The organism is Streptomyces yerevanensis, from assembly GCF_000716805.1.
GTDB classification, from domain to species: domain Bacteria; phylum Actinomycetota; class Actinomycetes; order Streptomycetales; family Streptomycetaceae; genus Streptomyces; species Streptomyces flaveus.
Map to the genome: position 1 here is coordinate 1 of NZ_JNWJ01000025.1, position 56,606 is coordinate 56,606.

The window sequence follows — 56,606 nt, forward strand, 5'->3', positions numbered from 1 at the left end:
CGCGGCGATCGCGGGCGCCCTGCTCGGCGCGCGCTGGGGCTGCTCCGGCATCCCGCTGGCGTGGCAGCAGGTCGTGCATGGCTGGCCCGGCCTCACCGGAGCCGACCTGGTTCGGCTGGCGGTGCGCACAGCCCGAGGTGGGAGCGACGACGCCCAGGGCTGGCCCTCGGCGCCCCGCATGTCCGTCGGCGGCCACCGCAGCTTCGCCATACCCCACCCGCACGATGCCGGGGTGGTGCTGGGCAACCTGGCGCTGGCCCAGGACGCCGAGCCGGTCCCCGTCGAGGCCGTGGTCTCGCTGTGCCGTACCGGCACGGACCCGATTCTGCCCGGCACCGACGTCGAGCACGTCCGCGTGTGGCTGGTGGACAGCCAGGGGGCGAACGCCAACCTCCACTACGTTCTGGACCAGGCCGCCCGCCAGGTGCTGCGGTTGCGTCAGGAAGGCAAGCGGGTCCTGCTCCACTGCCTTGCCGGGCAGAGCCGCACCCCGGCCGTCGCCGCCCTCTACAGCCACCTGGCCAAGGGCACCGACTCCAAGACTGCGCTGAACGACCTGCGCCGGGTGTTGACCAGCGGCTGGCATCTCGAGGCGCACCCCGAGATGCACGACGCGGTGTACGAGCTGACCGCCGGGCGCGCCGGAGACGGGCAGCCGGCCGGTCCAGGCGTTGCGGCGACTGATCAGACGACGGCCGGGCCGGCACCGGCCCGCCGCACCGCGTCGGGGGAACGGGACCGGGCGCCTGCCGAGCAGAGGCAGGAGGAGCTGGGCCTGGGCCGTGACGAGGAGCCGGAGCGGCAAAGGGAGGCCCTGAAGGAGAAAGGGGCGGCGTCCCGGGTACGCGGAATGATGCTCGGCCTCGCCCTGGGCGACACGTTGGGAGCGGCGAAGGGCAAGCTGCCGGCGGACGGCCCGCTGCGGGCCGGGGTCAGCACCCAGTTGGCCTGCTTCACCGCCGAGGGCACGATCCGCGCGTGGGTGCGCGGCGAACACAAGGGCATCTGCCATCCGCCGTCGGTGGTGTGGCACGCCTACTGCCGGTGGGCGGCCCTGCAGGGGATCGAGGTCGAGCGGATGCGGCAGCGCTGGGCCCACGGCGACGAGGTGTGGCCGGACGGCTGGCTCGCCCAGGTGCCCGTGCTGGCCGAGCGGCGCGGTTCAGCACCGGCGACCGTGACGGCCCTGTCCAAGACCGAGCACGGAAACATGGGGGTGCCGACGACAAGCCGCGGCTGCCACGCGCTCACCCGTACCCTTCCTGTCGCTGTTGTCGGCGCCGCACACGGCTCGGCGCAGTCAGTCCAGTTGGCCCGGGAGATCGCCGCCCTCACCCACGGCGACCCAGCCTCGCAGTCCGCGGCAGCCCATGCGGCCGTGCTGGTCGACCACTGCCTGACCAGCACCCCGGAGATGCGGGATTCTCTGTTCGGTAAGTGGTCGCAGGTGCAGCAAGCCCTGACGGACGGCATACAGGCTCTTTCCCGGGCCGATCCCGACCTGACCAACGCCGAGCAAAAGCGGCTCATCAGGGCGCTACAGCAGGCCGAAGACCAGCCTGCGGACGCGGGACGCCTCGCCGAACTCGCACCGGACGCCACCGCGCCCTCGGCACTGCTCGGTGGCCTGTATGTCGCCGCCTCCTTCCCCGAGCCAGTTCAGGTGCACGCCGCGCTACGCTTCGCCGCCGGAGCGCCGGACGGCGACTCGGTCGCCTGTGTGGCCGGCGCACTGCTCGGAGCGACACACGGCGTCGAGGCGCTACCCGTCGATCTGATCAGCCGCCACGAACTGGCCTGGGTTCTCGACACCCTGGCCCGCGACCTCGTCGCCCAGTTCACCGGGCCGACCTCCAGCCGAGCCCAGTCGGACCGGCCGAAATCTGCGCCCAGCAGTCGATCACCATCCCGCCCGAAGCCGGAGCCCAGCACCACCAGGCCCTTCCCTATGGCAGCGCGGACTGGCAGCACGTTTACTTCCGGCTCCGCAACAGCGTCGAAGGCTTCAACGGCTTCGCCAAGGACCCCACCCTCGACCAGCGGGAGCGAAACGCCAGGCTGTGCCGACTCATCCGCCGCGTTGCGCTTGTCCGTACGAGCGACGGCGTGAAGTTCGAAGTTCATCCAGTGTGGGAGGCGGACCTAAGGGCCCCGGCCGCGGAGGGGGCTGCAAACCGCACACGGCGCTCGCCCAGTAACCTACGTTCCCTGTTGCGTAGGAGAGTGCTGTGCTGACTGTGACCTCTGTGAATGTGAACGGGCTTCGGGCCGCTGCCAAGAAGGGTTTTGTGGAGTGGCTCGCTGGCACCTCCGCCGACGTGCTGTGTCTGCAGGAAGTGCGTGCCGAGCCTCCACAGCTGCCCGAGGCGATTCGGCAGCCCGACGGGTGGCATGTCGTGCACGCGCCCGCCGCCGCCAAGGGGCGTGCGGGGGTGTCCGTCTATACGCGGCGTGAGCCCGACCGTATCCAAGTCGGCTTCGGGTCCGCCGAGTTCGACGGCAGTGGGCGGTACGTGGAGGTCGATCTGCCCGGGGTCACGGTCGCCTCCCTCTATCTGCCGTCCGGTGAGGTCGGGACCGCGCGGCAGGACGAAAAGGTCCGGTTCATGGGGGAGTTCCTCGCCTACCTGAAGGCGCTCAGGGAGCGGGCCGCCGCCGGCGGTCGCGAGGTCGTCGTCTGCGGTGACTGGAACATCGCCCACCAGGAGGCCGACCTCAAGAACTGGCGCGGCAACAGGAAGAACTCGGGGTTCCTGCCCGAGGAGCGCGAGTGGCTCACGGCGGTCTTCGGCGAGGCGGAGGGCGGATACGTCGACGTCGTACGGGCTCTGCATCCGGACGTCGAAGGGCCGTACACGTGGTGGTCCTACCGTGGGCAGGCTTTTGACCGGGATACCGGTTGGCGCATTGATCTCCATGTCTCGACGCCGGGGCTCGCGGCCAAGGCTGTGAAGGGGTACGTGGAGCGGGCGGCCACGCATGCGGAACGGTGGTCGGACCACGCGCCCGTGACCGTCCTCTACAACCTCTAAGCTCGCTTCCCGGCGTCGCGCACCCGCCGGTCCAGCGCCATCGACAACTCCGCCTCCACCACGCTCTTCGCGAGCGGGCGCAAGCGTTCGAGGTCCTCCGGGGAAGCGCCGCGGGCGATGGCGAGGTCGGTGAACAACTCGGCCAGGGCGTCCGCGTGTTCGCGTACGCGGCGGCCGGTCCGTAGGACCTCCGCGAGGGGGATGCCCTCGCGTACCAGGGCCGCCGAGACGTCCAGCAGGCGGCGGCTGATGTGGACGAGGTCGGTGCCGTCCGTGGCGAGGTAGCCGAGGTCGAGGGCGGCGGCGAGGTTCTCGGAGGTGGCCTGGTCGCCGAAGGCGTCGGCCAGTTCCTCGGGGGAGAGGCGGACCGGGACCTCCTCGGTGGGCGCGCCCAGGCCGAGCAGTTCGCCCACGTCGCGGCCGTGGTCGAAGGCCTCGGCCAGCTCGGCGATGCCGCTGAGGGTGTGGCCGCGTTCCAGGAGGGCCGAGATCGTGCGCAGGCGGGCCAGGTGGTCGTCGTCGTACCAGGCGATACGGCCCTCGCGGCGGGGCGGTGGAAGCAGCTTGCGCTCGCGGTAGAAGCGCAGGGTGCGCACCGTGATGCCGGCCTCCTCGGCCAGCTCCTCCATGCGGTACTCGCGCTTTCCCGCCCCCCGTTCGCCGGGCTCCCGCTGCCCCGATTCCTGCTCTCCCGATGCCTCAGCCACGCGAGCAGCCTATGTTGTACCGCCGGTAACTTCTTGGGGTCCGCCCTCTATCCAGGAATGCGCCATTCCCCTACTCTCCCCATTGCGCCAGTGTTCACTGGCATGGTCGCACTGAGGCGGCAAGGCACGGCACGGCTGGGCCAGGCAGGGAGGCATCGGGATGACCGGGCACGAGGGTGCGGACGCGGACGTACGACATGTGCGCGTGGCGGTGGTCGGGTCCGGGTTCGGCGGGCTCGGAGCCGCCGTGCGGCTACGGCGGGAAGGGATCACCGACTTCGTCGTGCTCGAACGGGCCGGCAGCGTCGGCGGCACCTGGCGGGACAACGACTATCCGGGCTGCGCCTGTGACGTACCGTCCCACCTCTACTCGTTCTCCTTCGCCCCCAATCCCGACTGGCCGCGCACCTTCTCGGGGCAGGAGCACATCCGCGCGTACCTTGAGCATGTGACGGATGTCTTCCGGCTCCGCCCCCACCTCCGCTTCAACTCCGAAGTGAAGAGGATGACTTGGGACGGCGAGCGGCTGCGCTGGGAGATCGAGACCAGCAGTGGCAATCTCACCGCCGATGTCGTCGTCTCCGCCACCGGGCCGCTCTCCGAGCCCCGGATCCCGGACGTCCCCGGGCTCGACACCTTCCCCGGCGCGGTCTTCCACTCGGCTCGCTGGGACCACGACTACGACCTGCGCGGCAAGCGGGTCGCATTCGTCGGTACGGGCGCCTCCGCAGCCCAGATCGTGCCCGCGATCCAGCCCCGGGTTTCCCAGCTCACCCTCTTCCAGCGCACCCCGCCGTGGGTGCTGCCACGCGTCGACCGGGCGATCAGCGGTGTCGAGCGCCTGCTGCACCGGCAGTTGCCCTTCACCGCGCAGGCCCGGCGCGGACTCCTGTGGGGCATCCGGGAGTTGCAGGTCCAGGCGTTCACCAAGCATCCGGGCGAGCTGGGCCTGGTCGAGCGGTTCGCACGGCTGAACATGGCCCGCGCCATCAAGGACTCGGCGCTGCGGGCCAAGTTGACCCCGGACTACCGCATCGGCTGCAAACGCATCCTGCTCTCCAGCGACTACTACCCGGCGCTCGCCAGGCCCAATGTGGACGTCGTCGCCTCCGGGCTCACTCAGATCCGGGGCAGCACCGTCATCGCCGCCGACGGCAGCCGCACCGAGACCGACGCGATCGTCTTCGGTACGGGTTTCCACGTCACCGACCTGCCGATCGCCGAGCGCGTCGTGGGCGCGGACGGCCGCACCCTCGCCGAGGCGTGGGCGACCGGCATGAAGTCGCTGCGTGGTGCGAGTGCCGCCGGGTTCCCCAACTGGATGTCGATCATCGGCCCGAACACGGGCCTCGGTAACTCCTCCATGATCCTGATGATCGAGTCCCAGCTGAACTACATGGCCGACTACCTGCGGCAGTTGGACGTCCTCGGCGGACGGGCCGCCCTCGACGCCCGCCCGAGCGCCGTCAGCAGCTGGAACGACAGGGTTCAGCAGCGCATGCGGCGCACGGTGTGGAGCACGGGCGGCTGCACCAGCTGGTACCTCGACGCGAACGGCCGCAACACGACCATCTGGCCCGGTACGACGACGGAGTTCCGCAGCGCGACACGACGCGTCGACCTCGCGGAGTACGAAGTCCTCCGGGAACCCCGGCAACGTACCGACGACATCCAAGGCGAGCAGAAGGTGGAGGCCGGCGCGTGAGCCGACTGACGCATGTGAAGAGTGGTCCCTACTCCCCGCCCGCGCCCGTAAGGGAGTTGACCGCGGTCTCCGCCGACGGCGCGCGGCTGCACGTGGAGGTGCACGGACCCGTCGACGACCCCGACGCCCCAGCGGTCGTGCTCGCGCACGGCTGGACCTGCTCGACCGCCTACTGGGCGGCGCAGATCCGGGATCTCGCCGCCGACCACAAGGTCATCGCGTACGACCAGCGCGGGCACGGCCGCAGTCCCGCGCACACCACCTGCACCGCGGACGCGCTCGCCGACGACCTGGAGGCCGTGCTCGCGGCCACCCTCGAGTCGGGCGAGAAGGCTGTGGTGGTGGGGCACTCCATGGGCGGGATGACGGTGATCGCCGCCTCCGGACGGGAGCGGTTGAGGGAGCACGCGGCGGCCGTGCTGCTGTGCAGTACGGGCAGTTCGCGGCTGGTCGCCGAGTCGCTGGTGGTGCCGCTGCGGGCCGGGCGGCTGCGGCTCTGGCTCACCCGGCGCATCCTGGGGGCGCGGGCGCCGATGGGGCCGGTCACGCCGATCGCCCGGCGGATCCTCAAGTACGCGACGATGGGTCCCGGTTCGGCCCCAGAGATGGTCGAGGCGTGTGCGCGCATCGTGCACGCGTGTCCGCGCCAGGTGCGGTACGCCTGGTCGCACGTACTGGACGCACTCGAACTCGACCATGCTGTACGGGAGTTGACCATGCCGACGGCCGTGATCGTGGGCACGGCCGACCGGATGACCCCCGCGGTCCACGCACGCGAACTGGCCGCCGCGCTGCCCGACTGTGCCGGTCTCACCGAGCTGCCCGGGATCGGGCACATGACGCCCATCGAGGCGCCCGAGCTGGTCAGCGGGCGGATCCGGGAACTCGCGTCCGCCTATGTGGGGGCCGGGTTGAAGGAAGGCGCATGAGGAGCGGGACAAGCCTGGAAGGGCAGGTCGCCGTCGTCACGGGAGCGGCGCGCGGCGTCGGCGAACTCCTCGCCCGCAAGCTCTCCGCGCGCGGCGCGAAGGTCGCGCTGGTCGGTCTGGAGCCGGAGGAGCTGAAGCGGGTCGCCGGGCGGCTGCACACCGAGGGCGGCCACTGGTATGCCGACGTCACCGACCACGAGGCGATGGTCCGGGTCGCGGCCGAGGTCGAGGAGCGGTTCGGGAAGATCGACATCGTCGTCGCCAACGCGGGCGTCGCGAACGGCGGGACCTTCACGGGCTCCGACCCCGAGGCCTGGCGCCGCGTCATCGAGGTCAACCTCATCGGCTCGGCGGTGACCGCCCGCGCCTTCCTGCCCGCCCTGCTCGCGAGCCGCGGCTATCTGCTGCAGATCGCCTCGCTCGCCGCGCTCACGCCCGCGCCGATGATGACGGCGTACTGCGCGTCCAAGGCGGGCGTGGAGGCGTACGCGCACAGCCTGCGCACCGAGGTCGGCCACAAGGGCGTACGCGTCGGGGTCGGTTATCTGTCGTGGACCGACACCGACATGGTGCGCGGGGCCGATCAGGACGACGTGATGCGGGAGTTGAGGCAGCGGCTGCCGTGGCCGGCCGGCAGGACGTATCCGCTGGGGCCCGCCGTCGACCGGATCGTGGCCGGGATCGAGCGGCGGTCGAGTCATGTGTACGGGCAGTGGTGGCTGCGCGGTGTGCAGGGTGTACGCGGGTATCTGCCGGGGATCGTCGCGACGGTGGGGCGGCGGGAGATGCAGCGGTTCGAGCCGCGCCTTGGGCGGGTCCGTACGGGGCTTGTCGGCGCAGGTGGGGCGGCTGATGAAGAGGCGCGCGGCGCGGTGCGTAACCGAACGTAACTGACCGAAATGCGCGCTTTGTCGGGCCATGTAAATCTGGTTCAGGCCCCATCCCCACACCCACCAGGGAGTGAATCTCATGGGCATGAAGGACGAGTTCCAGGACAAGGCCGAGCAGCTTCAGCGGAGCGCGAAGAAAAAGACGAGCGAGGGCCGGGACGAGAGCGAGCGCGGCCGGCTGACGCCGGAGGAGCGCGAGCGTCGTAGCCGGATGACCCCGGAGGAACGCGAGCGGGCCCAGCACGAGGACGCCCAGCGCCGCCGTCAGGAGCAGCAGCGCGGCCGCCAGGGGCAGGACCCGACGCGCCGGGCCCAGCAGGAGGAGCAGGACCGTCTCGACCAGGACTACGACATCTGACCGTGCTCGATCACGCTCAATCACGCTTGATCGCGCTGAGCCGGTCTGATCGGTAAGGGGTGCCCTCAACGGGAGGGCACCCCTTACGCGTTGTCCTAGGAGGGCGGTCATTGCGCCTTGGACTACGCGGTGCTCCGGGGAGGCAGTTTCGGGCGGGTCCGGTCCGGAACATGGTGGTAGTCCGGGGGAGTTGCCGCCGGATGGTCCGGCAGCAGTTTCAGGGCCAGGTGGACCGCGTCGGCCAACTGCGCGTGGCGGCCCTCCGCCCAGTCCAGCGGGGTGCGCAGCACGGGCAGGTCCGGGCTGACGCCGTGGTTCTCGACGGACCAGCCGTACGCGTCGAACCAGGCGGCGTTCATGGGAACCGTGATGACCGTGCCGTCACCGAGACGGTGCCGCCCGGTCATGCCGACCACGCCGCCCCAGGTGCGCTGGCCGACCACCGGGCCGAGCTTGAGCAGTTTGAAGGCCGCCGTGATCATGTCGCCGTCCGAGGACGTCGATTCGTCGGCGAGGGCGACGACCGGGCCGCGCGGGGCGTTGGAGGTGTACGACACCGGCTGGGCGTTACGCGTCAGGTCCCAGCCCAGGATCGTACGGGTGAGCTTCTCGACGACCAGCTCGCTGATGTGCCCACCGGCGTTGCCGCGCACGTCGACGATCAGGGTGGGCCGGGACATCTCCATGCGCAGATCGCGGTTGAACTGGGCCCAGCCCGAGCCGCCCATGTCCGGGATGTGCAGATACCCGCTCTTGCCGTGGCTCAACTCCCGTACGACTTCCCGGCGTTTGGCCACCCAGTCCTGGTAGCGCAGGGGCCGCTCGTCGATCAGCGGCACGACCGCGACCCGGCGCGCATGGGCCTCGCCGCCTGCCGCGTCCGCCGCCGGGTCGGTCATCGCGCCCGTAACCCCGTCCGCGCCCGTAACCCCGTCCGGCACCGCGAACGTCAGCTCCACCGTCGTACCACCCGCCCCCGCGAGCAGCGGATACGGCCCGGCGACCGGATCGACCGGCCGCCCGTCGACATGGGTGAGCACCGCGCCCTCGCGGATCCCCGTACCGGCCAGCGGTGAACGCGCCCTGGAGTCGGACGACTCGCCGGGCAGGATCCGCCGGATCGCCCAACTGCCGTCCTTGTGGACGAAGTTGGCGCCCAGCAGGCCCTGTGCGCGCTGGAAGTGCGGCGGCCCTTCGTTACGGCGCGCGGGAATGACGTACGCATGCGACGTGCCCAGCTCGCCCAGGACCTCGCGCAGCAGATCCGCGAACTCGTCGGGGGAGGCGACCCGTTCGACCAGCGGCCGGTACTGGTCGAGGACCGCGTCCCAGTCGATGCCGCACATCTTCGGCTCCCAGAAGTACGCGCGGATGAGGCGGCCCGCCTCCTCGTACGCCTGCCGCCACTCGGCGGCCGGATCGACGTGGTGCAGGATTCGCCGCGAGTCGATCCACACGGTGGTGTCCAGGTCGCCGGACTCGGTGGAGGGGACGGCCCGCAGGTCGCCCTCGTCGACGACGACGAGCCGCGAGCCGTCGCCGCTGAGCGCGAACCAGTCGAGATGGTCGACGAGTTCGGACTTCTTCGCCTTGCTGATGTTGAAGTACTCCAGCGTGGGCCGCCCGGAGGTGTCGTCCGGGTTGACGAAGGTCTCGCCGAGCGCGCCGGAGATCGGCCAGCGCAGCCAGACCAGACCGCCGCCCGCGACCGGGTACAGCGCCGAGTACTTGGAGGCGGGCACCGGGAAGGGTGTGACCCGCATCGCCAGGCCCTCGATCTCGACGGTCACCGCGGCGCCGTCGCCGGTGTCCTCCTCCACCACGTCCAGGCCGCCCGCGGCCGGGCGCCCCTCGGGGGTCAGCGCGAAGGGGGAGGGTGTCGCGGACGACAGGGGGACGAGGTACGGGCGGCAGCCCAGCGGGAAGGACAGATCGCCGGTGTGCACGTCGTACACCGGGTCGAAGCCGCGCCAGGACAGGAACGCCAGGAAGCGGCCGTCCCGCGTGAACACCGGGTTCTCGTCCTCGAAGCGGCCGTTGGTGACGTCGACGATCGTGTGCGCCACCGGACCTACGGATCCCGGACCCTCGGCTCTCGGACCTTCGGTTATCGGACCCTCGATCCGCGCGATCTTGATCTGCCGCAGGGACCGGCCGATGCCCGGGTGCGACCAGGCCAGCCAGGCGCCGTCGGGGGAGAAGGCGAGGTCGCGCACGGGCCCGTTGATGGACTGGATCAGCTCGGTGACCTCGCCGCCTTCCGGCTCCTCCGTCGCGTCGATGAGCAGCAGCCGCCCGTCGTTGGAGGCGATCGCGAGCCGTTCCCCCTGCGGATCCGAGACGAGTTCCAGTACGCGGCCAAGGCGGCCGGAGGCGATCCGGCGCGGTGCGCGGGTGCCGGTCGCGCGCGGCAGGTACGCGATCTCGACGGCGTCCTCGCCCTCCGCGTCCGTCACGTATGCGAGCCGCCCGCTCGAGCCGAGCATCTCCGGCAGCCGTACGCGTACGCCCGGAGTGTCCGCGATGGTGCGCGCCGGGCCGTCGCGGTGGGTGAGCCAGTACAGGCTGCCGCGTACGACGACGGCGCTGGCCCGGCCCGTCTCGTCCACGGAGATCCCGTCGACGTGCAGACCGGCCGGAACCTGGTACGGACGGCGCCCCGCACGCGGCCCGCCCAGGCGTACGTCGAGTCGGCGGGGCACCGAGCCGGCGGACAGCTCGTCGACGATCCACAGCTCGCCCGCGCACTGGTAGACGACGCGGGTGCCGTCGCTGGAGGCGTGGCGGGCGTAGAAGGCGTCGTGGTCGGTGTGGCGGCGCAGGTCGGAGCCGTCGTGCAGGCAGGAGTAGAGGTTGCCGACGCCCTCGTGGTCGGAGAGGAAGGCGATGCGGTCGCCGACGAACATGGGCGCGTCCAGGTGCCCGTCGAGGTCGTCGAGGATGCGCCGGCCGTGCAGCCAGAGGCGTCCGGTGGCGCCGCCGCGGTAGCGCTTCCAGGCGGCGGGCTCGTGCGGGGGTGTGCCGGTGAGCAGCAGCGTCTTGTGCTCGCCTGCGACGTCGGCGACCGCGATGTGGGAGACCGGGCCCCAGGGGAGCTTGCCGCCGGGGTCGCCGTCGACCGGGAGCTTGTAGGCCCAGGTGAAGTGGGCGAAGGGCTCGCCGTGCGAGGCGACGGCGAGGATGTCGCCGTCGGGGTTCCAGCCGCAGACGCGGGTGTCGGGGCTGCCCCAGTAGGTGAGCCGCCTCGCGGGCCCGCCGTCCACCGGGGCGAGGTGGATCTCCGGATCGAGGCTGCGCCACGTCGTGTACGCGATGTGCCGGCCGTCGGGGGAGAAGCGCGGGGGGCCGACCTTCGTACGGTCGACCGTGAGCCGCCAGGCCCGGCCGGGGCTGGCGAGGGGAGCCACCCAGAGGTCGTCCTCGGCCACGAAGCAGAGCCGGTCGCCGCTGAGGTGCGGGAAGCGCAGGTAACCGGGCGCGTTCTCGGGTGCCGGCGCCCGCTCCCGCGTGGTCGGGTTCTCGTGCTTGTCGCTCACCTACCCATGCTTTGCCTGGGGAGAGGGCCCGGCAACTTGTGGCGAGGGTTGACCGGTGGGGGCGTGATTCAGGACACGTACGAAACGGTTTCGTTTCGCAGAATCTCAAGGTATCTTCATAGGCGTACGAAACCGTTTCGTTCGGCGGCGTGGGTTCGCAGACGCGTGTCTGTAGCCTGGCGCTCCGAGCGTGTGGAGCAGGAGAGGGTGAGTGGGATGGCTGAAGCCGCAACGGTGCGTCGGAGTCGGATCACGCCCGAGCGTGAGGCCGAGTTGTACGGGGCCGTGCTCGACCTGCTCCGGGAAGTCGGCTACGACGCCCTGACCATGGACGCCGTGGCTGCCCGCACCCGGTCCAGCAAGGCGACGCTCTACCGCCAGTGGGGCGGCAAGCCCGAGTTGGTGGCCAAGGCGCTCCGGCATCACAAGCGGATCGACCCGGCCGGGATCGACACGGGGTCCCTGCGGGGCGACTTCCACGCCATGGCGTTGCGTGAGGACGACTGTTCCATGGAGCAGGACACCGCGCTGATGCGGAGCCTGGTCATGGCGATCCACAACAACCCGGAGCTCCTCCAGGCGTTTCGGGAGTGGCTCATCGAACCTGAGGTGGCCGAGATTCGCAAGGTGTTGCAGCGTGCCGTCGAGCGGGGTGAGATCCGTGCGGACAACCCCGCGATGGACTACGTGCTGCACATGCTCCTCGGCGCCTTCGCCGCCCGGAACCTGATCGACGGGCTGCCACCGACCCAGGAGTTCCTCCTTTCGTACGTCGACGCCGTGGTCCTCCCCGCTCTCGGCGCCTGAACCTCCCCCTTTTTCAAAACCCCAGCCGTACCTGACGCGACCGCTCACGTCGTCGGGCTGATCACCCCTGCCCTGTTCCACCCCACGACCTGACCGGGAGTACTCCCTCGTGGCTACGTTCCTCTACAAACTCGGCCGACTCGCCTTCCGGCGACGGCATTTCGTCGCCCTGATATGGGTGGCGCTGCTGACGCTCGCGGGTGTCGGCGCCGCCAGTGCACCGGCGGCGGGATCGACTTCCTTCTCGATCCCCGGCACCGAGGCGCAGAAGGCCTTCGACCTGCTGGAGCAGCGTTTCCCCGGCGCCAGCGCCGACGGTGGTACCGGGCGCATCGTCTTCAAGGCGCCCGAGGGCCAGAAGATGACGGACGCCGACAACAAGGCGACCGTCGAGAAGACCGTCGAGGAACTGGGCGGCGGCGCCGAAGTCGTCTCCGTCACCGACCCGTTCACGACGAACGCCGTGAGCAAGGACGGAACGGTCGCCTACACGTCGGTGACGTACGACGCCCCCGGCATGGAGCTGAAGGACTCGACCAGGGACGCCCTCGAGGCAGCCGCTGACGAGGCGCAGTCCACCGGGCTGACCGTCGACGTCGGAGGCGACGCCCTCCAGGCCGCGGCCGAGCCGGGGGCGATCGGCGAGGTCATCGGTCTCGCCATCGCCGCCGTTGTCCTCGTCCTCACTCTGGGCTCGCTGGTCGCGGCCGGACTGCCGCTGCTGACCGCGATCATCGGCGTCGGCATCGGCGTCGCCACCATCACCGCCCTCGCCAACGCGCTCGACCTCGGCGACACCACCTCCACGCTCGCGTTGATGATCGGCCTCGCGGTCGGCATCGACTACGCGCTGTTCATCGTCTCGCGCTACCGGGGCGAGCTGGCCGACGGCCGTGACCGTGAGGAGGCGGCAGGCCGGGCCACCGGAACCGCCGGCTCGGCGGTGGTCTTCGCGGGTCTCACGGTCGTGATCGCCCTGGCGGGCCTCTCGGTCGTCGGCGTCCCGATGCTGACCAAGATGGGCCTCGCGGCGGCGGGTACGGTCGTGGTGGCCGTCCTCATCGCGCTGACCATGATCCCGGCGCTGCTCGGGTACGCGGGCAGGAAGGTCCGGCCGACGGGCGAGAAGCGCAAGGCGCGCGGCGGCGACAAGGCCGTGCAGTCCGCGAAGCCTGAGAAGTCCGAGCCGTCCAAGACCCAGTCCAAGCCCGGCATGGGCACCCGTTGGGCGAGCTTCGTCATCCGCCGTCCGGTCGCCGTACTGCTGCTCGGCGTGGTCGGTCTGGGTGCCATCGCCGTCCCGGCCACCCAACTGGAACTTGGCCTGCCCGACGACGGCTCGCAGCCGACGTCCACCACACAGCGCCGGGCGTACGACCTGCTGTCGGAGGGCTTCGGCCCCGGCTTCAACGGCCCCCTGATGATCGTGGTCGACGCCAAGGAGAGCGACGACCCCAAGGCGGCGGCCACCACGGTCACCGACGGGATCAAGGGCCTCAAGGACGTCGTGACGGTGACCCCGGCGGCGTTCAACAAAGCCGGCGACACGGCGACGATCACCGTGATCCCGGACTCCAAGCCGTCCTCGGTACAGACCGAGGACCTGGTGCACGCCATTCGTGACCAGGGCACCGACGTCAAGGCCGACACGAACGCGAGGGTCCTGGTCACCGGCACCACCGCGATGAACATCGACTTCTCGCAGAAGCTCACCGACGCGCTGGTCCCGTACCTGGCCCTGGTGGTCGGCCTCGCCTTCCTGCTCCTGATCGTGATCTTCCGCTCCATCCTGGTCCCGCTGAAGGCGGCCCTCGGCTTCCTGCTCAGCGTGCTCGCCGCGCTCGGTGCCGTGGTCGCGGTCTTCCAGTGGGGCTGGCTCTCCGGCCTGATCGGTGTCGAGGAGACCGGCCCGATCATGTCGATGATGCCGATCTTCATGGTGGGCGTGGTCTTCGGTCTCGCGATGGACTACGAGGTGTTCCTCGTGACCCGGATGCGGGAGGCGTACGTCCACGGCGAGTCGCCGAGCCAGTCCATCGTGACCGGCTTCCGGCACAGCGCCCGGGTCGTGGCCGCCGCCGCGGTGATCATGATGGCCGTCTTCGGCGGCTTCATCAGCTCCAGCGAGTCGATGATCAAGATGATCGGCTTCGGCCTCGCGATCGCCGTCTTCTTCGACGCGTTCGTGGTCCGCATGGCCATCGTCCCGGCGGTGCTCGCCCTGCTCGGCAAGAAGGCCTGGTGGCTCCCGAAGTGGCTGGACCGCGCCCTCCCGAACGTCGACGTCGAGGGCGAGGCGCTCCGCACCCACGACGTCGGCGACGCCGACGGCCCGAAGGACCCGGACGAGGACCGGGAGTTGGCACGGGTCTGAGGCTGCGGTTCTGAAAGCCTCGCCTGAACGGACAGGGCGCCCCACGGAATTGGTGGGGCGCCCTGTCGCTTGCGTTGTGAGCCGTGGGCTGTCAGTGCTCGGTGTGGCCGCTTGAACCGATCTGCCGCGCTACTTCCTTGAGTAGCGCGGCAGGTTCTCCGTGGAGATCGTCCAGTCGGCGATGGTGACGTCTTCGCCGTACACGAAGTCCTTGCGGGTGGCGTAGCGCGGGCCGCTCGGGGTCGAGTGGATGTTGGAAAGGACAGCGCCCTCTCCGGTGCGGGGGTCGAAGATCACGTAGATGGGGATGCCGAGCAGAGGATAGTCGCGCACCTTGCTGACCCAGTCGTTGTCCGGGTTGGAGCGCGAGACGACTTCGATGGCGGCGATGAGCGTGCGCGGATCGAAGGAACCCGGGACGTCCATGTCCTCCATGGAGATCACCATGACGTCGGGGTGGCGCATGATGCCTTCGGATTCGGCTTCCACGTCAGGCGTTCCCGTATGAGCGACCAGCTCTTCCGGCATGACCTTCTCGAGGCGCTTCCGGATGTGCAGAGTGGTCATCTCATGAGGGCCGATGGGCGCCATCATGTCGTGGACGATCCCTTCCTTGGTGATCTCGAACTTGCCGGGAAGCGTGTCGTCCATCGACTCCAGGAACTCGCGCATCGCCTGGTAACGGTGGTGAGCGTCGGGCCGCGTGTCGTCAGAGGCGATGGTCATGGCGCTCGCTCCTCGTGGTCTGTGCCCAGGGGCAAGGATCGTCACGTCCATGCTAGGCGGCCCCTTTCTGACCGGAGCGGCAGTCGTGACAGGGGTCGGGGCGCGGAAGGCACGGTCTGGTCAGTGCTCGGTGTCGGCCAGGTCGTCCTCGAGCACTTCGGCGATCGAGGTGGCGGTGATGGCGCGGGTGAACCAGAGGGTGAGGATCTTGAGGTCGTTGCAAGTGGTGATGCGGTCCCGGTCGGCATCGGAGACGGGGATGTCGCGGGCTTCGAGAAGGAACAGGACGTCAGCAGCTCTGCCCTGGAGGTATCCCTTGAGATACTCCTGCGCGTGAGTGTTGACGTACGCCTCGCCGTAGCCCCTGGCAAGCTCCTTGCGCACTCGCTCGCTGAAGACTTCCCGGGCCAGCGTGTCGACGGGGGCGGGGTCTTCGTCGATCACCTCGGAGATGGAGATGATGTCGGAGGCGGGGGTGCCCATGACGCCCAGAGCCGCGAGGACGATCCCGGCCAGATCCTCGGATACTTCGCCGCTCGGACGGTCCGCTGTCACTGCTGTTGGCCAGGGTCGTTGCAGGTGGTGATGCGGTCACGGTCGGCATCGGAGAAGGGATTGCTTCGACGATCGAGGTGGTGGCGGAGGTAGTTGGCGAGCCTCGCGTTCTCTCCCTCGGCGCGGCCCTCGTCGCGGATTTCCTGCGACGCCGACGACGTGAGGAATGAGGTTTCGACGGCCAAGAGTTGCCTCCAGATCTTGACGGCCTCGGCCTTGTCCAGGCCTTGGTGCATCGCTTCGTGCAGGGAGCTGACCATGGTGGTGACAGCAGTCCTTTCGTGGCGGACGGCTGTGAGCATATGACGAATGACTATTCTGAAATCCAGCAGATTGGACGATGATCACCCTTGTGGGTGACGTGTCCCGCCTACGGCCAGTTCGGCCCAGATCATCTTCCGCGGCGGTGGCTCCGACGCGACGCCCAGTGGTCGGCGAGTGTGTCCACCAGGAGTAGTCCCCGCCCTGACTTCACATCAGGGGCCACCAGCTTGGCCACGATGTGGCTCGTCGCCTCCAACGGCAGCCTCCTGCTTCGCAGTTGCTCGGTGGCGAGCGGTCGGCCCAGGCGGGCGCCGCAGGGTGTGGAGGCCAGAAGCGCGCTGAAGTTGTGGATGGGGAGTCGAGTTGGGCGGGTGGGGGGCGGTTTCTTGATTCGTGTCACTCAGCGTGGCGGAGCCTGCGTACGGTGAGGAGTCGCGGCGCGTGTGCGTGCGGTGACTGTCCGGCGTTTGTCTCGGGCTGTCCCGGCTGTCTCCGTGCCGTACGGGTACGGGTGCGCGTTGGAGGTGGGTGGGCGTGAACGAGCGTATGGATGAGGCGGGTTGGGATGTCGAGCCCGGGGATGAGATCGCGCCGGTGGTCGAGGCCATCGGTCATCTGATCAAGTTCCATCGGGAGGCCGCCGGGATGCGGGTGGTCGATTTCGGAGAGGCCATGGGGTACGGCGAGGACCTGATCCGGAAGGTGGAGCGCGGGGCGCGCATCCCCCGGGCCGAGTTCCTGGTGAAGGCCGACGAGGTGTTGCGCGCGGGCGGGGCCATCTCGGCGATGAGGCCGCACGTGGAGAGGGCGCGCTATCCGAAGAAGGTACGGGAGCTGGCACAGCTGGAGGATCGGGCGGTCGAGCTGCTGCTGTACAGCAACCACAACATCCATGGGCTGTTGCAGACGGAGGAGTACGCGCGGGCGTTGCTCGGGACGTGGCGTCCGGCCTATTCACCGGACGAGTTGGAGCGGATGTTGGCTGCGCGGATGGCTCGGAAGTCGGTCTTCGAGCGGTCTCCCGCACCCGAACTCAGCTTTGTGCAGGAGGAAGTGACGCTTCGCCGCCCGATCGGAGACACAATGGTGCTGCGCCGACAGCTCGAGCACATGCTGGAGGTAGCCAAATTGCCGTACGTGGAACTACAAGTGATGCCGACCGACCGTGCGAATCACCCCGGAACGGGCGGGCGCATCCAGGTGCTGAAGTTCAAGGACGGCTCGGGGGTAGGACGTACGGACGGCGACTTTGGGGGTCGTCCGATCTCCGATCCCAGGCAGCTCCGGGTCCTTGACCTGCGGTATGGCATCATCCGAGCTCAGGCGCTCACGCCAGGGGAGTCTCTGGTCTTCATCGAGCAAGCGCTGGGAGAACTATGAGCACCCGGGAACTGCACTGGTTCAAGAGCAGCTACAGCGACAGCAGCAATGGCAATGACTGTGTCGAGGTGGCGCTGGACTGGTTCAAGAGCAGCTACAGCGACAGCAGCGAACCCGGCGACTGCGTCGAAGTCGCCACCACCCCCGCCACCATCCACGTCCGGGACTCCAAGAACACCCAGGGCCCCTGCCTCACCATAGAACCCGCCACTTGGACAGGCTTCGTGGCGCACATAATCGAGATGTGACCCCCGGAGGGGACCGGCTAGCGTGCCGTGCATGACCTCCGCCGAAGAACAGAACGCCGCACACCCCCGTTTCGCCGAGGCCCTGCGTGAGCTGGGCCTGGATGACCTGCCCCCGCAGATCCGCCGCTTCCCGGACGCGACCCGTACCGCCGCCGAGGCCGCCGCGGCGATCGGGTGCGAGTTGAGCCAGATCTGCAAGTCGCTGATCTTCGCAGCGGACGGAGTCCCGGTCCTCGTTCTCATGGACGGGGCGTCCCGTGTGGACCTTGAGCTCGTGCAGCGGGAGCTGGGCGCCGAGAAGGTCACGCGGGCCAAGGCGGACCTCGTGCGGGAGACGACGGGGTACGCGATCGGCGGCGTACCGCCCTTCGGGCACCGCACCAAGACCCGTGTCCTGGCGGACCGTTCACTGCTCGACCACGACGTCGTGTGGGCCGCGGCGGGCACCCCGTACACCGTCTTCCCGATGGACCCGAAGACCCTCATCACGCACGCGGGCGCCGCACTGGTGGACGTACGCGAGCAGTCCGAGTGACCCCACTCGTCGCGGCGGCCGTCCTCCTCGCCGCCGTCACCCACGCCAGCTGGAACGCGATCGCGCACCAGATCACCGACAAGCTGGTCGGGTTCACGCTGATCGCCGGTGGCGGGACGCTGATCGGCCTGGCCATGGTGCCGTTCGTGCCGTTCCCGGCGGCCGGGGCGTGGCCGTATCTGATCGCCTCGGCCGTCATCCACGTCGCGTACTACGTCCTGCTGATGCGGTCCTTCCGGCTGGGGGACTTCGGCCAGGCATACCCCATCGCACGCGGCACCGCGCCGCTGGTCGTGACCATGCTGGCGGCAGTCTTCGCCCATGAGGTCCCCGACGGCTGGGCGACGGCCGGCATCGCGGTGTCGTGCGCGGGCCTGACCGGGGTCGCCCTGTGGGGGCTGCGCGGACACCGGCCCAACTGGGCGGCGATCGGCGCGGCGCTCGCGACCGGGCTGACCATCGCGGCGTACACGGTCGTCGACGGACTGGGCGTACGGGCCTCCGGCTCCTCCCTCGGCTACATCGCCTGGCTGATGGCGGTGGAGGGCGTGGCGGTCCCGGCGTACGCGCTGTATCGCTGGCGTGGTCAACTGCTGGGCGTACTACGGCCGTTCGCGGGTGTGGGGCTGCTGGGAGCCGCCCTGTCCGTCGCGGCGTACGGCCTCGTCCTGTGGGCGCAGACGAAGGCGGAGCTCGCTCCTGTCGCGGCCCTTCGCGAATCGTCAGTCAAGCTCTGTTCATGCCGTAATAACTTCGCCGGTCAGGGGGCTGTATGAGCACTCCCGTACGCTCCGGTCTCGTCGCGCGCCATGAGAGCGTGTTGAGATCTGCCGTTCCGTTGGCGTCAGTTGACGACGTTCTCAACCCAGCGTGAGCCATCGGATGCCCAGGCGACTGACGTCCAATGCTTCCTCTCTGGTGATCGGCTCACGCCCCGTCGCCTTGCGCAGGAAGCGAAGCTGACCCCATCCCAGCTTCTCCAGTGCCGCTGCCCCATCCGGGCCGAGCAGAAGGTCTTGCACCAGATCTGCGGCCTGGGAAGTCAGCCACGGCTCACGCCCCAGGGCGTCGGCCAGGTCCAGGCCATGTACGGCGACCTCAACCACCCGCGTCAGCAGGAACTCCGACAGGAGCATCGGATCGCCGTGCCGGGTGCGCACCACACGCCCTTCGGGCTCGGCCCGGCACAGTCGGTCCACCTGTCGCCAAGTGGCGTTGAAGTCGTCGGCGAGCGAGGCGCCGCTGAGCTGTTCGGCCGCATGGTCTTGGGCCAGAGCGATCCGAGCCGCGTTGGTGTCCGGAGCGAAACGGTCGTCGGGCCGGTAGTACTCAACTGCCGAGACCTCGGCATGGGGCGGCGCCGGTCCGGCCAGCATGCCCGGCAGCCAGGCAATCACCACCCGGACATGAGCCAGCAAGCCGCTCACCGTCCACGGTGCACACCGCGTCGGCAGACGCCACTCGTCCGCCGGGACCCCGGTCATCGCCCGCGCGAGTTGCCCGGCCTCGAGCCGAAACGCTTCAACTACCCGCCCCTGATCCATACCGATCAAGCTACTTGACCAGAACTGGTGCAGCAGCGGATCTCAACTGCGTTCTGAGGCCTCGGTACGGTCGAGGTCGTGTCTGGCGCACGTCGGGGTTGGTCACCACTCGATCTTGCCGGGCTCGTGTGCCCTGGCACGGCGCTCCCCCGTAGCCCTTCGAGCACGGGAGGTGCCCCCACGCTGCGTTGCGTCAGTCGCCTACGCTCCGCGTGGGCTCTCCCCCTGCCTTCGGCGGGGCCCCCATCCTCCGGCCTGCGATGCACCACGCCAGACCCCGCTCGCTGATCCGGCCTGATCGACCGGACGGGGCAGGCCTCGCAGGGAACCGTCTACAGCGCAGTCAGCGCGGCTGTAGCCCCACCCGTCCGTCGCCGCGGCAGCCTGCCGCTCGTCCTGGCGTTGGGGCGCGGGCCGTTCGGAGGACCGGTGGGAGTGGCGCTGCGGCCCGGGCGACGCAGGCTCCTAGCGTGTCCGGGCATGACGAACGCATCCTCAGAGAGAGCGCCGAGGCCTACCCGACGGGGGGCGCTCGCAGGCCTGGCGGCCGGAGCCGGAGCGGCCCTTGTGGCCTCGGCGCCGACGGCCTCTGCGCTGGTACCCGCCGGAGCCCGTGGGTCAGCCACGTCCAGCCCGTCGTCCACGACCGCGGCCGCGTCGCCGACGCCCGGAGCCATGCAGCTGTTCACGGACCCCGCGTTCAACTTCGCCGCGCTGCTGGCCCTGGGCGGCGCCGGGTTCGGCTCGAGCGAGGTCGGCGAGGTCCTGACCGCGGTCAACGCGATCAACGCCGCGGGGGCGGACCAGCAGACCTTCACCGCGGAGTTCCGGCGCTGGGGGGACCGGCTGACGGCCACCGCGACCCGGCATCCGCAGACCCGGCGCTCCCGCTCGCTGCGGGCGGCCCAGTACTACGACCAGGCGCTGTTCTTCGTGCTCGGCTCGGACACCCCCGGCGACGAGGAAGAGCTCTACCTCGCCGGGCGTCGCTCCTGGGACACGTTCGCCCGGCTGTGCACACCGGCGGCGATCACCGATCAGGTCCCGTACGAGGGCGGGACGTCGATCCCTGTCTGGTTCTTCCGCCCCGATACCTCCGGCAGGGCCAGGCCGACCGTCATCCTCACCAACGGCAGCGACGGCCAGAACGTCGACATGTGGACGTACGGGGTCTCCGCAGCGCTCGCCCGCGGTTGGAACGCGCTCGTATACGACGGACCGGGCCAGGGCCAGCTGCTCTTCGTCGACCAGGTCGTCTTCACCCCTCGCTGGGAGCGGGTCGTCTCTCCCCTGGTGGACTGGCTGGAGCGCCGCAGGGACGTCGACGAGCGGCGCATCGCCCTGACCGGGCTGTCGATGGGCGGCGACCTCGCGCCGCGCGCAGCGGCCTTCGAACGCAGGATCGCAGCGCTGGCCGCGATGCCGGGCGTGCTCTCGCCGTGGCTGGGTTTTCCGCCGGAGCTCCGGAGCATCGTGAGCCCCGACAAGGCGGAGACCAACCGCATCTGGAACGAAGAGGTCGTCCCCGAGCTGAGCCCGGAGGAAGCGGCGACGATCGAGAAGCGGGTCGAGCCGTTCTCGATTCCCGCGATGCTGGCCGCCCGTCAGGGCCGGATCTTCACCGACTTCTGGACACCGGCCCAACGGATCATGGCGCTCGACATCACCGAAGTCGTGGGCCGTATCAAGTGCCCCACGCTCGTGCTGGACTACGACGACGAGCAGTTCTACCCCGGCCAGCCGCGCGCGTTCTACGAACTGCTGCGTGCCCCCAAGGATTTCCAGCTGCTGACGGCGGCCACCGGTGCCCAGCTGCACTGCTCGCCGATGGCGCCACAGCAGCACTGCGAGCTCGTCTTCGACTGGCTGGAGGACACCCTGGGGCGGGGCCACCGCCCATAGGCCTGCCGTCAGCGGGCCGACCGACGTACGCCGGCCTGCACGGCCCGGCCGACAACGGCGGGATGTTCGGTGGTTGGGCGGCCTGGTGTAAGTGTGGAGGAATAGTCAAGACCTAATCCCTTGTTAAGGGCTTTCCCCTGCTGGGCGGTTGTTCCTGGGGAGCGTTCGAGTACCGGATCGTGACATCAAGGACTTGTCCGGCCGATCATGCTGCTGGTTAGGTGCGAGCGTGTCGAAGACGAGCGTGAGCAACGAGACTGGAGGCTGTCGCCGCCGTCCACGGCCAGACTGGCTGTCGTGACGGCGGCTTCCAAATCGCCGTTCAGTAGGTGGCTTTGGGCACGCACCATGCGGCAGAACTTCAGCGTTGCGCGCCGAACGCGCCCGTCACGTGGGCCATGTCGACGATGTCCCTGGCGCGATCACTGATCGGCACTGGCGCTACGTCGACTCCGGCCACACCCCCGGCGCCGCTCTCGTCGCTGCCGGAATCGCCGAAGACATCGCCACGAACCGCGAGATCACCCGCGAAGAGCGGGAGGCGCCCCGGTGACGAGACGCCGCAACGAACAGTGGGTTCGGGCCGTCGAGCGCCAAGCGGCCACGTTTCCCACACGAATAGGGCCGAAGAGCGCTGCACGACTTGCGCGGCTCCTCGGCCCTACACAAAACGATTCCTGGCTAGGCGCCGAGCTGCTGGGCGGCCGCGCGCAGGCGCTTGCCCCGCCTGCCCGTCACGAACTTGACCGGGATCAGCATCGCCCACCACAGCTTCGCGCCCGTCGGAGAGATGAAGGCGAGCGGCACGGCGACGGCGAAGACCAGCACCGTCGACGCCAGATCGGCCACATCGTTGCGCGCGACAGGATCGGGCAATGCCGCACTACCCAGCCAAGGGCGCTTCCACATGGCGACCATCAGCGCGAGTTGTGTGGCCCCCATGGCCGCGACGGCGCCGGAGTACACGGCGACCGACCGTGACAGGTCCCCGTACTCGGCCAGCAAAGTGGTGGGAAAGGGCATCATGGCGATTAGCCCCAGGCTCAGCAGCCCGAGCTTGGTGACCGTCCCATCCACCGTCCCCGCGTACCGGAAGATCTGGTGGTGGCCCCGCCAGAACGCTGCGATGACCAGAAAGCTGAGGGCATACGCCCACACGTTGGGCATCACATCCCCCAGCGCTTGCTCGAAACGGGCGGGGTCCAGCCCGGAGGGCAGCGTGATGTCCAGCGCGAGCAGCGTCATCGCGATGGCGAACACGCCATCCGACAGCGCGAGGAGTCGGACCGCGCTCCCTTCGTCGTCCCGCACTCGCTGGTGGCCGATCATAACCCCCCACCCTAGGGTCAAATATCCCTGAATGCTCCGATTGATCCCTTGAACGTATTGAGCCGCCCACCGGACTTCGTAGCCTGGTCGATGGCGTGGAGAGTCGGCACCCAATGTCCAGGTCTCCGGAATCCAGCTCGGGACTGGAGTGGCATTGGGGTGCGGCTCTCCTGAAGTGACTTGTTGGCAACTACGGCAAGGCCGAAGCCCAGGCGTGGGACCGGGTCCACCCGAGGCTGACACACCGCTCGGCCTGGTGCCTGCTTCGGGATCTTTGGCACCGCGTGATGGATGGCGTCGGTGATGGTCATTCCGACCGAGTACGAGAGCCACCGGCCCTGGCGGACAGCCAGTTGACGAACTCATACGTGCCGCCGCAGGAGTCGGTGCGGATCAGTGTCCGGCGCCCGCAGCGGTAGGTCTTGGGCAGTTGAGCCAGGGCGAGTTGGGTGGTGGCGATGTGGTCGGCGGCGGTGTTGTCGGGTAGCCCCGGCGCATTACTGTGCCGGGGCCCCCTCAGAACCGTGCTTGCCCGCTTTCCAGGCACACGGCTCAAGCAAGTCCCGCGGGCTCGCGGGCAGGCAGAATTGCTGGCCACAGACTCACCTGACCCACGTCGGCACCCTTTCGGGCTCGGGCACATGCCCGTATCCGGCCGGTTATGCGGGGCGATCGGCGGAGGGCCGACCATGTTGCCCCGTCTTCCCGCTGCCTTTCAGCTGCCGGCATTCGCTTCTTGGGTCATCCTGTTCCCACCCGGGGGCTGGGCCTTCCTCGCGGGCGGCTCACCGCCCAGTCACCTGAGCGGACCCCGTCGGGGTTTCCACGTTCCACACAGTTGAGATGCGACCGGGGTGGGCGCCCCCCCCATACCCCGGGGACGGTGGTGTCCTCCCGGTCGGCGGTTCGCTGTCCGACTAGCACCCGCCGCTTCTCAGCGGCCAGTCCCTGCACTCCGCTGAAGACTTCCGTCTGGCGAAGCCCAAACGTGACGAGGCGTCATCGGGGGTTCACTCGCGTTCACCCGTCCGGTCTTCCCCTTGCCTGTAGTTCCCGGACGGATCGGGAACCCTTGGGCGCCTTCTTCGAGCTCCGCACCCCACCGTTGCCAGTGACGCACGTCGAAGCGGGGACGGGCCATGGACACTGGCCCGGATCTACACCCTCGACATCAGTCAATCCTCCGATCGACGTGATCACTCAAACTGTGCGACCCCGTGTCGCACGGAACCCGCGTTGCCGGGCCGCAGCAGGGCGGCCACCGGTTCCCCGGACCCTGAATGGGGATGCTGCGCGCGGCAAGATCCTGCGCTATGTGGTTCGGCGACTCGCCATCCAAGTAGCGGCGGTACACCTCACGGACGATCTCTGCCTCCTCCTCGACGATCGCGCGGCCGTCGCGGGTGTAGCCGTACGGACGGTTACCCACGTGCGGGTTGCCCTCGCGGGCCTTGTCCTTGAGAGCCTCCTTGAGGCGGCGCGACGTGTCATCGGAGGAACGGCAGGCGTGGGCCACATCGATGCGGAGGATGAACCGGTCGTCGGGGTCCGACAGGTCACGTCGGTTCGCCTCGCCGACAATGACATCGATCATCGTCGGCGCGGCCATCGGCGCGGTGTTCTTCAAGGAGCGGTTCGGGACGCCGAGGATTGCCGCGGCGGCGCTGCTGGTGGTGGGCATCGGGCTGATGCTGCATGCGGGGTGAGTTACGACGACTGCGCCGCCCGTACACAACCGCTCTTGACCTGGAGCGCGCTCCAGATACGAGCATAGGCGGCATGAACACCACCGACCCCCAGATCGTCCTCGGAACGATGGACTTCGGCACCCGCGTCGACCCCGACCGGGCCTTCGCGATCCTCGACTCCTTCGTCGCCGGCGGCGGTGTCTGGCTCGACACCGCGAACTGCTATTCCTTCTGGGCCGACCCCAGTGGCGTCGGCGGCGCCAGCGAGCGCCTCATCGGCGCATGGCTCCGGGCCCGCCCAGGCGCGCGCGACGCGGTGCGGATCGCGACGAAGGTCCGGCAGAACCCGCTCGTTCCGCACTCCTGGCCGAAAAGCGCCGAAGGGCTCTCCGCCCGCGCCGTCCACGCCGGTGTGGAGGAGAGCCTGGGACGTCTGGGAGTCGAGCACATCGATCTGCTGTGGGCTCACGCCGAGGACCGCACCGTGCCGCTGGAGGAGACGGTCGGCGCCTTCGGCGAGCTGGTCGCAAAGGGAGTGGCTCTGCGGGTCGGGGCGGCGAACCATGCCGCCTGGCGTGTCGAGCGCGCCCGGTCACTGGCGAGGGAGCAGCGCGTGGAACCGTGGACGGCCCTGCAACTGCGCCACTCACTCGTCCAGCCGCGCCCGCTCACCCCCGTGGCGGAGGCCGGCCACCGCATGCTCGCTGCCGAGGACCTGGACCTCGCGCGGTCGGAGGGGCTCGCCGTGTGGTCGTACAGCTCGCTGATGTGGGGTTCCTACGTGCGCGCGGACAAGCCGCTTCCGCACACTTATGATCACCCCGGGACCATCCAGGTGCTCGCGGTCCTGGACGACGTCGCCGGCGAGCTCTCGGCCACGAGGAACCAGGTCGTCCTGGCATGGCTGATGCGGCAGGGGATCGATCCCATCGTCGGCGCGAGCCGGGTGGAGCAGATCGAGGAGGCACTCGCTGCGCGCCGTGTGCGGCTCAGCGACGAGCACCTGGCGCGCTTCGGCGAAGCGCGGTAGCGGCAGTCACCGAAGGAGTCCCATGACCACTCTCACCCCGGCAACGGCCGCCGACCGCACCGGTGTCTCCATCGACACGCTGCGCTACTACGAGCGCGAAGGACTCATCGGCCCGATCCGGCGTTCCCCTGGCGGGCGCAGACAGTACACCGAGGACGACCTCTTCTGGATCGGCCTGGTCACGTGCTTCCGCGAGGCCGGCCTCGGCATCACCGACCTGCGGGGGTTCGTCGCCATCCTGCGCGCCGAGCACCCTCCGCAGGACCGGGTCGCCTTCCTTCGCGAGCGCCGTGCCTCCCTGGAGCAGCGGGTGGCAGCGCTGTGCCGGGCCATGGAGGTTCTCGACGAGAAGATCGCCTACTACAGCTGAGCGCCGGGAACCTCGCACTCAGCTCGCGCCCTGCCCACCACACATCGCCCACGATCCCGAACTCCTCGCCGTCTGGAGCCGACAACGGCACAACCTCTGCCACCAACTCACGCAGGCAGATGGACGCAGGACAACCTCCCCTACCTACGGGGCCCTCAAGTCGTTCCTCGACGCCCACGCCGAGGAACTGGCCAAGACGATCGACAGGCCCGCGGCCCCGCAGGTGACAAGAAGGCTGCCTACGTGACAACTAACGTGCTTCGGCTCAGGACAGTAAGGGGGAAGTTGAGCCGTGGAGCATGTAGCAGAGGCTGAAGCTGGTGTTGATGGCCTGGGTTCGGTCGGGGCCAGCCGAAGCCTGAGTAACAACTTTCTCTGCGGGTTCAACGCGACTCTCTCCGCTCACCGTGCGCGACCCGACCCCCAGCCGGGCCTGCGCTACTGTCTCCGCCCCGCTCCAGCCTGTCCGGTTCCGTGCCGCGCGCTACAGCAATCAGTTGGGAATGCGTGATGTCGACCTGGCTGCGGTCAGGTGAGTGCCCAGGACCGGATCGAATGGGCAGTGTCGCTCATGGGGTTGAGCGTGACGACCAGCCCGTGCTACTTCTGGCGGATTCGTGAATACTGATCATCAAGCACCCGAAGGGCTGGCCGACATGGTGCTCGGAGAGCTGGTGAAGCTGCGGCCGATGGAGCCGTCAGACGCTGAGGCGCTGTGGCGCTGGAACCACGACCCCGATGTGATGCGCTGGATGGACGATGGCTACGCCCAGCCGCTGGCCCAGGTCAGGAAGCGGATGGAGGAACGCCCGCGCAATACGTACGGCGATGTGCTCCTTGGGGTCGAGGTACTCACTGACGCAAAGCTCATCGGCCTGGTCCGATTACGCGACGCCGAGCCGGAGACCGGATGCGCCGAACTCGACATCTACCTCGGCGAGAAGGAGTACTGGGGGCGCGGTTACGCCACCGACGCAATGCGGACGATCTGCCGCTATGGCTTCGAGGAGATGCGCCTACACAAGATCACGCTGACCGTCGTCACCGAGAACCACTCCGCTCACCACGTCTACCAGAAGGTCGGCTTCGTCGAGGAGGGCAGGCTGCGCCAAGTCTTCCGGCGCGACGGCCGGTGGTACGACATGTTCACAATGGGCCTGCTGGAGGGTGAACTCCGCTGCTGAACTTGCTTGTGCGGTGTTGTCATGCCGTCCGGTGCCCACGGTCAGGCCCTGTGCTGGCAACCAGCCTTATCGGTGGTGCAGTTGTTTGGCTCTGGGATCGCAGCAAGAGAATGCGCGCTCTGCACAGGAAAGCCGGATTCTTCGGCACTATTTCGGGAGAGACCTGTCTAATCGTGATTCGCCCGTATAGCGCTGAGCGTGATTCTTTAGCTCTTACTATGGGTAGCAATACCTATCTATTCGACCGCGGAAACCAGGAGTGCGCCCTGGTCGCGAGATTCACGCCACCAGAGTCCGTTCGGCCTGTCATTTTCGGGCTGAAACGCGGAGCGGAATATCCTCTCAGCCCGACCTGGTCATTCGGTTCCGGTTTCGGCCTTGTGCAGTATCTGGGCCAACAACAGGGCGCTTCCGGCCGCTGCCCCTACCGCTCCCGCGGCCAGGAAACCGCGAGAGGAACGCCAGGACAGCACCGACCACCGCGACTGCGCGGAGAACAACGATCCTGTACTCAGCCACGACCCGGTTGAAATCAGCGACAGGGCGGAACCGATCGAGCCGACCGACAGGGCGCTTCCGATCGAGCCGACCGACAAGGCCGAACCGACGGACCCCACGGACAGCACCGAACCCACTGAGCCGATCGACAACACGGAGTCCTGTGACCACAACGACAGCACCGAACCGGAGGGAGTACGACGGACCGACCGTACCGACAGCTTTGTCATGAGGCCATCTTGCCCGCTGATCGTTCTGTCTGGGGAGGTTGTGGACGGATAGTGCGGGTTCCGGGTGAGGACCTTCCGGCATCTGGCTCGCTGCGTGGTCGAGGACGGCCGACCGCTGTGCACCGCATGGACCGCACCACGAACGCACCAGATCGAGCGAGGAACAGCGGGGGACTCGGCTACGACGACTGCGCCGCCCGTACCGCCCGTACCAACGCCTGTGCCCGCGGATCCGCCGTCACCGTCTTGCGGAAGCCGTTCGTCACGTAGCCGAGAGCGATGCCCGACTCGGGGTCGGCGAAGCCGAGGGGGCCACCGCGACCCGGGTGGCCGAAGGAGCCGGGGGACAGGAAGGGGGAGGCCGAGCCGTGGAGCATGTGGCCGAGGCCGAAGCGGGTGTTGATCACCAGGACGCGGTCGGGACCCGCCGACTCCTCCTTGCGGGCCGCTGCCAGTGTCTGTGGTGTGAACAGGCTTGGTACGCCGTCCACTTCGCCGATCAGCGAAGCGTAGAAGCGGGCCAGGCCGTCGGCCGTCGCGATGCCGTTCGTCGCGGGGAGCGTCGCCGCGCGGTACGCCGGGTCGTTCTGGTCGGGGAACGGGGTGATCGCGGCGAAGGCCCGCCGGGTGAGGGAGGAGGGGTCGTCATAGGCCTCGGTGACCGAGCGCTTCGGGCGGAGGCGCGGGCCCGCCCCGGCCGGCTCCGGTGCCTCGATCCGGCCGACGCGGCCGGTCCGGCCCGCTGCCTCCTCCTCCGCCGGCAGCCCCAGCCACAGGTCCAGGCCCAGCGGCCCGGCGATCTCCGACGCGATCCACTCACCGATGCCGTGTCCTGTCACGCGCCGCACCAACTCGTCGAGCATCCAGCCGTACGTCAGCGCGTGATAGCCGTGATCCGTGCCGGGCGCCCAGACGGGGGCTTGGGCGGCCACGGCCTCGGGGCCCTTCGAAGGCTCCAGGGCCTCCTCCGGCGTGAGCGGGCGGTCGAGCACCGGGAGCCCGGCCCGATGGTTCAGCACGTGCCGGACCAGCACGCGGTCCTTGCCGCGCGCCTTGAACTCCGGCCAGTACTCGCCGACCGGTGCGTCCAGGTCCAACTCCCCGCGCTGGTGCAACAGCAGCGGTACGGCGGCGGCGACGCCCTTGGTCGCCGAGCGCATGATCTGGGCCGTGCCCCGCTCCCAGGGCTCGGTGCCGTCGACATCGCGCGTCCCGCCCCACAGGTCGACCACCTTGCGCCCGTCCCGGTACACGGCCACCGCCGCGCCCCGGTCCCCGAGCGCCGCGAAGTTCCGTACGAACGCGTCCCTGACCGGCTCGAAGCCCTCGGCCACTGTGCCGTGCACGTCCACGTTCGTACTCCTGTCTCGCTGAAGGATCGCTGTCCCGGTCGCCTCCTTCAGCCAAGCAGAATCGTCACGTCGATGTTCCCCCGCGTCGCGTTCGAGTACGGGCAGACCTCGTGGGCCGCGTCCACCAGCTTCGACGCGATGCCCGCGTCGAGGACGGGGAGCGAGACGCTGAGGGCGACCGCGAGTCCGTAGCCCCGCTGCTTGTTCGGGCCGATGCCGACCTTCGCGGCGACCGTGGAACCGGTGAGGTCGAAGCCGGCGCGGCGGCCGACGAGGACCAGCGCGTTGTGGAAGCAGGCGCTGAAGCCGGCCGCGAACAGCTGCTCCGGATTCGTACCGTTGCCGTCGCCGCCGAGCGCGGGCGGCATCGCGACCTTCAGCTCGATCTGGCCGTCCTGGCTGGTGACGTAGCCGTCGCGGCCGCCGTGCGCGGTGGCCTCGGCGACGTACATGATCTTTGTCGGGCGGGTGTCGACAACAGCGGTGCCATCAGTCATGGTTGGCCTCCCCCAGAAGACATGCGCACAAGTACATCGTGCACAAGGTACTTGGCGGTAGCCAGGCTCTTGTTACCAGGGGGTAGCAACCGTGGGTAACGCGAGATCAGCGGGTACGGTCCGCCGCGGCCTCCGCCTTCTCCGCCAGCCGCCACAACTCCTCGCGCAACCGCGCGACCTCCGGCCCGCCGAGCCCCGTCGCCGTGAGCAGTGCGCCAGGTACGCACTCCGCGCGCTCCCGCAGCTCCTCCCCACGTCCCGTGACCGCGACGAGCACCGACCGCTCGTCCCGCGCCGACCGCTCACGCCGGACCAGGCCCGCCGCCTCCAGCCGCTTCAGGAGCGGGGACACAGTGCCGTAGTCGAGCCGCAGGGCGGCCGCCAGCTCCTTGACCGGCGTCTCGCCGCGCTCCCACAGGATCAGCAGGGCGAGGTATTGGGGGTAGGTGAGGCCGAGTTCGTCGAGCAGCGGGCGGTACGCGGCCGTCACCGCGCGGTGGGCGGCGTACAGCGCGAAGCACAGCTGGTCGTCCAGGAAGAGCGAGCCCTCGCCCCTAACCGTGGTCTTCTCGGTCTCGTCGTTCGTCACGCGCCCATTGTCACGGAACGCGGATCGAAGCCGAAGGGCAGCTCCAGGCGATGCTCCCGCATCAGCTCCTCGTCCGAGAGCAGTTCGCCCGTCTTCCCGTCCGCGGCGATCACGCCCTCGCTGAGGATCAAGGAGCGGGGGCACAGTTCGAGGGCGTACGGCAGGTCGTGGGTGACCATGAGCACGGTGACGTCCAACGACCGCAGGATGTCGGCGAGTTCGCGCCGCGAGGCGGGGTCCAGATTGGACGACGGCTCGTCCAGGACCAGAATCTCCGGCTCCATCGCCAGCACGGTCGCGACCGCCACCCGCCGCCGCTGCCCGAACGACAGATGGTGCGGGGGACGGTTCGCGAAGGCCTCCATGCCGACCTGCTCCAGCGCCGTGCGTACGCGCGTCTCCAGTTCCGGGCCCTTCAGACCGGCCGCCGCGGGTCCGAAGGCCACGTCCTCGCGCACGGTCGGCATGAACAGCTGGTCGTCCGGGTCCTGGAAGACGATGCCGACCTTCCGCCGGATCTCGGCCATGTGTTTCTTGCCGACGGGCAGCCCGGCGACCGTCACGGTGCCGGTGCCGCCGGTCAGAATGCCGTTGAGGTGCAGCACGAGCGTGGTCTTCCCGGCGCCGTTCGGCCCGAGCAGCGCCACCCGCTCACCGTGCGCGACGGTGAAGTCGACGCCGAACAGGGCCTGGTGGCCGTCGGGGTACGCGAAGGCCAGTCCGGCCACTTCCAGAGAGGGGGTCGTCACAGAGTCCATCCCAACAGACACACGACAAGGGCCGCACCGGGCAGGGCAAGGGCGTACGACCACTGCGCCCGGGACGCGGTCACTTCGTCGATGACCGGCATGGAACCGGTGTAACCCCGGCTCACCATGGCGAGATGCACCCGCTCCCCGCGCTCGTACGACCGGATGAACAGCGCGCCCGCCGACTTGGCGAGGACGCCCCAGGACCGTACGCCGCGGGCCTCGAAGCCGCGCGACTCCCGCGCGATCTTCATCCGTCGCATCTCGTCCGCGATGACGTCGCCGTACCGGATCATGAAGGAGGCGATCTGCACGAGGAGCGGCGGGAGCTTCAACCGCTGCAGTCCCAGGAGCAGTTCGCGCAGTTCGGTGGTCGAGGCGAGCAGCACGGAGGCGGCGACGCCGAGGGTGCCCTTGGCGAGTACGTTCCAGGCGCCCCACAGGCCGTTCACGCTCAGGGACATCCCGAGGACGTCCACGCGTTCGCCCTGCGCCACGAACGGCATCAGTACCGCGAAGGCCACGAACGGCACCTCGATCAGGAGCCGCTTCAGCAGGAAGCCGGCCGGTACGCGGGCCGCGTACGCGACGGCTGTGAGCAGCACGGCGTACAGCGCGAAGGCCCACATCGCCTCGCGCGGGGTCGAGACGACGACGATGACGAAGGCGAAGACGGCCGCGAGCTTGGTGTGCGGCGGCAGGGCGTGCACGGGCGAGTGCCCGTGCCGGTAGAGCTTGTGTGCGTGGCCTGCGCCCATGTCAGACGGTTTCCTCGACCTGTGAGGGCGAGGTCTCGGACGTACGGCGCTTGCGTACGGACCAGAAGACGCCCGTGCCCGCGACCACCGTGAGGCCCACGCCGATCACGCCCGCGAGGCCGCCGGAGACACGGGAGTCGGTGATGCCCTCGATGCCGTAGTCGGCCAGCGGGGAGTCGGCGGCGGCGTGGTCCTCGGCCTTGGCGTCGATGCCCTTGTCGGCGGCGACCTTCTCCAGGCCGTCGGGGCTGGCGGAGGCGTAGAAGCTGACGAAACCGGCGAGGACGAGAGAGGCGGCGAGGCCGGCGAGCCAGACCTTGCGGGGGGACCGGGCGGCGACCGGGGCGGGCTCGGCGGCCGGGGCGTCGACCAGCTCGCCGTTCACGCGGAGCTTCAGCGGGGCGGTCAGTCCGCGGGCGCCGTACACGAGGTCCGGTCGTACGGCGATGACGGCGCCGACCGTGAGCGCGGTGATCGCGGCCTCGCCGATGCCGATGAGGACGTGGACGCCGACCATCGCGGTCAGGACCTGCCCGATGGGTACGTCCGTGGTGCCGCCGATCGCGTAGACGAGCGTGAAGGCCGCGGCGGCGGCCGGCACGGAGAGCACGGCGGCGATGAACGCGGAGACGGTAATGGAGCGGCGCTTCTTGGGCAGGAGTTTTACAAGGCCGCGGAATACGGCGTAGGCCACGACCGTCGTGACCACCGCCATGATCGTGATGTTCACGCCGAGCGCGGTGAGGCCGCCGTCCGCGAAGAGGATGCCCTGCATGAGCAGCACGACGGAGACACAGAGGACACCGGTATAGGGGCCGACGAGTATCGCCGCGAGGGCGCCGCCGAGGAGGTGGCCGCTGGTGCCTGCCGCGACCGGGAAGTTCAGCATCTGCACGGCGAAGATGAAGGCGGCGACCAGGCCCGCGAGCGGGGCGGTCCGCTCGTCGAGTTCGCGCCGGGCGCCGCGCAGGCTGACCGCGACGGCTCCGGCGGCGACGGCTCCGGTGGCCAGGGAGACGGGGGCGTTGATGAATCCGTCGGGCACGTGCATGGATGGGCTCCGCTTCCGGGGTCCGGCCGGCTGGCTAACCGTTTGATGATAGTGCCTTGTTGCGAACGGCTTGCAAGAGCGAGGTGTCCATCAATAGCTCGGGAGCGCAATCCATAAAATATGCGACATTGGATAGAAATCAGCCCAAAGGGTTCTCACAGGGTTCCCCCGGACCCCCTGCGAAGGAGCGACCGATGTCCGCCGTCGAGCAGTACGCGCGCGCCCACATCGTGACGGATGCGGCGGAGGACCTACCCGCGGTCCCGGTCGCCCTCCGCTACGACCCCGAGGCCGATCCGCCCGAGGTGCACGTCACCCTTCCCGGACACCACGAGTGGGTTGTCGCTCGCGACCTCCTCGAACGAGGGCTGCGCACTCCGGCCGCCTCCGGTGACATACGCATCTGGCCGTGCGGCCGGGTGCAGGCCGTGATGGAGTTCCACTCGCCGAAAGGGGTGGAGGTCGTGCAGTTCGACGTGAAAGCGCTGGTCCGCTTCCTGCGGCGTACGTATATGGCGGGGGCGCCGGTGGCTCACAGGAGCTGAGCGGACTGGCGAAGTCCGGTGAAGGTCCCGCGCCCCTGAAAGGAAGGCGCAGGCCTTCCTTTCAGGGGCGCGGGGCTGTTTCGATATGCGGCTCCGCCGCGCGGGCGCGACCAGCCACGACGGGCCCGCAGGTCGAACTGCGTCTCCAGGAGGGGAGCCCTCAGCTCCCTGCCTTGAGCATCGCCGCGACAAGCGGCCCCGCGGCCTCGCCGCCATGCCCGCCCTGCTGTACGACTCCCGCCGCGGCCAGATCGCCCTTCCACGCCGTGAACCAGCCGTTGGGCTTCTTCTGGCCGTCGACCTCCGCGGAGCCGGTCTTCGCGCCGAAGTCGGAGCCGAGGCCCGCCATCGCCTCGGCCGCCGTACCCGCCGCGGCCGTGTACTGCAGCAGCTGCTGCAACTGGGCCCGCGTGGAGGCGGACAGCGAACGGGGCGCCTTCGCGAGCGTACGGTCGTCGACGTCCGGAGACACCAGGTAGGGCTGGTGGAAGGTGCCCGTCTTCGCCGTCGCGACGACCGACGCCATGTTCAGCGGGTTCATCCGGACCGCGCCCTGGCCGATCAGCGAGGCCGCCATCTGGGCGTCGGACTGCACCGGCACCGCGCCGTCGAAGCTGGACACCCCGATCGACCAGTCGTTCTTGCCGAGCCCGAAGACCTCCTGGGCCTGCTTCGTCAGATCGTCGTCGCTGAGCTTCTTGGCCTGGCTGATGAAGGCCGTGTTGCAGGAGCGCGCGAAGCTCGCCTTGAACGTGCCGCCCTTGATCTCGAACTTGTCGTCGTTCTGGAACTTCCAGCCGCCGTACGTGGAGAACTTGGGGCACGGGTGCTGCTTGTCCATCGACGCCAGCCCCTTGTCGAGGAGCAGCGACGCCGAGATGATCTTCATCGTGGAACCGGGCGCCAGGGAGCCCTGGAAGGCGGTGTTGAAGCCGTGGCCGGAGTTCGCGACGGCCAGGATCTCGCCCGTCGACGCCTTCGTCATGACCAACGACGCCTTGGGCTTCTTGGCCACCTGCCCCTCGGCCGTCGCCTGGAGGCTCGGATTGAGGGTCGTACGGACCGTGCCAGGCGTCCCCTTGCTCAGTTCCAGCAGTGTCTTGTCGGGGGTTTCCTCGCTGTTCTCGGTCGCCTTGGCGGAATCTCCGGAGGAGCCCTCGCGGATCACCCGCAGCTCGATGCCCGCCTTGCCGCCGGCCTTCTTGCCGTACTTCTCGCGCAGGCCGTCAAGGACCGTCCCCAGGGACGGGTACTTGGCCGCGGTCAGCTCCCCGCCGTCCCGGTCGAGCGCCTTGACCGGCGGTGTCCCGGCCTCCCCGGTGACCAGCCGGTCGCCGTCCTCCAGATCCGGGTGGACGACGGAGGAGTGCCAGTCGACCAGCGGCTTTCCGTCCTCGGCCCGGCGGACGACGGTGAGCTGGGAGTCGTATGCGAGGGCCTTGGTCTGGCCCTTGTAGGAGACGGTGCCCTTCACGGAGAACGGCAGCTTCGTGCCGGATCTGGTACCAGGGGTGAGCGTCACATCCTTGATGTGCGCCTCTTTGCCGTACCCGGTGAGCAGCGTGCGGGCTGCAGCCGTGTCGTTCGTGGTGGCGGCGGCCTTCGTGACGTCACCGCTCTGCCAGGCCGTGAGGAACGTCGTGGCCGCCGACTTGACCTCGGCCGCCGACAGCGGGCCGGTCTTCACAGCCGCCGCCTTGCGCTCGGCGGCCGTCGACGCGCTGTCGTCGGCCGCCGCCCCACCGCCGTACACGGCGTAGACGCCGAACCCGGCCCCACCGACGACCACGGCGATCATCCCCCCGATGACGGCGGGCTTCGTCCTGCCGCGCTCTCCGGCGCGTCCCCTGTTCCCCACGGCTCCCGTTCCTCCGCTGTTGCCTCAGTACTCTCACGTTCCACTTAGAGAACGAGAGCCAACAGCCTAGGGTCCCGGTGTGACAGACGGGGCTTCAGGAGGACGCTCGTAGCACGGCTGCGACAATCGGGCCCGCCGCGTCGCCGCCGCGGCCGCCCTCCTGAGTCATGGCTGCCGCCGCGATGTCGTTGCGGTAGCCGGTGAACCAGCTGTTGGACGTCTCCTGCCCGTCGACCTCCGCCGAACCGGTCTTCGCGCCGATGCTGCCGCCGCCGAGCCCGGCCATCGCCTTGGCCGCGGTGCCGCTGACTGCGGTGCGGTTCATCATCTGGCGCAGCTGCGCGACCGTACCCGGGTCCAGGCCCTTCGCGGTGGCCAGTTCACGGTCGTCGAGGCTCTGCGGCACGATCACCGGCTGGCGGAAGGTGCCCGTCATGGCGGTCGCGGTGACCGAGGCAATGTTGAGCGGGTTCATCTGGACCTCCCCCTGGCCGAGCATGTTGGCCGCCGTGTTGGGGCCGCCGGAGGCAGGGACGGAGCCGTCGAAGGACGCGATGCCGGTCTTCCAGTTGTCCTTCCCGAGACCGAAGCGCTCCTGTGCCTCCTTCGTGAGCGAGTCGACCTGCACCGAGTCCGCGTACTTCACGAACGCCGTGTTGCAGGAGCGCGCGAAGCTCTCCGAGAGGGTCGCGTTCTCGTTGGGCTCCATGTCCTCGATGTTCTTGAACGTCTGGCTCTGCCAGGGCGCCGTGTCCGGGCAGGGCGCGGGTCCGGTCGCGGTCGTGATGCCGTTGTCGATCAGCGTCGCCGCGGAGATGATCTTCATCGTGGAGCCCGGTGCGAGCTTGCCCAGGAACGCCGCGTTGAACTCGTCGGCCCGGTTGTTGGCGACCGCCAGCACCTCCCCGGTGCTCGGCTTCACCGCGACCACCGACGACTCGGAGTACTGCTTGACCGCCTTCTCCGCGGCGGCCTGAGCGCTCGCGCTCAGCGTGGTGGGCAGCTTGCCCGGCTCGCCCTCCGTGAGCGTGACAAGCGTCTTGTCGCCCGCGCTCTCGTCCGTGCTCCGGACCGCCAGCTCGATGCCCGGGGTGCCGCCCGCGCTGTCGCCGTACTTCTCCCGCAGCTGGTCCAGGATCGGCCCGAGCGAGGGGTACTTCTCCTTGGTCAGCACGGTGCCGTTCCGGTCCACCGCTTCGATCGGCGGGCTCGCCGCCTCGCCCGTGACCAGGGAGTCGCCCTCCGCCAGATCCGGGTGCAGCACGGTCGGCTGCCAGTCGACCAGCGCCCGGCCGGTGTTGTCCCCACGTACGACGGTCAGCTCGCTCTTGTACGACAGGGGCTTGCTCTTCCCCTCGTACGACACCGTGGCCGCGACCGAGAACGGGACCGTCCCGCCCGACGGCGTACCCGGCGTGATCTTCACGTCGGTCAGGTGCGCCTCGGTGCGGTAGTCGGCGAACAGGGGCTGGGCCACGCCCGCGTTGTTCGTGTATCCGGCGGCCCGGGCCGCCTTGCCCTGCTCCCAGGCCGCGAAGAACTTCTCGCTGGTCTCCTTGACCTCGTCACTCGACGGCGGACCGGTCTTCACGGTCTCGCCCTCGGCCGTGCTGCCCCCGCTGATCGCCGACACGATGTTGAACGCGCCGTATCCGGCGCCCCCGACCATCACCGCGAACACCCCGCCCACGATGGCGGTCTTTGCCCCCTTGCGCATAGCGCGATCCCCTCCCCATGACCTTTCTGAACATGTTCAGAAAGGTGGTCATCTATCGCACTGTATGCGGGAGGAGGGGCCCATGTGGCCGGTGTTCCCTGATTGTTAAGCCGAGGTGTCCGGTTCTCGAACTGCCCTCAAACCGCTCTTCAAACCCAGGTGTCCAGCCACATTCGTGATCGCCACGAGTCGATCGGGATGGCCTGGCCGGTGTAGATCGGCCAAAAATAGATGAAGTTCCAGGCGATCAGCAGGACCAGAACGCCCGCCGCCGCCGCGCCCGCCACACGGCGGCGTTCGCTCGAACCGGGCGGTCCCAGGAGCGCGCCGATCATCATCGCCACGGCCAGGCAGAGGAAGGGCAGGAAGACGACCGCGTAGAAGAAGAAGATCGTGCGCTCCTGGTACATGAACCAGGGCAGATAGCCGGCCGCGATACCGCAGGCGATCGCGCCCGCCCGCCAGTCGCGGCGGAAGAACCAGCGCCACAGCACATAGAGGATCGCGAAGCCCGCCGCCCACCACAGCAGGGGCGTGCCGAGGGCGAGGACCTCGCGGGCGCACTTCTCGCCCGCGTCGACGGGGCAGCCGTCCTTGCCGGGCGCCGGGGACTCGTAGAAGTACGAGACCGGGCGGCCCGTGACGATCCAGCTCCACGGGTTCGACTGGTAGGTGTGCGCCGAGGTGAGGCCGACATGGAACTCGTACACCTGGTGCTCGTAGTGCCACAGGCTGCGCACCCAGTCGGGCAGGAACGTCCAGTTGCCGCCTTTGCCCTCGGTGGCCGCCCAGTTGCGGAAGTAGCCGCCGGAGCCGTCGGAGGGGGACAGGATCCAGCCGGTCCAGGAGGCGAGATACGTGACGAGCACCACCGGCACGGTCGCCACGAACGCCAAGCCCGTGTCGCGCTTGAGTACCGCCTTGTACGGGTGCCGGGCGCCCGCGACCCTGCGCGAGCCGACGTCCCACAGGACCGTCAGCAGGCAGAACGCGACCAGGATGTACAGGCCGTTCCACTTGGTGCCGAAGGCCAGGCCCAGCATCAGGCCTGCCGCCCAGCGCCAGGGCCGCAGGCCGAGGCGGGTCGTCTCGGCGATGTGTGCGTCCGGGCGTACGACTCCGTCCTCATCCGGTGGCAGCGCGGCGGCGAGGCGTGCGCGCGTCCTGTCCCGGTCGATGACCAGGCAGCCGAAGGCCGCGAGCACGAAGAACATCAGCACCTGGTCGAGCAGCGCCGTGCGGCTCATCACGAAGTGCAGCCCGTCGACGGCCATCAGAGCGCCCGCCAGGCAGCCGAGGAACGTCGAGCGGAACAGCCGGCGGCCGATCCGGCACAGCATCAGCACGGACAGCGTGCCGAGCAGGGCCGTCATGAACCGCCAGCCGAAGGGCGTGAACCCGAACAGCCACTCGCCGAGCCCGATCACGTACTTGCCGACCGGCGGATGGACGACGTACGCGGCTTCCGAGGGGATCGGGACGTCGCCGTTGCTCCGCAGGATCAGGGCGTCGGCGTTCTTGGCCCAGTTGACCTCGTACCCGCGGTGGATGAGCGCCCAGGCGTCCTTGGCGTAGTACGTCTCGTCGAATATCACCCGCTTCGGGCTGCCCAGGTTCCAGAACCGCATCAGGCCCGCCATCAGCGTGATCAGCAGCGGCCCCACCCACGCCGACCAGCGCACCACACGCGCGGCGGCCGGCTTCGACAGCCCGAACATCGCCCACAGGTGCGGGCTGGGCTGGGCGTACGCGGGCACCAGACGGTCACGGACGTCGCTTCTGGCCCGGCTCGTGTAGCCGAACCGGCGAAGCCGCAACTGCCACGACGGCCGCTGTTCTTCGACGCCCTGTCCCTGCCGGGTGTCCGTGGAGGACGCGGTACTGGTCACCGCGCCATCGTAGGGAACCCTTCTGTGCGAGGCCTCTTTATCGGCCCTGCGAGGATGGAACCGTGACAGGAACCCTTGTACTCGCAGGCACTCCCATCGGAGACGTCGCGGACGCACCGCCCCGGCTGGCCCAGGAGCTGACGGCCGCCGATGTGATCGCCGCCGAGGACACCCGGCGGCTGCGGCGGCTGACCCAGGCAATGGGCGTGCAGCCCACCGGACGGGTCGTGTCGTACTTCGAGGGGAACGAGTCGGCCCGTACGCCCGAACTCGTGGAGGCCCTGGCCGGCGGAGCGCGCGTGCTGCTCGTGACCGACGCGGGCATGCCGTCCGTGTCCGACCCCGGCTACCGGCTCGTCGCCGCGGCGGTGGAGAAGGACATCCGGGTGACCGCCGTCCCCGGCCCGTCCGCCGTGCTCACCGCGCTCGCCCTGTCCGGACTGCCCGTCGACCGGTTCTGCTTCGAGGGCTTCCCGCCGAGGAAGACGGGCGAACGGCTCTCCCGGCTGCGCGAGGTCGCCGGGGAGCGGCGCACCCTCGTGTACTTCGAGTCACCGCACCGGCTGGACGACACGCTCGCCGCGATGGCGGAGGTGTTCGGGGACGACCGCCGGGCGGCCGTCTGCCGCGAGCTGACCAAGACGTACGAAGAGGTCAAGCGCGGTCCGCTGGGCGAGCTCGCGGCCTGGGCGGCCGAGGGCGTACGCGGGGAGATCACCGTCGTCGTGGAGGGGGCACCCGAGAAGGGCGCCGAGGAAGTGGACGACGCGGAATTGGTGCGGCGGGTGCGGGTGCGGGAGGAGGCGGGGGAGCGGCGCAAGGAGGCCATCGCGGCGGTCGCCGCCGAGGCGGGGCGGCCCAAGCGGGAGGTCTTCGACGCGGTGGTCGCGGCGAAGAACGCCGTGCGCGCCGCCCCGTAGGGGCGCCCGTGACAGGAGGGGGCCCCATGGGCGGGTAAAGGCGCCCCGGCAAAGGCAAAGCTCACGTCACCCGACAGGAGCTCTGGGGCAAGGAACGGCCAAGACGGCTCTAATAGTCGACAGGTCTCGTGCACTTGATCTGCGAGAAGAGTCCACTGGTTGACGGGGGCGCACCCGTCCCCCGCCTCCGCTCCCCCGGAGGCGGTTGTCCAGCGGACCGAGGAGCTGGCATGAGTGAGATCGCAGGGCAGACCGGCCACCACACCGGTGCGGCCATCGATGTCGTGCACGAGTCGTATTCCTTCGCCTGTATGCGGTGCGGGCACGGCTGGGAGCAGTCGTACGAGATCGAGCACCACTTCGACGCCGAGGACCACGAGTTCGTGACGTACGTGGCGGACGGCCAGGTCGTGCCGTCGCCGCTCAGTCGGCCCACCTGCCAGAACTGCGACAACCACGTGGTGCGCATCATGCGCGCCGGCCAGGTCTCCTCGGCGCTGAACTCCCTCCACCCGCGCCGCTCGGTGCCGCACCAGGCGGAGCAGCCCGAGGCCGAGTCCACGGAGCACGGGGAGCGCCACCACTGGCACCTCTCCGACCTGCTCCACCCGTTCCAGCACCGCAAGGCGAGCTGACCCACCCCACCGGGGGAGGTCCGGGACGGCTCCTTCGTATTCGTAGGATCGGGGCATGCCCTCCAACGCCGAAGCCCCGCCCCTCCCGGACCCCCTCCGCGTGCCCGTCGCCGACTCGCACACCCACCTCGACATGCAGTCCGGCACGGTCGCGGAGGGCCTCGCGAAGGCCGCGTCGGTCGGTGTGACGACGGTTGTGCAAGTCGGCTGCGATCTGAAGGGTTCGCGGTGGGCGGCGGAGAGGGCCGCGGAGTACGAGGCCGTGCACGCGACCGTCGCGCTGCATCCGAACGAGGCGCCGCGGATCGTGCACGGAGATCCTGACGGCTGGTCCCGGCAGGGCGCCCGCGAGCCGGGTGGAGAGGGCGCGCTGGACGAGGCGCTCGCCGAGATCGACCGGCTCGCGGGCCTCCCGCAGGTCAAGGGCGTCGGCGAGACGGGTCTCGACTACTTCCGTACGGGACCCGAGGGCAAGGCCGCCCAGGAGCGGTCGTTCCGCGCCCACATCGAGATCGCCAAGCGGCACGGCAAGACCCTGGTCATCCACGACCGGGACGCCCACGCCGACGTACTGCGCGTGCTCAAGGAGGAGGGCGCCCCCGAACGCACCGTCTTCCACTGCTACTCCGGGGACGCCGAGATGGCCGAACTGTGCGCCGAGAACGGCTACTTCATGTCCTTCGCCGGGAACATGACCTTCAAGAACGCCCAGCCACTGCGCGACGCCCTCGCCGTGGCCCCCCTCGAACTCGTCCTCGTCGAGACGGACGCACCCTTCCTGACGCCCGCGCCGTACCGCGGACGGCCCAACGCCCCGTATCTCATTCCGGTCACGGTCCGCGCGATGGCCGCCGTACGGGGCCTGGACGAAGACGCGCTGGCGACAGCCCTCGCGGCGAACACAAAGCGTGCCTTCGACTACTGACGCATAACGCCCACGGGGGCGCATTCCCGGGCGCCGTGACGACACAACGTAGTCGCGTCGCCTTGGAGAGTGACGGCCGCTCCGCTAGGTTCTCCGCGCCCGATCCGGAGGACCCCCTGGAGCGTGTCGTCGTGAGCAGTTCGCAGTACGAGACGTATGGCCCGGCGTACGAGAACGATCAGCCGAACGATCAGCCGTACGCCACTGAGGATCCGCAGGAGTACGTGGACACGTACAGGCCCGCGTACGAGATGCGGTACGAGACCCACCCCGAAGCCGGCACCGAACCGCAGCTGCCCCACCAGCTGCCCCCCACGCTCGAGCTGCCCCGCCCCTTCGGCGGCCGGGCCGAGGCACGGCGGGAAGCGCGCCGGGAGGCGCAGCGCCGGAAGGCCGCCGAGCGCCCTCAAGCGGTGCGCCGACTAGTGCCGCGGGCGCTGGTCGTCGCCTTTCTGGCCGGCGGCACCACCGCGTTCGTCGCCGACGACAAGGCGATCGAGCTGACCGTCGACGGCAAGCCCCGCACCCTGCACACCTTCGCGGACGACGTGAGCGAACTGCTCGCCGCCGAGGGCGTCGAGGTGGGCGCCCACGACCTCGTGGCGCCCGCCCCCGGCACCCCGTTGACCAGCGGTGACGAGGTCGCCGTACGGTACGGACGGCCCGTGCACCTCACCCTCGACGGCCGCCGCCGCACGGTGTGGACGACGGCGCGCACGGTGGAGGAGGCGCTGCGGCAGCTCGGGGTGCGCGCGGAAGGCGCGTACGTATCGACCCCGCGCTCCCGGCGCATCGCGCCGGAGGGGCTCAGCCTCGACGTCCGTACCGAGCGGACCCTGACGGTCATGGCGGACGGGCGGGCGCGGACGGTCCGTACGAACGCCGCGACCGTCCGCGAGGCCGTGGAGAGCGCCGGGATCACCCTGCGTGGACAGGACACCACGTCCGTACCGCCCGGCAGCTTCCCGCGCGACGGGCAGACGGTGACGGTCATGCGGATCACGCGCACGAGGGAGGTCCGCGAGGAGCCCATCGCGTTCGGGGTGCTGCGAACGCTGGACGCCTCGCTCTTCCGGGGCACCGAGGTCGTCGAGCGGGCGGGGCAGGCCGGCATGCGGCGCGTCACCTATGCCCACCGCACCGTCAACGGCGTCCACTCCAGGCCGCGTCGGCTCGACTCCGAGGTGGTCCACGAACCCCGCACCCAGCTGGTGAAGACCGGCACCAGGTCCCTGCCGACGGCACCCGCCGACGTCGACGACCTCAACTGGAGCGCCCTCGCGGCCTGCGAATCCAGCGGCCGTCCGGACGCGGTGGACCCCTCGGGCACCTACGGCGGCCTCTACCAGTTCGACATCCGAACCTGGCAGAGCGTCGGCGGCAGCGGGCGCCCACAGGACGCGTCGGCGGCGGAACAGACGTACCGGGCGAAGAAGCTGTACGTGCTCAGGGGGTCGAGCCCCTGGCCCCACTGCGGGGGGCGGCTGCACACCTGATCTGCGGGCTGCCTCCGGCGGTTGGGTGGCTGCGGGTGGTTGGGGGTGCGGGCTTTCCCGGGGCCCGGGCTTGTTCGGGGCGCCGGGTCTTCGGGGCGCGGGAAGCCGCAGGCTTTTCAGGGGCGCGGGGCTGTATCGATTTGCGGCTCCGCCGCGTGGGCGCGACCAGCCACGACGGGCCCGCAGTCGCCAACGAACTGAACCCACCCACCCGGTAGGCGCCCCGCCCAACCGCCGGAGGCCCACGTACGCTGGCCACCGTGAGCAGCACCCCCGACCCCCTCCTGGGCCCCGCCGACATCCGCGAACTCGCGGCCGCCCTCGGCGTACGCCCCACCAAGCAACGCGGACAGAACTTCGTCATCGACGCGAACACGGTCCGCCGCATCGTCCGCACCGCGGATGTACGCCAGGACGACGTGGTCGTCGAGGTGGGCCCGGGCCTGGGCTCCCTGACCCTGGCCCTCCTGGAGGTGGCGGACCGGGTCGTCGCCGTCGAGATCGACGACGTACTCGCGGGCGCGCTCCCCGCGACGATCACGGCACGCATGCCGGAGCGAGCCGACCGTTTCGCACTGGTGCACTCCGACGCCATGCAGGTGACCGAACTCCCCGGCCCCCCGCCGACCGCCCTGGTCGCGAACCTCCCCTACAACGTCGCCGTCCCCGTCCTGCTGCACATGCTCGAGACCTTCCCCACCATCGAGCGGACGCTCGTGATGGTGCAGGCGGAGGTCGCCGACCGGCTGGCCGCGGGCCCCGGTTCGAGGGTGTACGGCGTTCCCTCGGTGAAGGCCAACTGGTACGCCGACGTCAGGCGGGCCGGGGCCATCGGCCGGAAGGTCTTCTGGCCCGCGCCGAACGTGGACAGCGGCCTCGTCTCGCTCGTCCGGCGCGCCGAGCCGGTCAAGACGACGGCGTCGAGGCGCGAGGTCTTCGCCGTCGTCGACGCCGCCTTCGCCCAGCGCCGCAAGACCCTGCGGGCCGCACTCTCCGGCTGGGCGGGTTCGGCGCCGGCCGCCGAGTCCGCCCTGGTCGCGGCGGGCGTCTCGCCGCAGGCGCGGGGCGAGGCCCTGACGGTGGAGGAGTTCGCCCGCATCGCGGAGAACCGACCGACCGACAAGAAGCCGGCCGACAACAAGGAGCACAGGCAGCAGTGAGCGTGACGGTACGCGTCCCCGCGAAGGTCAACGTCCAACTGGCCGTGGGCGCCGCCCGCCCCGACGGCTTCCACGACCTGGCCAACGTCTTCCTGGCTGTCGGCCTGTACGACGAGATCACGGCGACCCCGGCGGACGGCTTGCGCATCACGTGCGAAGGCCCGGACGCGGCCCACGTCCCCCTGGATCACACGAATTTGGCGGCCCGCGCGGCTCAGAAGCTGGCCGAACGCCACGGCCGCCCGGCCGACGTACATCTCCACATCACCAAGGACATCCCCGTCGCGGGCGGCATGGCGGGCGGCTCCGCCGACGGCGCGGGCGCGCTCCTCGCCTGCGACACGCTCTGGGGTACGGGGGCCACGCGGGCCGAACTCCTCGACATCTGCGCCGAGTTGGGCAGCGACGTACCGTTCAGCCTGGTCGGCGGGGCCGCGCTCGGCACGGGCCGCGGCGAAAAACTGCGCCCGCTGGAGGTGGGCGGCACCTTCCACTGGGTCTTCGCGGTGGCCGACGGCGGCCTCTCGACCCCGGCGGTGTACGCCGAGTTCGACCGCCTCAACGAAGCCGTCGAGGTCCCCGAACCCCTCGCGTCCGAGCCTCTCCTGGACGCCCTGACGAAGGGCGACTCGACGGCCCTGGCGGCCGCCCTCTCCAACGACCTCCAGCCCGCCGCCCTGTCCCTGCGCCCGTCCCTCACCACCACCCTGACCACAGGCCGCACAGCGGGCGCCCTGGCCGCCCTGGTCTCCGGCTCAGGACCCACGACAGCGTTCCTGACCCGCGACGCGGACTCGGCGGCAAACGTCGCGCAGGCCCTGCTCACCTCGGGCACCTGTCGCTCGGCCCGGGTGGCGGTCGGCCCGGCGCCGGGCGCGACCGTGCTCGGCCGGTCGCTGCCGACGCCGACTACGCTGGAAGGCTGATCGATCCCCGCGTCAGGAGAGAAATGGCCGTCAACCTGGTCAATGTCGAGAACGTCAGCAAGGTGTACGGCACCCGTGCCCTGCTCGACGGTGTCTCGCTCGGAGTGTCCGAGGGAGACAGGATCGGCGTCGTCGGCCGCAACGGTGACGGCAAGACCACCCTGATCCGGATGCTCGCCAAACTGGAGGACGCCGACACCGGTCGCGTCACCCACTCCGGCGGCCTGCACGTCGGCGTACTCACCCAGCACGACTCCCTCGACCCCGGGGCCACCGTCCGGCACGAGGTCATCCGGGACATGGCCGACCATGAGTGGGCGGGCAACGCCAAGATCAGGGACGTACTCACCGGACTGTTCGGCGGGCTCGACCTGCCCGGGTTCCCGCAGGGGCTCGACACCGTCATCGGGCCGCTGTCCGGCGGCGAGCGGCGGCGTATCGCGCTGGCCAAGCTGCTGATCGCCGAGCAGGACCTGATCATCCTCGACGAGCCCACCAACCACCTGGACGTGGAGGGCATCGCCTGGCTGGCGAAGCACCTGCGGGAGCGGCGGTCGGCGCTCGTCTGCGTGACGCACGACCGCTGGTTCCTCGACCAGGTCTGTACGCGTATGTGGGACGTGCAGAAGGGCGACGTGTACGAGTACGAGGGCGGCTACTCCGACTACGTCTTCGCACGGGCCGAGCGTGAGCGCATCGCGGCCACCGAGGAGGTCAAGCGACAGAACCTGGTCAGGAAGGAGCTGGCCTGGCTGCGCCGCGGCGCCCCGGCCCGTACGTCCAAGCCGCGCTTCCGCGTCGAGGCCGCGAACGAGCTGATCGCGGACGTACCGCCGCCGCGCGACACCAGCGAGCTGATGAAGTTCGCCTCCACCCGGCTCGGCAAGACCGTCTTCGACCTCAAGGACGTGACCGTACAGGCCGGGCCGAAGCTGCTGCTGAAGCATGTGACGTGGCAGCTCGGACCCGGCGACCGTATCGGCCTCGTCGGTGTGAACGGCTCGGGCAAGACCTCCCTGCTGCGGGCGCTGGCCGACGCCGCGTACAGCGAGGGCGAGCGGCAGCCCGCGGGCGGGCGGGTGGTGGTCGGCAAGACCGTGAAGCTCGCCTACCTCTCGCAGGAGGTGTCCGAACTCGACCCCGCCCTCAGGGTGTTGCAGGCCGTACAGCAGGTCCGCGACCGCGTCGACCTCGGCAAGGGACGCGAGATGACGGCCGGTCAGCTCTGTGAGACCTTCGGCTTCAACAAGGAGAAGCAGTGGACGCCGGTCGGTGACCTGAGCGGTGGTGAGCGCCGTCGGCTGCAACTCCTGCGGCTGCTCATGGACGAGCCGAACGTCCTCTTCCTCGACGAGCCCACCAACGACCTCGACATCGAGACCCTCACCCAGCTCGAGGACGTCCTCGACGGCTGGCCCGGCTCGATGGTCGTGATCTCCCACGACCGGTTCTTCATCGAGCGCACGACGGACAAGGTGTACGCCCTCCTCGGCGACGCCACGCTGCGGATGCTGCCGCGCGGGATCGACGAGTACCTGGAGCGGCGGCACAGGATGGAGGAGTCCGTGGCGGCCCGGGTCTCCGTGGTGTCCCCGGCCGAGAAGCCTGGCATCTCCTCCGCCGACGCCCGCGCCGCCAAGAAGGAACTCCAGAAGATCGAGCGGCAGTTGGACAAGATCTCCCAGAACGAGAAGAAGCTGCACGACCAAATCGCGGCGAACGCCACGGACTTCGGGAAGGTGGCCGAACTGGACGCCGACCTGCGCGAACTGGCCACCGAGCGCGAGGACTTGGAGACGCGTTGGTTGGAGCTCGCAGACGAGGCGTGAAGGGTGCGTGAAGGAGCGTAACGAGGGCATCACGGGCCGGTCCTCCCTTGGGAACAGGGGATGGACCGGCCCTGAGTTCGAGCGCTGCATGGTGATAGAAAGGGCCGTCTGAGAGCAGTCTGAGCACTGCCTGAACTGTCTGAGTACGACGCTGAGTACAAGTCCGTGTTCACTACGTACTTCTAGGCGTGGCTAAAAATCAGTGATGAAGGGGGAACGCGCTGATGTCTCAGCCGCCCAACCAGCCGCCGCAGGGCGGGTTCGGAGCTCCACAGGATCCGGGCGGGCAGAACCCTCCGGGCCAGGGAACGCCTCCGCCGCCCGCGCAGCCGCCGCAGGCTCCACCGCCTCCGCAGGGCGCGCCGCAGACGCCGCCGCAGGGCGGAGCCCCGGGGACGCCGCCCGCGCCGCAGCCCGGTTACGGCTACCCGCAGCAGCCCGGCCCGTACAGCCAACCGGGTCCGTACGGCGGCCAGCCCGGCCCCTACGGACAGCCGGGACCGTACGCCCCGCAGCCCGGCCCGTACGGTCAGCCTCAGCAGCCCGGCCCCTACGGTCAGCCCGGTTACGGCTACCCGCAGCAGCCCCAGTTCCCCGGCCCGCCCGGCACCCCGCCGGGTGGCGGCTCGCGCAATCCCTTCAAGGGCAAGCCCGCCATCATCATCGGAGCCGCGCTGGCCGCCGCCCTCGTCATCGGCGGCACCGTGTTCGCGGTCTCCGGCGGCGATGACGGCGACAAGGAGCCTGCCGCCAAGAAGAGCGACGCCCCACCCACCCCGGGCGAGGACCCGATCAACCCCGGCGACGGTGACGGCGACGGCGGCGAGGACCCCGAGGACCTCAACGCGGGCCGCCAGGCGGGCGAATCGAAGGTGCTCTGGTACAAGGAGGGGCCCGACGCGCCCGGTTCCGGTGCCGACGCCCCCGGTATGTGGATCACCGACAAGGTCGCGGTGAAAGCCGCGTACAAGCAGGTCTTCGCCTACAACGTCGGCGACGGCAAGCCGTCCTGGCCCGAGATCACGCTGCCGCAGGAGATCTGCGCGGTCACCGAGCAGAAGACGGCCGACGACAAGATCGTCGTCGCGTACAAGGCGGGCACCAAGGACACCGCCGACTGCAACCAGCTGATGGAGATCGACCTCAACACCGGCAAGAAGGGCTGGACCGAGGAGGTCCCGGAGGGCGACCTCTTCGACAGCAGCCTCTCGGTCGGACTGACCGTCACCGGCGACACGTTGGTGGTCGGCCGCGGGCAGTCGGGCGTCGGCTACGACGTCGCGACCGGCGACAAGAAGTGGGAGAAGAAGAGGTACGGCTCGGCCTGCTTCCCGTCCGCGTTCGCGGGCGGCAGCAAGCTGGTCGCCGTCTCGTCCTGCGCGGCCGGCTCCGACAACGAGCACGACGAGGTGCAGGAGCTCGACCCGGCGACCGGCAAGGCCAAGTGGACCTGGAAGGTCCCCAAGGGCTGGCAGGCCGCGCGGGTGTACTCCCTCGACCCCGTCGTCATGTACCTCACCAACGAGGACAAGAAGCAGTGGAACATCTCCACGCTCAACAACGGCACGGTGACCGCGCAGGTCGACATCGACGAGTCCTTCGCGCCGGAGTGCGGCTGGGCGATCTTCTCGCGTGATCTGCAGGGCTGCCAGGGCGTCGCGGCCGACAAGGACACCCTCTACCTGCCGACCGACGCGAAGACCGGCGCCAACGAGATCGTCGCGATCAACCTGGCGACCGGCAAGGAGAAGTGGCGCACCAAGTCCCCGCTGGAAGAGCGCATGCAGCCGCTGAGGATGGACGGCACGAACCTCCTCGCGTACGTCGAGCCGTCGTACGACTCGGGCGGCCGGATCGTGTCCATCCCGACGGGGAGCGGCTCCCACACACCGAAGAAGCTGCTCCAGAACCCGCAGGGCACCGCGGACATCGAGAGCGGCTTCTACTCGAAGGCCGTGGACTACGTGGACGGGCGCTTCTACATCTCCACAACCCGGCTGACGGGCAAGGACGATGCGCAGGAAAAGCTGATGCTGGCCTACGGCAAGTGACCCGCCGCTCGTCCCGTCCCGCACCTTCTCCTTTCCTTCTCCGATTTTTCCGAGGTATCCCGTCATGAGCCAGCCGCCGCCCCCGCCGCCCAACCAGCCGCCGCAGGAAGGCGGTTCAGGCGCCCCGCAGGACCCGCCCCCGAACGGCTTCGGGGCTTCGCAGAGCCCGCCACCCGGTGGTTTCGGCACCCCGCAGGCTCCGCCGCCGAACGGCTTCGGGGCGCCCCAGGACCCGCCCCCGGGTGGTTTCGGCGCCCCGCAGAGCCCGCCGCCGGGCGGGTTCGGCGCGCAGAACCCGCCGCAGGGCACCCCGCCGAACCCCGGCTACGGCTACCCGCAGGCACCGCCGCCCCCGCAGGCACCCGGAACCCCGCCCCCGACGACCCCGCCGCAGCCGTACGGCTACCCGCAGACGCAGCCCCCGGGCCAGCCCGGTTACGGCTACCCGGGCCAGCAGCCCCAGTACGGCTACCCGCAGCCCTCGACGATGCCGCTCCAGCCGCAGGCGCCGGGCGGCGGACGCAAGCTCAACGCCCAGCTGATGATCATCGTCGCGGCCGTTCTGGCGATCGGCCTCATCGTCGGCGGCGGCGTCTGGTACGCGTCGACGAACAGCGGCGACGACAAGCCCGACGCCTCCGGTACGTCCGGCGGCACCGGCGGCGAGGAGGGCAAGGGCGACACGGGCAAGGAGGCCCCCGACGGGGGCGGCTCCGAGAAGGTGCCGTCCAGCACCAGCGCCAAGGTCCTCTTCCAGATACCCCAGCCCGAGGTGCCCGACGACGAGGTCTGGAGCGTGGCGGGCTCCTGGCTGACGGACAAGGTGTACGCCAAGGCGAGCCTCAACGAGGTCATCGGCTACGACCCGGCCACCGGCAAGGAGACCTGGACGATGCCGCTGACGGGTCACACCTGCGCGGCCTCTCCCGAGGTCACCAAGGACGGTGTGTCCGTGGTGATCGCCGAGCCGTCCAAGCGCAGCAAGACCAACAAGTTCCCGGGGTGCAGCGAGGTCACGGCCTTCAACCTGAACACCGGCGAAAAGCTCTGGACCAAGTCCGTGGGCGACGGCAGCGAGAAGGCCAAGTTCGAGGAAGCCAGCATCACCGGCACCACGGTCGCGGTGGGCGCGGGACTCGACGGCGGCGCAGGCTTCGATCTCACCACCGGCAAGATCCTGTGGCAGCCGAAGGTCGAATCGTGTGAGGACCTCGGCTACCGCGGCGGCGAGCAGCTGGTCGCCGTGCGCAAGTGCGGTGAGTACGGCGAGGAGAAGTTCGAGGTCCAGCTGCTCAACCCGAAGGACGGCAGCGTCCAGTGGACGTACAAGCTCCCCGCGGGCCTCGACAACGCCAAGGTGATCTCCACCAAACCGGTCGTGTTCGGTGTGGACTCCGGTGAGATCACCGCGTCGGGCGCCACGGACATCTTCTCGCTCGATGAGAGCGGCAAGCTGCGTACGAAGATCACGCTGGAGGACGGTCGGTACGAGCACGACTGCGGCGTCGGCAAGGTCCACGACTGCAAGGGGATCACCGTCGGCAACGACAAGCTCTACGTCCCGACGAAGCAGCACGACGGAACGAAGGAGTTCAGCCGTACCAACGAGGTGATCTCCTTCTCGCTGGCCAGCGGCAAGACGGCGGGCGACCGCGCCGACGCCGGTGACGGCTACGAGATCTTCCCGATCCGGATGGACGGCGGCAACATCATCGCGTACAAGCAGGGCCCCTACGACAAGGGTTCCGAGGTCGTCTCGATCAACGGCGGCAGCTTCAAGCAGACCACGCTCCTGGTGACCCCGGCCTCCGAGCAGGTCCGCAACGCGATCAGCAGCATGGTCCCGAAGACGTCCGAGCTGCTCTACACGAACGGCCGCCTCTTCATGGGCAAGGACCTGATCAGCAAGCCCACGTCCTCCTTGGACGCGGAGAAGTACACGGCGGTCGGATTCGGCGCGCAGTAGGGCGCAGGGCGATCGGCAGACGGCCGTTTCCGGTCGTACGACGATCAACGCGTCCCTACGTGGATCAAGGCCCCGTCCCTGCTCAGGGACGGGGCCTAGTCTTGTCCCCGATCGTTTCCTCGCTCGCTCGCGAATGCGAGGAATTTCGGCAATCCGGGACACTTCTGACCGGTAGGGGAAGCGCAACGTCGAACAAGCGTGTAGCTTCCGGGGATGGAGAGCCGGGGGGCTCCTGTCCATGGGGGACCAGTTGGGGACCTGGGGGAACTGGGGGGTTGGGCTCGATGGGTGTGCGGCTCATGGTGGTCGATGACCACCGTCTGCTCGCCGAGGCGTTGGCCTCGGCACTGAAGCTGCGTGGACACCGCGTACTCGCCGCGGCGGCGCCCGCCGCGGGGGCGGCGGAGCTGGTGATCACCAGGGCACCGGAGGTGTGCCTGATCGGCACGGCGACGCCCGCCGAGCCGGGCATCTTCGACCCGGTGGTGAAGATCAAGCGTGAGCGCCCGCAGGTGGCGGTACTGGTCCTCGGTCCGGTACCGAACCCACGCGGAATCGCCGCCGCCTTCGCCGCCGGCGCCTCGGGCTACGTACGGCACGACGAACGCATCGAGGGCGTGGAGCGCGCCATCATCAAGGCCCGCGCGGGAGAGGCGGCGGTCGCCCCGCAACTGCTCCAGGGCGCCTTCAGCGAACTCCTCAACCCGGCCGCCCAGCCGGACGACGAGGGCCAGCGCCTGCTGCAGATGCTCACGCCGCGCGAGGTCGAGGTCCTGGTCCGGGTCGCGGACGGCGAGGACACACGGCTGATCGCGGCCGGTATGGGAATCGCGCCGAGTACCGCGCGTACGCACGTACAGCGGGTGCTGATGAAGCTGGGCGTGGGGTCACGCCTGGAGGCGGCGGCCCTGGCGGCGCGCACGGGGCTGCTGGACCGGGCGGGACCGGTCAGCGAACGGCTTCCGGAGCCGCCGGGGCCGGAGTGAACTCCGGCCCCGGGCAGGGGTGTTACTCCGTTTTGGGTCGTCGCTCCGCATCGTCCGGCAGGGGGACGTCCGGCGGGGGCGGCGTGGGATTCAGCTTCAGCCACACCAAAAAGAACACCCCCAGGCCGAGCATCCCCAGCCCCGTCCACAGGTTGATGTTCACGCCCTCCGCCTTGTTCAGGTCGGCGTCCGAGACCGTGAGGCCGGCGATCGTGACGATGACGCCGTAGATCACGAAGAGGCCGCCGATGATGCGGCGGATGTCGAAGAGGCGGGCGGCGGTCGCGGACTTGCGCTCCAGTTCCTCGACCTCGTGCTGGTACTCGTAGTCGCTCATGGTGGTGCCTCAGCTCCGCTGGTTCAGAAGGAGTCAGAAGGAGAACGGGACGTAGCAGAGTGCGGCCAGGGCGATCGCTCCCCAGCCCAGCAGGGCCGGCTTGCGGTACCAGGCCTCGTCGCCCGCGGCGGGCGGCTCGTCCATGCCGGGGGAGCGGGTGCCGTACACCAGCCCCTGGAGCTCGGCCTCCGGCTTCGGTGCCGTGAAGAGCGTGACCGCGAACATCACCACCGCTCCGGCGACGAAGCCGGCGATCGCCGAGACGAAGTTGGCGCCCTGGTCGGAGGGGATGTCGATGACGCCCTGTTTGTAGATCACGAAGTAGTTCACCATCGCTGCCGTCGTGCCCACGAGCAGGCCCCAGAAGCCGGACTTCATGGACGCCCGCTTCCAGAACAGGCCGATGATGAAGACGACGAACATCGGCACGTTGAAGAAGGAGAACAGCGTCTGGAGGTAGCTCATGATGTTGGAGAAGGACGACGCCAGGAACGCGGTGCCGATCGAGGCGAGTACGCCGATCGCGGTGATCAGCCGGCCGAAGCGCAGGTAGTACGCGTCATCGCGGCCCTTGACCACGTACTTCGCCCAGATGTCGGACGTGAAGACCGTGTTGAAGGAGGAGATGTTGGCCGCCATGCCCGCCATGAACGCCGCCAGCAGACCGGTCACCGCGATCCCGAGCACGCCGTTCGGCAGCAACTGTTCCATCAGATAGGGGATCGCGTCGTTGTAGGTGAGGTCGGAGTCGGGCGTGCCGATGTTCGGGACGAGGGCGGCGGCGATCAGGCCCGGGGTCATCACCACGAAGACGATGAAGATCTTCGGGAACGCGGCGATCAGCGGCGTCCGCCTGCCCGCGCTGAGGTTCTTCGCCGACAGGGCGCGCTGCACCTCGGCGAAGTTGGTCGTCCAGTAGCCGAAGGAGAGGACGAAGCCGAGGCCGAGCACGATGGTCAGCCAGTTGGCGCCGAGCGGATTGTCGTTGCCGATGCCCGTACCGCCCCACGCCGTGACGAAGTCGGCGCTGTGGCTCTGCGTGAGCGAGTCGGTCAGTCCGTCCCAGCCGCCGACCTTCTTCAGGCCGAGGAGGGTGAGCGGGATGAGCGCGGCGAGGATGACGAAGAACTGGAGCACCTCGTTGTAGATCGCTGAGGACAGACCGCCGACGGTGATGTACGCGAGGACGAAGAAGCCGGCGACGACGATGGACACCCACTCCGGCCAGCCGAGCAGCGCCTCGACGACGATCGCGAGGGCGTAGAGGTTGACGCCCGCGATGAGGATCGCGGCGAAGGCGAACAGCACCGAGCTGAGCAGATGCGCCGACTTGTCGAAGCGCAGCAGCAGGAACTCCGGTACGGAGCGCACCTTCGACCCGTAGTAGAAGGGCATCATCACCAGGCCGAGGAAGACCATGGCGGGGATGGCGCCGACCCAGTACCAGTGCACGGTGTACGCGCCGTATTGTGCGCCGTTCGCCGCCATGCCCAGGATCTCGGTGGCGCCCAGGTTGGCCGCGACGAACGCGAGACCGGTGACCCAGGCGGGCAGGGAGCGCCCGGAGAGGAAGAAGTCGAGGCTCGTTTTGACTGACCGGCGGGCGGCGAAGCCGATGCCTAAGACGACGACGAAGTAGATCGCCAAGATCGTGTAGTCGAGCCAGTTGGTCGGGAGTCGGAGTTCTTGAGCCAGATGTGTGGGGGGCAGATTTGTGGGGGTCTGCATGAGAACTCGCTTCGTTGCGTGCACAGATCAGAGCGGAAGCTACGCCTCCAGCTTCAAGAAATGAACAGCCGTTATGGGGTTCTTTGTTTGATTGTGATGTTGACTGGCGTGGGGACTTGTGGTTTGTTGTGTTCAGTTCTGTTTGATGGGTGTGCCCAGAGGAGCCCCACAGTGAAGAAGACCTCGACCCGGCTGGCCGACGGTCGTGAGCTCATCTACTACGACGCGCGTGATGACGCGGTCCGTGACGCGGTCGACCGCAGACCGCTCGACGCGACCGTCACCACATCCCAGGTGCGCCGCGACCCGCTGCTCGGCGACTCGGTCGCGATCGCCTCGCACCGCCAGGGCCGCACCTACCACCCGCCGGCGAACGAATGCCCCCTGTGCCCGTCCGAGGGCGACCGCCTCAGCGAGATCCCGGACTCCTCGTACGACGTCGCCGTCTTCGAGAACCGCTTCCCCTCCCTCGCCGGCGACTCGGGCCGCTGCGAGGTGGTCTGCTTCACCTCCGACCACGACGCGTCCTTCGCGGATCTGACGGACGAACAGGCCGGGCTGGTCCTGGACGCCTGGACCGACCGCACCGCCGAGCTGTCCCATCTCCCCTCCGTGGAGCAGGTCTTCTGCTTCGAGAACCGCGGCGCCGAGATCGGTGTGACGCTCGGACATCCGCACGGCCAGATCTACGCGTACCCCTTCACCACCCCTCGTACGGCCCTGATGCTGCGCTCGCTCGCCGCGCACAAGGAGGCGACCGGCGGGGAGAACCTCTTCGACGACGTGGTCGCCCGCGAACTGTCCGACGGCGACCGGATCGTGCTGGACGCCGAACACTGGGTGGCCTTCGTGCCGTACGCCGCGCACTGGCCGTACGAGGTGCACCTCTACCCGAAGCGGCGGGTGCCCGACCTGCTGGGGCTCGACGAGGACGCCCGCACAGAGTTCCCTCAGGTCTATCTGGAACTCTTGAGGCGCTTCGACCGGATTTTCGGCGAGGGTGAGCCTCCGACGCCGTACATCGCCGCCTGGCATCAGGCGCCGTTCGGCACGCTGGAGGAGTTCGAGGGAGTCAGCCGTGACGACTTCGCGCTCCACCTGGAGCTTTTCACCATTCGCCGCACTTCCGGCAAGCTGAAGTTTCTCGCGGGTTCCGAATCCGGCATGAGCGTGTTCATCAACGACGTGCCGCCGGAGACCGCGGCCCAGCGACTGCGAGAGGTAGCGAGTTCATGAGTGGGAAGTACCTGGTCACCGGCGGCGCGGGTTACGTCGGCAGCGTGGTCGCGCAGCATCTGCTGGAGGCAGGCCACGAGGTCGTCGTCCTGGACAACCTCTCGACCGGCTTCCGCGAGGGCGTCCCGGCGGGTGCCTCCTTCATCGAGGGCGACATCCGGGATGCCGCCAAGTGGCTGGACTCCTCCTTCGATGCCGTGCTGCACTTCGCCGCGTTCTCGCAGGTCGGCGAGTCGGTCGTAAAGCCCGAGAAGTACTGGGAGAACAACGTCGGCGGCACGATGGCCCTCCTTGAGGCCATGCGGTCGACGGGCGTCCGCAAGCTCGTCTTCTCCTCCACGGCTGCCACGTACGGCGAGCCGGAGGAAACCCCCATCGTCGAGACCGCGCCGACGGCACCGACGAATCCGTACGGCGCCTCGAAGCTCGCCGTCGACCACATGATCACCGGTGAGGCGGCGGCGCACGGCCTGGGCGCGGTGTCGCTGCGCTACTTCAACGTGGCGGGCGCGTACGGCAGTTGCGGCGAGCGGCACGACCCCGAGTCGCACCTCATCCCTCTCGTCCTCCAGGTCGCCCAGGGCAGGCGCGACGCCATCTCCGTCTTCGGCGACGACTACCCGACGCCGGACGGCACCTGCATCCGCGACTACATCCACGTGGCGGACCTGGCGGAGGCCCACCTGCTGGCCCTCACGGCCGCCAAGGCCGGCGAGCACCTGATCTGCAACCTCGGCAACGGCAACGGCTTCTCGGTCCGCGAGGTCATCGAGACGGTGCGCCAGGTGACCGGGCACCCGATTCCCGAGGTGGCCGCTCCGCGCCGGGGCGGCGACCCCGCGGTGCTGGTGGCCTCGGCGCGGACGGCCCGTGAGCGGCTCGGCTGGAACCCGTCCCGCGCGGATCTCGCGGGGATCGTGGCGGACGCGTGGGCGTTCGCGCAGAACGCGTCGAAGGAGCAGTAGGTGGGCGTACGGGAAGGCTTCGAGGAGCTGTACGGGGCGGCCCCCGAGGGCGTGTGGGCGGCGCCGGGCCGGGTCAACCTGATCGGCGAGTACACGGACTTCAACGAGGGTTTCGTGATGCCCCTCGCGCTGCCGCACACGGCGGTGGCAGCGGTCTCGCGCCGCGACGACGGCGTCCTGCGGCTGCACTCGGCCGACATCGAGGGCCCGGTCGTCGAACTGCACGTGGACGAGCTGGCGCCGCGGACGAACACGAGCTGGGCGGCGTATCCGGCGGGCGTGGTGTGGGTCCTGCGCGAGGCGAGCCACACGGTGACGGGCGCGGACATCCACCTCAGTTCGACGGTGCCGACGGGCGCGGGCCTGTCGTCCTCGGCCGCGCTGGAAGTCGTGACGGCGCTGGCCTTGAACGACCTGTTCGAACTCGGCCTCACTCGGCCCGAGTTGGCCCGTGTCTCCCAGCGCGCGGAGAACGACTTCGTCGGCGTCCCCTGCGGCATCATGGACCAGACGGCCTCCGCCTGCTCCACCGAGGGCCACGCCCTCCACCTCGACTGCCGTGACCTCTCCATCCGCCAGATCCCCTTCGACCTGGCCGCCCAAGGCCTTCAGCTGCTGGT

General features: G+C 69.4%; 51 protein-coding genes and 2 pseudogenes (1 of these 53 running past the window's edge). 32 read left to right on the top strand and 21 right to left on the bottom strand.

The features are described 5' to 3' along the window. Both OP79_RS24870 and OP79_RS24875 read left to right on the top strand, forming a co-directional pair. The coding region (locus OP79_RS24870) for an ADP-ribosylglycohydrolase family protein (RefSeq protein ID WP_245685442.1) at positions 1 to 2,110 on the top strand (2,110 nt) is incomplete at its 5' end. 127 nt (positions 2,111 to 2,237) lie between these two features. After that, positions 2,238 to 3,032, top strand: coding sequence for an exodeoxyribonuclease III (locus OP79_RS24875; protein ID WP_078492007.1), 795 nt, complete (start codon positions 2,238 to 2,240; stop codon positions 3,030 to 3,032). Here the strand turns inward: OP79_RS24875 and OP79_RS24880 are convergent. Next, positions 3,029 to 3,661, bottom strand: a complete 633-nt coding sequence (locus OP79_RS24880; protein ID WP_033323027.1) for a MerR family transcriptional regulator — start codon at positions 3,659 to 3,661, stop codon at positions 3,029 to 3,031. The genes OP79_RS24875 and OP79_RS24880 overlap by 4 nt on opposite strands. 238 nt (positions 3,662 to 3,899) lie before the next feature. On the opposite strand from OP79_RS24880, the gene OP79_RS24885 reads away from it, so the two are divergent. The 4 genes from OP79_RS24885 to OP79_RS24900 all read left to right on the top strand — a co-directional run bounded on the left by OP79_RS24885 (position 3,900) and on the right by OP79_RS24900 (position 7,621). Continuing rightward, positions 3,900 to 5,444 (top strand): flavin-containing monooxygenase, encoded by a 1,545-nt coding sequence (locus tag OP79_RS24885; RefSeq protein WP_033323030.1) that lies wholly within the window; start codon positions 3,900 to 3,902, stop codon positions 5,442 to 5,444. After that, on the top strand, positions 5,441 to 6,373 hold the full coding sequence (locus tag OP79_RS24890; RefSeq protein WP_033323031.1) for an alpha/beta fold hydrolase: 933 nt from the start codon (positions 5,441 to 5,443) through the stop codon (positions 6,371 to 6,373). The genes OP79_RS24885 and OP79_RS24890 overlap by 4 nt, the downstream gene beginning before the upstream one ends. Continuing rightward, the gene (locus OP79_RS24895) at positions 6,370 to 7,263 is read left to right on the top strand and encodes an SDR family oxidoreductase (protein WP_033323033.1); all 894 of its coding nucleotides are present in this window, start codon (positions 6,370 to 6,372) and stop codon (positions 7,261 to 7,263) included. The genes OP79_RS24890 and OP79_RS24895 overlap by 4 nt, the downstream gene beginning before the upstream one ends. 79 nt (positions 7,264 to 7,342) lie before the next feature. Next, positions 7,343 to 7,621, top strand: a complete 279-nt coding sequence (locus OP79_RS24900; protein WP_033323034.1) for a hypothetical protein — start codon at positions 7,343 to 7,345, stop codon at positions 7,619 to 7,621. 122 nt (positions 7,622 to 7,743) lie between these two features. Here the strand turns inward: OP79_RS24900 and OP79_RS24905 are convergent, their stop codons facing one another. Then, positions 7,744 to 11,088 (bottom strand): S41 family peptidase, encoded by a 3,345-nt coding sequence (locus OP79_RS24905; RefSeq protein WP_033323271.1) that lies wholly within the window; start codon positions 11,086 to 11,088, stop codon positions 7,744 to 7,746. A gap of 285 nt (positions 11,089 to 11,373) precedes the next feature. On the opposite strand from OP79_RS24905, the gene OP79_RS24910 reads away from it, so the two are divergent. Then, the gene (locus tag OP79_RS24910) at positions 11,374 to 11,964 is read left to right on the top strand and encodes a TetR/AcrR family transcriptional regulator (protein WP_033323035.1); all 591 of its coding nucleotides are present in this window, start codon (positions 11,374 to 11,376) and stop codon (positions 11,962 to 11,964) included. 109 nt (positions 11,965 to 12,073) lie between these two features. Then, entirely contained in the window at positions 12,074 to 14,338 is a 2,265-nt protein-coding gene (locus tag OP79_RS24915; protein WP_033323036.1) for an MMPL family transporter, read from the top strand. A gap of 129 nt (positions 14,339 to 14,467) precedes the next feature. Here the strand turns inward: OP79_RS24915 and OP79_RS24920 are convergent, their stop codons facing one another. The 3 genes from OP79_RS24920 to OP79_RS24930 form a co-directional block, all read right to left on the bottom strand. Further along, positions 14,468 to 15,064, bottom strand: coding sequence for a Uma2 family endonuclease (locus OP79_RS24920; protein ID WP_033323038.1), 597 nt, complete (start codon positions 15,062 to 15,064; stop codon positions 14,468 to 14,470). 120 nt (positions 15,065 to 15,184) lie between these two features. Further along, on the bottom strand, positions 15,185 to 15,619 hold the full coding sequence (locus OP79_RS56455; RefSeq protein WP_051744896.1) for a hypothetical protein: 435 nt from the start codon (positions 15,617 to 15,619) through the stop codon (positions 15,185 to 15,187). Continuing rightward, positions 15,616 to 15,879: a hypothetical protein gene (locus tag OP79_RS24930; protein ID WP_033323040.1), complete on the bottom strand. Its 264-nt coding sequence runs from the start codon at positions 15,877 to 15,879 to the stop codon at positions 15,616 to 15,618. Before OP79_RS24930 ends, OP79_RS56455 begins: the two co-directional genes overlap by 4 nt. 550 nt (positions 15,880 to 16,429) lie before the next feature. On the opposite strand from OP79_RS24930, the gene OP79_RS24935 reads away from it, so the two are divergent. The 4 genes from OP79_RS24935 to OP79_RS24950 are packed head-to-tail and all read left to right on the top strand — an operon-like array spanning position 16,430 to position 18,822. Continuing rightward, positions 16,430 to 17,263 (top strand): helix-turn-helix domain-containing protein, encoded by an 834-nt coding sequence (locus OP79_RS24935; RefSeq protein WP_051744897.1) that lies wholly within the window; start codon positions 16,430 to 16,432, stop codon positions 17,261 to 17,263. Further along, a complete protein-coding gene (locus OP79_RS24940) occupies positions 17,260 to 17,511 on the top strand; it encodes a DUF397 domain-containing protein (protein WP_033323044.1) in 252 nt (83 codons plus the stop codon). Before OP79_RS24935 ends, OP79_RS24940 begins: the two co-directional genes overlap by 4 nt. Positions 17,512 to 17,542: 31 nt before the next feature. Then, positions 17,543 to 18,046, top strand: a complete 504-nt coding sequence (locus tag OP79_RS24945) for a YbaK/EbsC family protein (RefSeq protein WP_033323046.1) — start codon at positions 17,543 to 17,545, stop codon at positions 18,044 to 18,046. Beyond that, entirely contained in the window at positions 18,043 to 18,822 is a 780-nt protein-coding gene (locus tag OP79_RS24950) for a DMT family transporter (RefSeq protein WP_033323047.1), read from the top strand. Before OP79_RS24945 ends, OP79_RS24950 begins: the two co-directional genes overlap by 4 nt. An 84-nt stretch (positions 18,823 to 18,906) precedes the next feature. On the opposite strand, the gene OP79_RS24955 is transcribed toward OP79_RS24950, so the two are convergent. Then, the gene (locus tag OP79_RS24955; RefSeq protein WP_033323049.1) at positions 18,907 to 19,590 is read right to left on the bottom strand and encodes a maleylpyruvate isomerase family mycothiol-dependent enzyme; all 684 of its coding nucleotides are present in this window, start codon (positions 19,588 to 19,590) and stop codon (positions 18,907 to 18,909) included. Positions 19,591 to 20,265: 675 nt separating this feature from the next. On the opposite strand from OP79_RS24955, the gene OP79_RS24960 reads away from it, so the two are divergent. Then, the gene (locus OP79_RS24960) at positions 20,266 to 21,492 is read left to right on the top strand and encodes an alpha/beta hydrolase family protein (protein WP_245685443.1); all 1,227 of its coding nucleotides are present in this window, start codon (positions 20,266 to 20,268) and stop codon (positions 21,490 to 21,492) included. Positions 21,493 to 21,859: 367 nt separating this feature from the next. Next, complete coding sequence (locus OP79_RS24965) at positions 21,860 to 22,045, top strand: hypothetical protein (RefSeq protein WP_033323051.1); 186 nt, start codon at positions 21,860 to 21,862, stop codon at positions 22,043 to 22,045. A gap of 128 nt (positions 22,046 to 22,173) precedes the next feature. Here OP79_RS24965 and OP79_RS24970 read toward each other — a convergent pair whose 3' ends face one another. From OP79_RS24970 to OP79_RS51060, 3 genes and pseudogenes are all read right to left on the bottom strand, one after another. Further along, positions 22,174 to 22,821, bottom strand: coding sequence for a TMEM175 family protein (locus OP79_RS24970; RefSeq protein ID WP_051744898.1), 648 nt, complete (start codon positions 22,819 to 22,821; stop codon positions 22,174 to 22,176). A gap of 242 nt (positions 22,822 to 23,063) precedes the next feature. Then, a pseudogene (locus OP79_RS58585) lies at positions 23,064 to 23,365 on the bottom strand (IS1380 family transposase); the annotation flags it as partial. A 627-nt stretch (positions 23,366 to 23,992) separates the two neighbouring features. Then, on the bottom strand, positions 23,993 to 24,430 hold the full coding sequence (locus OP79_RS51060; protein ID WP_063741989.1) for a recombinase family protein: 438 nt from the start codon (positions 24,428 to 24,430) through the stop codon (positions 23,993 to 23,995). On the opposite strand from OP79_RS51060, the pseudogene OP79_RS57135 reads away from it, so the two are divergent. The 4 genes and pseudogenes from OP79_RS57135 to OP79_RS24995 all read left to right on the top strand — a co-directional run. Next, positions 24,405 to 24,527: pseudogene (locus OP79_RS57135) on the top strand (EamA family transporter); the annotation flags it as partial. The gene OP79_RS51060 and the pseudogene OP79_RS57135 sit on opposite strands and share 26 nt — an antisense overlap. Positions 24,528 to 24,600: 73 nt before the next feature. Next, on the top strand, positions 24,601 to 25,539 hold the full coding sequence (locus OP79_RS24985; RefSeq protein WP_033323055.1) for an aldo/keto reductase: 939 nt from the start codon (positions 24,601 to 24,603) through the stop codon (positions 25,537 to 25,539). 22 nt (positions 25,540 to 25,561) lie between these two features. Beyond that, entirely contained in the window at positions 25,562 to 25,909 is a 348-nt protein-coding gene (locus OP79_RS24990) for a MerR family transcriptional regulator (RefSeq protein WP_033323056.1), read from the top strand. Positions 25,910 to 26,565: 656 nt separating this feature from the next. After that, complete coding sequence (locus tag OP79_RS24995) at positions 26,566 to 27,093, top strand: GNAT family N-acetyltransferase (RefSeq protein WP_033323058.1); 528 nt, start codon at positions 26,566 to 26,568, stop codon at positions 27,091 to 27,093. 356 nt (positions 27,094 to 27,449) lie between these two features. Here the strand turns inward: OP79_RS24995 and OP79_RS52110 are convergent, their stop codons facing one another. The 7 genes from OP79_RS52110 to OP79_RS25030 form a co-directional block, all read right to left on the bottom strand. Beyond that, on the bottom strand, positions 27,450 to 27,821 hold the full coding sequence (locus OP79_RS52110) for a hypothetical protein (protein ID WP_078491999.1): 372 nt from the start codon (positions 27,819 to 27,821) through the stop codon (positions 27,450 to 27,452). Positions 27,822 to 28,000: 179 nt separating this feature from the next. Further along, entirely contained in the window at positions 28,001 to 29,173 is a 1,173-nt protein-coding gene (locus OP79_RS25005) for a serine hydrolase domain-containing protein (RefSeq protein WP_033323060.1), read from the bottom strand. A gap of 47 nt (positions 29,174 to 29,220) precedes the next feature. After that, complete coding sequence (locus OP79_RS25010) at positions 29,221 to 29,670, bottom strand: organic hydroperoxide resistance protein (protein ID WP_033323061.1); 450 nt, start codon at positions 29,668 to 29,670, stop codon at positions 29,221 to 29,223. A 106-nt stretch (positions 29,671 to 29,776) separates the two neighbouring features. Continuing rightward, entirely contained in the window at positions 29,777 to 30,259 is a 483-nt protein-coding gene (locus OP79_RS25015) for a MarR family winged helix-turn-helix transcriptional regulator (RefSeq protein WP_051744902.1), read from the bottom strand. Further along, positions 30,256 to 31,017 (bottom strand): energy-coupling factor ABC transporter ATP-binding protein, encoded by a 762-nt coding sequence (locus tag OP79_RS25020; RefSeq protein ID WP_033323062.1) that lies wholly within the window; start codon positions 31,015 to 31,017, stop codon positions 30,256 to 30,258. Before OP79_RS25020 ends, OP79_RS25015 begins: the two co-directional genes overlap by 4 nt. Continuing rightward, positions 31,005 to 31,766: a cobalt ECF transporter T component CbiQ gene (gene cbiQ, locus OP79_RS25025; RefSeq protein ID WP_033323063.1), complete on the bottom strand. Its 762-nt coding sequence runs from the start codon at positions 31,764 to 31,766 to the stop codon at positions 31,005 to 31,007. The genes OP79_RS25020 and cbiQ overlap by 13 nt, the downstream gene beginning before the upstream one ends. Before the next feature lies 1 nt (position 31,767). Beyond that, complete coding sequence (locus tag OP79_RS25030; protein WP_033323064.1) at positions 31,768 to 32,817, bottom strand: energy-coupling factor ABC transporter permease; 1,050 nt, start codon at positions 32,815 to 32,817, stop codon at positions 31,768 to 31,770. A 194-nt stretch (positions 32,818 to 33,011) separates the two neighbouring features. Between OP79_RS25030 and OP79_RS25035 the strand changes: the two genes are divergently transcribed. Beyond that, positions 33,012 to 33,362, top strand: a complete 351-nt coding sequence (locus tag OP79_RS25035) for an SsgA family sporulation/cell division regulator (protein WP_033323065.1) — start codon at positions 33,012 to 33,014, stop codon at positions 33,360 to 33,362. A gap of 160 nt (positions 33,363 to 33,522) precedes the next feature. Here OP79_RS25035 and OP79_RS25040 read toward each other — a convergent pair whose 3' ends face one another. The 3 genes from OP79_RS25040 to OP79_RS25050 all read right to left on the bottom strand — a co-directional run bounded on the left by OP79_RS25040 (position 33,523) and on the right by OP79_RS25050 (position 38,826). Then, on the bottom strand, positions 33,523 to 35,220 hold the full coding sequence (locus OP79_RS25040) for a penicillin-binding transpeptidase domain-containing protein (RefSeq protein WP_033323066.1): 1,698 nt from the start codon (positions 35,218 to 35,220) through the stop codon (positions 33,523 to 33,525). A gap of 94 nt (positions 35,221 to 35,314) precedes the next feature. After that, positions 35,315 to 36,937 carry a penicillin-binding transpeptidase domain-containing protein gene (locus OP79_RS25045; RefSeq protein ID WP_033323067.1) on the bottom strand — a complete coding sequence of 541 codons (1,623 nt, stop codon included), beginning with the start codon at positions 36,935 to 36,937 and terminating at the stop codon, positions 35,315 to 35,317. A 149-nt stretch (positions 36,938 to 37,086) separates the two neighbouring features. Next, complete coding sequence (locus tag OP79_RS25050) at positions 37,087 to 38,826, bottom strand: dolichyl-phosphate-mannose--protein mannosyltransferase (protein WP_033323069.1); 1,740 nt, start codon at positions 38,824 to 38,826, stop codon at positions 37,087 to 37,089. Between the two features lie 62 nt (positions 38,827 to 38,888). Between OP79_RS25050 and rsmI the strand changes: the two genes are divergently transcribed. From rsmI to OP79_RS25100, 10 genes are all read left to right on the top strand, one after another. After that, entirely contained in the window at positions 38,889 to 39,746 is an 858-nt protein-coding gene (gene rsmI / locus OP79_RS25055; RefSeq protein ID WP_033323070.1) for a 16S rRNA (cytidine(1402)-2'-O)-methyltransferase, read from the top strand. Between the two features lie 230 nt (positions 39,747 to 39,976). Further along, a complete protein-coding gene (locus OP79_RS25060) occupies positions 39,977 to 40,381 on the top strand; it encodes a hypothetical protein (protein ID WP_033323072.1) in 405 nt (134 codons plus the stop codon). Positions 40,382 to 40,436: 55 nt separating this feature from the next. Next, positions 40,437 to 41,306 carry a TatD family hydrolase gene (locus tag OP79_RS25065; protein WP_033323073.1) on the top strand — a complete coding sequence of 290 codons (870 nt, stop codon included), beginning with the start codon at positions 40,437 to 40,439 and terminating at the stop codon, positions 41,304 to 41,306. A gap of 131 nt (positions 41,307 to 41,437) precedes the next feature. After that, positions 41,438 to 42,802, top strand: a complete 1,365-nt coding sequence (locus OP79_RS25070) for a resuscitation-promoting factor (RefSeq protein ID WP_033323074.1) — start codon at positions 41,438 to 41,440, stop codon at positions 42,800 to 42,802. Between the two features lie 260 nt (positions 42,803 to 43,062). Continuing rightward, complete coding sequence (gene rsmA, locus OP79_RS25075) at positions 43,063 to 43,962, top strand: 16S rRNA (adenine(1518)-N(6)/adenine(1519)-N(6))-dimethyltransferase RsmA (protein ID WP_051744903.1); 900 nt, start codon at positions 43,063 to 43,065, stop codon at positions 43,960 to 43,962. Continuing rightward, on the top strand, positions 43,959 to 44,888 hold the full coding sequence (locus tag OP79_RS25080) for a 4-(cytidine 5'-diphospho)-2-C-methyl-D-erythritol kinase (RefSeq protein WP_033323076.1): 930 nt from the start codon (positions 43,959 to 43,961) through the stop codon (positions 44,886 to 44,888). The genes rsmA and OP79_RS25080 overlap by 4 nt, the downstream gene beginning before the upstream one ends. 23 nt (positions 44,889 to 44,911) lie before the next feature. Further along, positions 44,912 to 46,717 carry an ABC-F family ATP-binding cassette domain-containing protein gene (locus OP79_RS25085; RefSeq protein WP_033323078.1) on the top strand — a complete coding sequence of 602 codons (1,806 nt, stop codon included), beginning with the start codon at positions 44,912 to 44,914 and terminating at the stop codon, positions 46,715 to 46,717. Between the two features lie 224 nt (positions 46,718 to 46,941). Next, a complete protein-coding gene (locus tag OP79_RS25090) occupies positions 46,942 to 48,768 on the top strand; it encodes an outer membrane protein assembly factor BamB family protein (RefSeq protein ID WP_033323080.1) in 1,827 nt (608 codons plus the stop codon). A gap of 64 nt (positions 48,769 to 48,832) precedes the next feature. Then, positions 48,833 to 50,734, top strand: coding sequence for an outer membrane protein assembly factor BamB family protein (locus OP79_RS25095; protein ID WP_033323081.1), 1,902 nt, complete (start codon positions 48,833 to 48,835; stop codon positions 50,732 to 50,734). A 284-nt stretch (positions 50,735 to 51,018) separates the two neighbouring features. Continuing rightward, on the top strand, positions 51,019 to 51,720 hold the full coding sequence (locus OP79_RS25100) for a helix-turn-helix transcriptional regulator (protein ID WP_033323278.1): 702 nt from the start codon (positions 51,019 to 51,021) through the stop codon (positions 51,718 to 51,720). Between the two features lie 22 nt (positions 51,721 to 51,742). Here the strand turns inward: OP79_RS25100 and OP79_RS25105 are convergent, their stop codons facing one another. Both OP79_RS25105 and OP79_RS25110 read right to left on the bottom strand, forming a co-directional pair. Next, entirely contained in the window at positions 51,743 to 52,057 is a 315-nt protein-coding gene (locus tag OP79_RS25105) for a hypothetical protein (protein ID WP_033323083.1), read from the bottom strand. Positions 52,058 to 52,090: 33 nt separating this feature from the next. Beyond that, the gene (locus OP79_RS25110; RefSeq protein WP_033323085.1) at positions 52,091 to 53,785 is read right to left on the bottom strand and encodes a sodium:solute symporter family protein; all 1,695 of its coding nucleotides are present in this window, start codon (positions 53,783 to 53,785) and stop codon (positions 52,091 to 52,093) included. A gap of 171 nt (positions 53,786 to 53,956) precedes the next feature. Between OP79_RS25110 and galT the strand changes: the two genes are divergently transcribed. The 3 genes in view from galT to galK are tightly spaced (each overlapping or abutting the next) and all read left to right on the top strand, a layout consistent with a single transcriptional unit that may run on beyond the window. After that, positions 53,957 to 55,021, top strand: a complete 1,065-nt coding sequence (galT, locus tag OP79_RS25115) for a galactose-1-phosphate uridylyltransferase (protein ID WP_033323086.1) — start codon at positions 53,957 to 53,959, stop codon at positions 55,019 to 55,021. Next, entirely contained in the window at positions 55,018 to 55,986 is a 969-nt protein-coding gene (gene galE, locus OP79_RS25120; protein ID WP_033323087.1) for a UDP-glucose 4-epimerase GalE, read from the top strand. The genes galT and galE overlap by 4 nt, the downstream gene beginning before the upstream one ends. Beyond that, positions 55,987 to 56,606, top strand: partial view of a galactokinase gene (gene galK, locus OP79_RS25125; protein ID WP_033323088.1) — the 5' portion only. The gene runs 523 nt beyond the window's last position; only the first 620 of its 1,143 coding nucleotides appear in the window; its start codon is at positions 55,987 to 55,989; the stop codon falls past the right edge of the window.

Bases quoted from the DNA above. Each gene is read 5' to 3' on its own strand.
- OP79_RS24880 (WP_033323027.1), bottom strand. From the start codon at position 3,661: ATGGAGGAGCTGGCCGAGGAGGCCGGCATCACGGTGCGCACCCTGCGC.
- OP79_RS24885 (WP_033323030.1), top strand. From the start codon at position 3,900: ATGACCGGGCACGAGGGTGCGGACGCGGACGTACGACATGTGCGCGTG.
- OP79_RS24895 (WP_033323033.1), top strand. From the start codon at position 6,370: ATGAGGAGCGGGACAAGCCTGGAAGGGCAGGTCGCCGTCGTCACGGGA.
- OP79_RS24900 (WP_033323034.1), top strand. From the start codon at position 7,343: ATGGGCATGAAGGACGAGTTCCAGGACAAGGCCGAGCAGCTTCAGCGG.
- OP79_RS24910 (WP_033323035.1), top strand. From the start codon at position 11,374: ATGGCTGAAGCCGCAACGGTGCGTCGGAGTCGGATCACGCCCGAGCGT.
- OP79_RS24920 (WP_033323038.1), bottom strand. From the start codon at position 15,064: ATGACCATCGCCTCTGACGACACGCGGCCCGACGCTCACCACCGTTAC.
- OP79_RS24930 (WP_033323040.1), bottom strand. From the start codon at position 15,879: ATGGTCAGCTCCCTGCACGAAGCGATGCACCAAGGCCTGGACAAGGCC.
- OP79_RS24935 (WP_051744897.1), top strand. From the start codon at position 16,430: ATGGATGAGGCGGGTTGGGATGTCGAGCCCGGGGATGAGATCGCGCCG.
- OP79_RS24940 (WP_033323044.1), top strand. From the start codon at position 17,260: ATGAGCACCCGGGAACTGCACTGGTTCAAGAGCAGCTACAGCGACAGC.
- OP79_RS24945 (WP_033323046.1), top strand. From the start codon at position 17,543: ATGACCTCCGCCGAAGAACAGAACGCCGCACACCCCCGTTTCGCCGAG.
- OP79_RS24955 (WP_033323049.1), bottom strand. From the start codon at position 19,590: ATGGATCAGGGGCGGGTAGTTGAAGCGTTTCGGCTCGAGGCCGGGCAA.
- OP79_RS24960 (WP_245685443.1), top strand. From the start codon at position 20,266: ATGCAGCTGTTCACGGACCCCGCGTTCAACTTCGCCGCGCTGCTGGCC.
- OP79_RS24970 (WP_051744898.1), bottom strand. From the start codon at position 22,821: ATGATCGGCCACCAGCGAGTGCGGGACGACGAAGGGAGCGCGGTCCGA.
- OP79_RS51060 (WP_063741989.1), bottom strand. From the start codon at position 24,430: ATGGCCGCGCCGACGATGATCGATGTCATTGTCGGCGAGGCGAACCGA.
- OP79_RS24985 (WP_033323055.1), top strand. From the start codon at position 24,601: ATGAACACCACCGACCCCCAGATCGTCCTCGGAACGATGGACTTCGGC.
- OP79_RS24990 (WP_033323056.1), top strand. From the start codon at position 25,562: ATGACCACTCTCACCCCGGCAACGGCCGCCGACCGCACCGGTGTCTCC.
- OP79_RS24995 (WP_033323058.1), top strand. From the start codon at position 26,566: ATGGTGCTCGGAGAGCTGGTGAAGCTGCGGCCGATGGAGCCGTCAGAC.
- OP79_RS52110 (WP_078491999.1), bottom strand. From the start codon at position 27,821: ATGACAAAGCTGTCGGTACGGTCGGTCCGTCGTACTCCCTCCGGTTCG.
- OP79_RS25010 (WP_033323061.1), bottom strand. From the start codon at position 29,670: ATGACTGATGGCACCGCTGTTGTCGACACCCGCCCGACAAAGATCATG.
- OP79_RS25020 (WP_033323062.1), bottom strand. From the start codon at position 31,017: ATGGACTCTGTGACGACCCCCTCTCTGGAAGTGGCCGGACTGGCCTTC.
- cbiQ (WP_033323063.1), bottom strand. From the start codon at position 31,766: ATGGGCGCAGGCCACGCACACAAGCTCTACCGGCACGGGCACTCGCCC.
- OP79_RS25030 (WP_033323064.1), bottom strand. From the start codon at position 32,817: ATGCACGTGCCCGACGGATTCATCAACGCCCCCGTCTCCCTGGCCACC.
- OP79_RS25035 (WP_033323065.1), top strand. From the start codon at position 33,012: ATGTCCGCCGTCGAGCAGTACGCGCGCGCCCACATCGTGACGGATGCG.
- OP79_RS25045 (WP_033323067.1), bottom strand. From the start codon at position 36,937: ATGCGCAAGGGGGCAAAGACCGCCATCGTGGGCGGGGTGTTCGCGGTG.
- OP79_RS25060 (WP_033323072.1), top strand. From the start codon at position 39,977: ATGAGTGAGATCGCAGGGCAGACCGGCCACCACACCGGTGCGGCCATC.
- OP79_RS25065 (WP_033323073.1), top strand. From the start codon at position 40,437: ATGCCCTCCAACGCCGAAGCCCCGCCCCTCCCGGACCCCCTCCGCGTG.
- OP79_RS25085 (WP_033323078.1), top strand. From the start codon at position 44,912: ATGGCCGTCAACCTGGTCAATGTCGAGAACGTCAGCAAGGTGTACGGC.
- OP79_RS25090 (WP_033323080.1), top strand. From the start codon at position 46,942: ATGTCTCAGCCGCCCAACCAGCCGCCGCAGGGCGGGTTCGGAGCTCCA.
- OP79_RS25095 (WP_033323081.1), top strand. From the start codon at position 48,833: ATGAGCCAGCCGCCGCCCCCGCCGCCCAACCAGCCGCCGCAGGAAGGC.
- OP79_RS25100 (WP_033323278.1), top strand. From the start codon at position 51,019: ATGGGTGTGCGGCTCATGGTGGTCGATGACCACCGTCTGCTCGCCGAG.
- OP79_RS25105 (WP_033323083.1), bottom strand. From the start codon at position 52,057: ATGAGCGACTACGAGTACCAGCACGAGGTCGAGGAACTGGAGCGCAAG.
- OP79_RS25110 (WP_033323085.1), bottom strand. From the start codon at position 53,785: ATGCAGACCCCCACAAATCTGCCCCCCACACATCTGGCTCAAGAACTC.
- galE (WP_033323087.1), top strand. From the start codon at position 55,018: ATGAGTGGGAAGTACCTGGTCACCGGCGGCGCGGGTTACGTCGGCAGC.